Genomic DNA, 46,989 nt, shown 5'->3' with positions numbered 1-46,989 from the left:
CAGGCCTGGACCCTCTACCGCTGGGACACCCGCTCCACCCGCCGACCATGAACCCGCCTAATTGCGCGACCTCTTAGGGGCGACGGGTCGATCACCGGGGGCGGGTCGGTGGTCGGCGGAGCCGTGCTGGGCGGCGCGGTCGTCGGGGGCGTGGTGGTCGTCGGCGGCGCCGCGGGGCTCCGGGTGGGGCGCGGGGTGCCGGTGACCGCCGCCGGGGGCCGTGCGCTCCTGGTCGATGTGGACCGGGGGGCGGACCCGCCGCGGGCCCCCGTCGAGGGCTGTCCGGCGGTCGCGGTGGGGGCCTGCGTGGCCGGGGTGACCGGCGCGGCGGGTGGCGGTTGCCAGGGCGGCTGCGTCGTCTCGACGAAGGGGAGGACCGTCTCCGGGCTCACCGGTCCCCCGGCGAAGCTCACGCCGACCATCCCGGTGTACGCCAGCCCCACCAGACCGACGGCGTAGGCGAACCGGCGCAGGCGCCGCCGACGCCGCCCGCTCGGATCGACGAAGACCGGCGGTAGCTCGGGAACCGCGGCCATGAGGGTGGTCGGGCTGTCGTCCGTCGGGCAGTGGGTCACGGGCTGCACGACGGTCGGACTCTCGGTCACCGTCAGGACGGCGGTCGGCCCCTCCGGCACGGACAGCGTGACGGTCGGACTCTCGGTCACCGTCAGGACGACAGTCCTACCGTCGGCCACGACGGGGAGGTCGGTCACGGACCGCACGTCGGGCACGGGTGGGACGTCCGTCGGCCTGTCGGTCACGGGAGGCAGTCTAGATGCGGGGTTCACTCACGTTCTTCCCGTGTGTCCCGTCTGACATGCGCAACGGGCGGCCGGCACCACGACCTTGTAGGTTGACTGCGTGGCCCGCAGTGTCTACCTCACCAGCGTGGGTTCTGGCGGAGGAAAGTCGACTATCGCGCTCGGCCTCGCTGAGCTGCTCTCCCGACAGGTCGAGCAGATCGGCGCGTTTCGCCCGCTGGTCTCCGGAACGGGTCCGGACCCCATCCTCGCCTTGCTGAGCGACCGTTACCGCGTCGGCGTTAGGCCGTCGGAACTCGTCGGGACCACCTACGCCGAGGCGGCCGCGCTGGTTGCCGACGGCAAGCGGGAGGAGCTGATCTCCCGGATCGTCGAGCGCTACCGCGAGGTCGAGCGGCGCTGCCCGGCGGTGGTCGTGGTGGGCAGCGACTTCGCCGACGGCGGCGACGGCGCGGGCCCCCGGGAGCTCGCCTTCAACGCCCGGCTGGCCACCGAGTTCGGCAGCGTGGTGGTGCCGGTGGTCGACGGCTTCGGGCAGCAGCCGGAGGCGATCGCGGCCGCCGCGCGCGGGGCGTACCACGATCTGGAGGACCTGGGCGCGACGGTGCTGGCGGTGATCGCCAACCGGGTGCCGGGGGCGATGACGCTGCCCGAGCTGCCCGTCCCCGCGTACGCGATCCCGGAGGTGCCGACCGTGTCGGCGCCGACGGTGGCCGAGGTGGCGGCGGCGCTCGGCGCCACCCTGCTGGCCGGGGACGACGCCGCGCTCGGCCGGGACGTGCTCGACTACGTCGTCGGCGCGGCGCACGTGCCCACCCTGCTCGGCCACCTGACCGAGGGCGCGCTGGTGATCACCCCGGGCGACCGGGCCGACCTGCTGGTCGCGGCGAGCGCCGCGCACGTGGCCGGCCAGGTCTCGGTGGCCGGTCTGGTGCTCACCCTCGGCGAACAGCCCGACCCCCGGGTGATGCGGCTGGTCGAGGGGCTGAACACCGGCCTCGCCGTACTGTCGGTGCTCAGCGACAGCTACGACACGGTGGCCGCGTCCAGCCGGATCGAGGGGCGGCCCAGCGCGGCCAACCCGCGCAAGGTGGAGGCGGCGCTCGGCGCGTTCGAGAACAACGTCGACACCGTCGACCTGGCCCGCCGGCTGTCGGTCAGCCGCTCCGAGCGGGTCACCCCGCTGATGTTCGAGTACGACCTGATCGACCGGGCCCGGGCGAACCGCCGCCGGCTGGTGCTGCCCGAGGGGACCGAGGAGCGGATCCTGCGGGCGGCGGAGATCCTGCTCCGCCGGGGCGTGGCCGACCTGACCCTGCTCGGCCGCCCCGACGACGTCGCCCGGCGCACCCGCGAGCTGGGCATCGACGTGACCGGCGCGGACGTGGTCGACCCGACCACCAGCGCGTGGCGGGACGAGTTCGCCGCCGGGTACGCCAAGCTGCGCACGCACCGGGGCGTCACGGCCGAGCTGGCCCACGACATCGTGGCGCAGCCCAACTACTTCGGCACCATGATGGTGGCGACCGGGCACGCCGACGGCATGGTCTCCGGGGCCACCCACACCACCGCCGCCACCATCCGCCCGGCGTTCGAGATCATCCGGACCGTGCCGGGGGTCTCGGTGGCCTCCAGCGTCTTCTTCATGCTGCTCGCCGACCGGGTGCTGGTCTACGGCGACTGCGCGGTCAACCCGGACCCGGACGCCGCCCAGCTCGCCGACATCGCCATCTCCTCGGCCGACACCGCTGCCCGGTTCGGCATCGAACCACGGGTGGCGATGCTGTCGTACTCCACCGGGGACTCCGGGACGGGCGCGGACGTGGAGAAGGTCGCGGCCGCCACCGAGCTGGTCCGGGCCCGCCGGCCCGACCTGCTGGTCGAGGGCCCGATCCAGTACGACGCGGCGATCGACCCGCAGGTGGCGGCGGCGAAGCTGCCGGAGAGCACGGTGGCCGGCCGGGCGACGGTCTTCATCTTCCCGGACCTGAACACCGGCAACAACACGTACAAGGCGGTGCAGCGCTCGGCGGGCGCGGTCGCGGTCGGCCCGGTGATGCAGGGCCTGCGCCGGCCGGTCAACGACCTGTCCCGGGGCGCGACCGTCGCCGACATCGTCAACACCGTGGCGATCACCGCCATCCAGGCGGCCGCCTTGCCGGAGGAGGCCCCGTGACCGACCGCGTGCTGGTGCTGAACTGCGGGTCGTCGTCGGTGAAGTACCGGCTCTACGACGGCGAGACGGTGCGGGACAAGGGCACCGTCGAACGGGTCGGCGAGCCGGGCGGCGGACCGGCCGACCACGCCACCGCCGTCCGGGAGATCCTGGACCGGCTCGACCTGGGCGGGCTGGTCGCGGTCGGGCACCGGGTGGTGCACGGCGGCCGGAAGTTCAGCCAGCCGGTGCTGATCGACGACGGGGTCTTCGCCGCGATCGAGGAGCTGGTCCCGCTCGCCCCGCTGCACAACCCGGCGAACCTGGCCGGGATCGAGGTGGCCCGGGAGGCCCTGCCGGACATGCCGCAGATCGCGGTCTTCGACACCGCGTTCCACCACACCCTGCCGGAGGCCGCCGCCACCTACGCCATCGACCGGGACACCGCCGAGCGGTACGGGGTCCGCCGGTACGGCTTCCACGGCACCTCGCACGCGTACGTCTCCCGGCGCACGGCGGAGCTGCTGGAGCGCCCGTACGAGGAGTTGAACACGATCACCCTGCACCTGGGCAACGGGGCGAGCGCCTGCGCCGTCTCCGGCGGTCGCAGCGTGGCCACCTCGATGGGGATGTCGCCGCTGGAGGGCCTGGTGATGGGGACCCGCAGTGGCGACCTGGACCCGACGGTCGTCTTCCACCTGCGCCGCGAGGGCGGGCTGGGCGTGGACGAGATCGACGACCTGCTCAACCACCGCAGCGGGCTGCTCGGCCTGACCGGGGTCAACGACATGCGCGAGGTGCTGGAGCGGCGGGCCGCCGGGGACCGGGCCGCGGCGCTCGCCTTCGACGTCTACTGCCGCCGGATCACCGGGTACGTCGGGGCGTACTACGCCCTGCTCGGGCGGGTGGACGCGATCACCTTCACCGCCGGGGTGGGCGAGCACGCCGCCCCGGTCCGGGCCGCCGCGCTGGCCGGACTGGACCGGCTCGGCATCACCGTGGACCCCGACCGCAACTCCGGCGACGGCGACCGGATCATCTCGCCGGACGGCGCCGAGGTCAGCGTCTGCGTGATCGACACCGACGAGGAGCGGGAGATCGCCCGGGAGACCCGGGCCGTCGTCGCGGCGCGCGGCTGACCTCGCCGCCGCTCGCTGGTTGGTGGACGCGGACCGCCGACGGGTGCCGGTCCTGACGGTCCCGGGTCACCACCCGGCTCGGCCCGGGCACGGGTACCACTCCCTGTGGAGCTGATGTCGCAAACGATTCATCGCGGTAGGTGGTCCGTGGCGCGCCGCCGCCGCGGCGACGGATGGCTGAGTCGTTCACGACATCAGCTCCACAGCGTCTCCGGAGACCGTCCGCGGCCCGATCGACACACCGGGAGTTCAGCTCAAGGCGAGCCAGGCGGCCACGGCCACCAGCACCGCCGCGACCACGGCCGCGCCGACGATCAGCGGCAGCCGGGACGCCGTCGGGGCCGGCGTGGCGGACTCCGGGGCGTGGACGAACGCCCGGAACTGCTCGGTGTTGCCGCTGGGGTCCACGTACTCGTCAGACATGCCGGAGACCCTAGCGAAACCGCGCGTCCCGCACCGTCCCGCCGGGCCGAGGGTAACCGGTCCGATCCGAGCGGTGGAGGCGAAGCGGACCGGGTGGCGGGGACCACGCGGTCCGGACGGCGGGACCGGGGCCGCCCCCGGCCACCTACCGTGAAGGAATGGGGGTGCAGCGGCTGGTCGCCGCGCTGATGACAGCGCTGCTGACCGGCTGCGGCACGGCCGCCGCCGCGGTCGAGGGGCCGCCGCCGGACCGGCACGCGCCGGACCGGGTGCACCCCGTCGCGGTACGCACCCTGACCATCGACCCGGCCGGTCCCCGGCCGCTGCCGGTGACCCTCTGGTACCCGACCGAGAACGGCCAGGTGGCCCCCGGGCGGTTCCCGGTGGTGGTCTACAGCCACGGCCTGAAGAGCCTCCCCGAGCTGCACTCCGGGCTGACCAGCCGGTGGGCCGCCGCCGGGTTCGTGGTCGCCGCGCCGGCCTACCCGAACACCAACCTCCACAGCCGGCACTTCAGCCGGGCCGACGTACGCCACCAGCCGGCCGACGGCTGGCGGTTGATCCGGTACCTGGTCCGGCTCGACGCGCGGGCGGACGACCCGCTCGCCGGGCACCTGGACGTGACCCGGTCGCCGCGGCCGGCCACTCGGCGGGCGGCTTCACCACCGCCGGGATGTTCACCTCGGGCCACTCCGCGCGGCTGCGCTCCGGGATCGTCATCGCCGGCGGCGGGCTGGCCGGCAGCTTCGCCGGCCCGGCCGCTCCCCTGCTCTTCGTGCACGGCACCGCCGACCCGGTCGTACCGCTCTCCGTCGGCCGGGCCGCCTACGAGCGGGCCACCGGGTCGGCGGCCTTCCTCGGCGTGCTCGGGCAGGGGCACGGGGAATACCTCACCCCGGGCCGCCCCGGCTTCGACCCGGTGCTCGCCACCACCACCGACTTCCTCCGCTGGACCCTCTACGACGACCGGGACGCCGCCCGCCGCCTGCCCGTCGACGCGGTCCTGCCCGGCGTCACCACCCTCGACGACCGCCTGCACCGCTGAACCGGTCATCCGCGGCTCACACTGCGTCCAACCGTGGCCGGGCACCGCGCCGGCCAGGGCACAATCGGATTCATGTCTCGTCGCCGTACCCCGCTCCTGCTCGCCGCCGCGCTGCTCAGCGTCGGTCTCGCCGGCTGCTCGGCAGCGGCCCCGACCGTCCGGCCCGCCGCGCCGCCGGAACCGCCGAGGGCCACCGTCCCGGCGCCGCGGGTTCCCGCCGGCACCGCGCCGGCCAAGCCCTTCGCGGTCGGCGTACGCCAGCTGAAGCTGAACCGCGACGGCAGCCGCCCGCTGCCGGTGACCCTCTGGTACCCGGCCCGGGGCGAGGCCGGCGGCGCGGCGGAGCGCGGGGCGACGGTGGCGGCCGGCCGGTTCCCGGTGGTGATGTTCAGCCACGGCCTGAGCGGCCGGCCGGACGACTACCGGGAGCTGCTGACCCGCTGGGCAGCGGCCGGCTTCGTGGTCGCCGCGCCGACCTTCCCGCACACCACCCGGGGCGCCGACGGCAACGTCCTCGACGTGCTCAACCAGCCGGCCGACGTCTCGTACGCGCTGGACAAGGTGCTCGCGCTGGACGGGAAGGCCGGCGACCCGCTGCGCGGCCGGCTGGCCACGGACCGGGTGGCCGCGGCCGGGCACTCGGCCGGTGGGGTGACCACCATCGGGCTCTTCACCGCGGGCCGGGACAAGCGGCTGGACGCCGGCGTGGTCTTCGCCGGCACCGCGCTCGGCGTGGGCACCGCCTTCGCCGGGGCCGCCGCCCCGCAACTCTTCGTGCACGGCGAGGCCGACGAGGTGGTCGACTACGCCGCCGGGAAGGCGGTCTACGACGCGGTGCCCTGGCCGAAGGCGATGCTCAGCCTGCCGAAGGGCGACCACGGCCGGGCGCTGCTCACCGACGGCACCGCCCTGCGGGTGATCTCCGACACGACGGCGGAGTTCCTCCGCTGGACCCTCTACGGCGACGAGGCCGCCCGGAAGCGTCTCCCCCAGGAGGCCGCCCGCAACGACATCGCCACCCTCGACGATCACCTCTGACGCAGCCCCTCGGGGCGCTCTGTCCCGTCAGGCGGTGTGGTCGACGACGACCTTGCCGAAGACGTCGCCGGAGTGCAGGCGGGCGAAGGCGTCCGCCACCTTGCTGAACGGCACCACGCTGTCCACCACCGGGCGCACCTCGTGCTCGGCGCAGAAGGCCAGCAGCTCGGTCAGCTCGTCCGGGGTGCCCATCGAGGTGCCGAGGATCTCCAGCTGCATGGCGAAGACCCGGCGCAGGTTGACCTTGGGCTCGTGCCCGGCGGTGGCGCCGGAGACCACGATCCGGGCCATCGGGGCGGCGGACTTCAGCGAGTGGTCGAAGGTGGCCGCGCCGACCGTCTCGATCACCACGTCGACCCGCTCGGGCAGGCGCGCGCCCGGTTCCAGCGCGGTCGCCCCCAGCTCGGCGATCCGCTCCCGCTTGCCGGCGTCCCGGCTGGTCGCGTACACCCGCTTGCCGAGCGCCAAGCCGAGCGCGACGGCCGCGGTCGCGACGCCGCCACCCGCGCCCTGGACCAGCACCGACTCGCCGTCGGCGACCCGACCCTTGGTGGTCAGCATCCGCCAGGCGGTGAGCCAGGCGGTCGGCAGGCAGGCCGCGTCGGTCGCCGACAGGCCCGCCGGCAGCGGCAGCAGGTTCATCCGGGGTACGGCCACCCGCTCGGCGAAGGTGCCGGCGAAGTGCTCGGAGAGGATGGAGACGCCGCGCGGGTCGCCCGGGGTGGGCACCACCGGGTAGATGACCACCTCGTTGCCGTCCGGGTCGGTGCCGACCGCGTCGCAGCCCAGGATCATCGGCAGCTGGTCGGCGCCCAGCCCGACCCCGCGCAGCGACCACAGGTCGTGGTGGTTGAGCGAACTGGCCCGTACCTGCATGGTCACCCAGTCCTCGTCCGGGTGGGTCGGCTCGGGACGGTCACCGACGGTGAGCGCGGCGAGCGGGTTGTCGGCGTCGAAGCGGGAGGCATAGGCGGCACGCATGCTGGGCACCGTAACAAGGACGGCGGGCGACAAGAAGGGCCCGGGCCGTGGCGGCCCGGGCCCTTCCGCCGATGTTCAGGCGCGGGCGACGCCGTCGCGGCGGGCGGCCTCGGCGACGGCCTCGGCCACCGCCGGGGCGACCCGCGGGTCGAGCGGGGACGGCACGATCGCGTCGGCGGTGAGCGACTCGGCCACCACCCCGGCGATCGCGTCCGCCGCGGCCACCTTCATCCCGTCGGTGATCCGGGTCGCCCGGGCGTCCAGCGCGCCCCGGAAGACACCGGGGAAGGCCAGCACGTTGTTGATCTGGTTGGGGTAGTCACTGCGGCCGGTGGCGACCACCGCGACGTGCCGGGCGGCCACCTCGGGGTGCACCTCCGGGTTGGGGTTGGCCAGCGCGAAGACGATGCCGCCGGGGGCCATCCCGGCCACCGCCACCTCCGGGATCTGCCCGCCGGAGACGCCGACCAGCACGTCCGCGCCGCGCAGCGCCTCGGTGATGTCGCCCTGCCGGCCCTCGGCGTTGGTCGTCCCGGCGAGGTGGGCCTTGGTCTCGGTCAGGTCGGCGCGGTGTCGGCCGATGATGCCCTTGGAGTCGCAGACCACCACCTGGTCGGGATTCACTCCGCCGGCCACCAGCATGTGCGTGACGGCCACCCCGGCCGCGCCGGCGCCGCTGACCGTGACCCGCAGGTCGCCGAGCTTGCGGTTGAGCAGGGTCGCCGCGTTGCGCAGCGCGGCCAGCACCACGATCGCGGTGCCGTGCTGGTCGTCGTGGAAGACCGGGATCGGCAGCGCCTCGTCCAGCCGGCGCTCCACCTCGAAGCAGCGCGGGGCGCTGATGTCCTCCAGGTTGATCCCGCCGAACGAGGGGGCGAGGGCCTTCACCGTCGCCACGATCTCGTCCACATCCTGGGTGTCCAGGCAGATCGGTACCGCGTCCACGCCGGCGAACTGCTTGAACAGCACCGCCTTGCCCTCCATCACCGGCAGCGCCGCGCGGGGGCCGATGTTGCCCAGCCCGAGTACGGCCGAGCCGTCGGTGACCACCGCGACGGTGTGCGACACCCACGTGTAGTCGTCGGCCAGGGCCGGGTCGGCGGCGATCGCCTCGCAGACCCGGGCCACACCCGGGGTGTACGCGAGGGAGAGGTCCTCCCGGCTGGTCAGCGGGACCGTCGAGGCGACGGCCATCTTGCCGCCGAGGTGCAGCCGGAAGACGGGATCAGCGGGATCCACGGTGGACGCAGACATGGTGACTCCAGGATCTGTCGAGCAGACGGAGCGGCCGGCGCGGTCGCGAGGTGAGGCGGAAGCGGCGGCACGCGGTGCGGGGGTCACCCGGGCACCTTCCGAGCATAGTGTGGACACCGGTGCCCGGATGTGAGCAGGGTCATAACGGTGGGCGACGAATCCGTCCCGGGCGCGGCCAGTAGCGGGCCACCACCCGGCCCAGCACGTCGGCCACCCCGTACGCCCGGGAGTCGTCGGTGACCAGTTCGTTGTCCCCGCGTACCCACCAACCGCCGTCCTGCGGTCGGACCGCGCGCTTGACCACGAGCAGCCCCGGCCGGGTGCGGAAGACCGCGACCACGACGTCGCCGGGCCGGACCGGCCGGCCGCCCGGACGGACCAGCACCGCGTCGCCGTGCCGCAGCGTCGGCGACATGGACGGACCGGTCACCCCCACCGCGGTCAGCGGCCGGCGTAGCCGGGCCGGCGGACCGGCCTCCTCGACCGTCACCAGGTTTCCCCTCCGCCCCTGCCGGGGACGTCCCCAGGAGTAATGTCGGCTTGGATCATCGCAAACATCCCGTGGAGGACACTGATGCGACTTCCCCGCATCCTCATGCCCCGTTTGACCGCTAGCGCCCACTGCGACCTGCCCTGCGGCGTCTACGACCCGGCGCAGGCCCGGATCGAGGCCGAGTCGGTCAAAATGATCTGCGAGAAGTACCAGTCGAACACCGACCCGGAGTTCCGCACCCGGGCGATCCTGATCAAGGAGCAGCGGGCCGACCTGGTCAAGCACCACCTGTGGGTGCTCTGGACCGACTACTTCAAGCCGGCCCACTTCGAGAAGTACCCGCACCTGCACCAGCTCTTCAACGAGGCCACCAAGGCGGCCGGCGCGGCCGGCGCCAAGGGCGCGACCGACCCGGTCAAGGCCGACGAGCTGCTGCAGAAGATCGACGAGATCTCGAAGATCTTCTGGGAGACCAAGAAGGCGTGACCCTGGCTCCCCAGGCATCGACGATCCGGCCGGCACGTCCCGAGGACGCGCCGGCCGTCGTCGCGATGGTGCACGAGCTCGCCGACTACGAGCGCGCCGCCGACCAGTGCCGGCTCACCGAGGCGCAGCTGACCGCCGCCCTGTTCGGCCCCGCCCCGGCGCTCTTCGGCCACGTCGCGGTGGACGGGCACGACGAGCCGGTCGGCTTCGCGCTCTGGTTCCTCAACTTCTCCACCTGGGCCGGGGTGCACGGGATCTACCTGGAGGACCTCTACGTCCGCCCGGCGGCCCGGGGCACCGGGGCGGGCCGGGCGCTGCTGGCCGCGCTGGCCGCGATCTGCGTGGAGCGCGGCTACGAGCGCCTGGAGTGGTGGATGATCAACTGGAATCCGGCCGCCCGCTTCTACGCCTCGATCGGCGCGGTGCAGATGGACGAGTGGGTCCCGTACCGGCTCAGCGGGCCGGCGCTGCACGGCCTGGCCGCGCAGACGGTGACCGTCCCCACCCAACCGGAGGCCCGGGCGGGTAGAGTCCCCGACCGGGGGGATGAGGCGTGACTCAACTGACCGGCCAGCCGACGACCGACGACGACGTGGTGCACCTCACCGTGCCCGCCGACGGCGCCTACCTCGGCGTGCTCCGTACCGCCACGGCGGGTCTCGCGGCCCGCCTCCAGTTCGCCCTCGACGAGATCGAGGACCTGCGCATCGCGGTGGACGAGGCCTGCGCCATGCTGCTCGCCATCGCCACCCGCGACGCCGAGCTGTCCTGCCGCTTCGCGGTCACCGAGGACGCGCTGACCGTCGAGGTGACGGTGCCGACGGTGCGCGGCGCCACGCTCCCCGCGGAGTCCTCGTTCGCCTGGAAGGTGCTCACCGCGCTGACCACCGGCGCCGCGGCCACGGCGGACGCCGGCCAGGCCACCATCTCGCTGCTGACCCGCCGCTCCTCCGGCTGGTGAGCCCGGGTCGCCGCGCCGCGCGCGGCGACCGGCGGCTCACCCGACGCCGAGGGCCCGCGTGGTGGGCGGGCTGACCAGCAGCGCGCAGACGCCGACGCCGAGCACCATCAGCGGTACGCCGAGCCAGCCCATGCCGCCCTGGATCATGAACCAGCCGACCGGCAGCAGCATCAGCTGGAGCACCATGGCCGGCGCCCGGGCACCGGCCCGGCGGCGGGCCAGTGCCCCGCCGAGCGCCCAGAGCGCGACGGCCCCGGCGACGGCGAACCCGGTCACGAACAGTGCCGACACCAGGTCGGTCCTGGCGGCGGTGAGGTCCGCCCAGATCAGCCAGCCGGCGAGCAGCGCCAGGGCGACCGCCTCGCCCCGCAGCAGGCGTACGGCCCACCGCAGGGTGTCGGGAACCGGGCCGGAGTCGATGGTCACGCGCGCCACGATACCCGCGCCCCGTCGCGGTACAGTGCCGCCCATGCGGGCCGTCCTGGTGGTCAATCCGAAGGCCACCACCACCAGCGAGCGCAGCCGGGACGTGCTGGTCCGGGCGCTGCGCAGCGAAGTAGACCTGTCGGTGCGGTACACCCGCCGGCGGGGCCACGCCACGGATCTGGCCCGGGAGGCGGCCGAGGAGGGCGTCGACGTGGTCGTCACCCTGGGTGGTGACGGCACGGTCAACGAGGTGGTCAACGGCCTGATGGCGGCCCAGCCGCCGACGTTCCGCACCGGCGGCACCTCGGCGGAGCGGCTGCCCGCCCTGGCCACCGTCCCGGGTGGCTCGACCAACGTCTTCGCCCGCGCCCTGGGCCTGCCCCGGGAGTGGCCGGAGGGCACCAGCATGATCCTGGAGGGGCTGCGGCTGGGCCGGTCCCGGACGATCGGGCTGGGCCGGGCCGACGACCGCTACTTCACCTTCTGCGCTGGCTTCGGGGTGGACGCGGCGGTGATCCACCGGGTGGAGCAGGCCCGGAAACGGGGGCGGGTCTCCACCCCGGCGCTCTACTTCCGCTCGACGCTCAGCCAGTACTTCCTGGCCTCCGACCGCCGGCATCCCGCGATCAACCTGGAGCGGCCCGGTGAGGCGGCAGAGGGCGAGCTGGCCACGGTCATCATCCAGAACACCGCGCCCTGGACGTACCTGGGCGAGCGGGAGATCAACCCGAATCCGGAGGCGTCGTTCGACCTCGGGCTCGACGTGATGGCGCTGCGTCAGCTCCGGGTCGCCAGCACCGCACGGACCGTGAGGCAGTCCGTGTCCCGCCACCCCGATCCGCGCGGCCGGCAGGTGCTGCGGCTGCACGACGTCGCCGAGTTCACGCTGCTCTCGGCTCGACCGCAGGCCTTCCAGCTGGACGGCGACTACCTCGGCGAGCGGGAAAAGGTCAGATTCACCTCCGTACCCGACGCACTCAGAGTAATCTGCTGAGGTTCGGGTAACCCCCTAGGTTGAGCGGCTCTGGCCACTGCGCGACGGTGGCCGCCACGCCGAGGGATAGGTGCCGGAAATGTCAGCAATGTCACGCGGACTGTACTATATTGATCCTCGACTGTGGCACGGCGGGTAACCAGGGACGCCTGAAACCCGGACAAAAGGGTCGTGAGCTTGCTCACCGTGCGGAGTTTTTCCGAGCGTCACCCTTGACATCGACAGTGTTCGTGAAAGTATTCACAAGCGAACTTGAGTTACCGGGACATTGCCTGGATATGCTCGGCAGGTTGAGCTGTTCCAGCAGGTCCCAGGTGCCAACAGAGCCTGCTCACGCACTGCCGAATAGTCGGACGCGAACCGTCACGACCGGCACTGCGGATGCGTATAAGGGAAAAGCACTAGCGTTATCTGCCACCCATCCAGAATGAGGAGTGTTGCCGCCATGGACTGGCGCCACCATGCTGTCTGCCGCGACGAGGACCCGGAGCTGTTCTTCCCGATCGGGACGTCCGGTCCGGCTCTCCTGCAGGTCGAGCAGGCCAAGGCCGTCTGCCGGCGCTGCTCCGTGACCGACGAGTGCCTGCAGTGGGCGCTCGAGTCCGGTCAGGACGCCGGCGTCTGGGGCGGGATGAGCGAGGAGGAGCGCCGCGCGGTCAAGCGCCGCGGCGGTCTCCGGGTGCTGCGCGCTCACTCCGCCTGACCGATCACACAGCCGTACGCCCCGGTGGGTTCCGACCCGCCGGGGCGTTCTGCTGTCCGCTCCCGCACACCCGTCCGATACCCCGCCGCCGGCACCTTTGATCATGGTGGCGAGACTGATCACAGCGACGCCCCCGCGTCGACCCGGCGGAGCACCAGATCGGCCAGCTCCGGCGCGTCGGTCAGCGGCCCGCTGACCGCCACCGCCCCGGCGTCCCGGGCCGCCGCCACCACCGCGTCGTGGAAGAGCCCCGGCGCCAGGAAGTACGCCGACACCGCCACCCGCCGGGCGCCCGTAGCCCGCAGCCGGGCCACCGCGGCGCCGGCCGCCGACGGGGCCGCCGAGGCGTACGCCACCCGGCAGGGCACCGCGAACTGATCGCCCAGCGCCGCGGCGACCCGCCCCACCGAGCCCCGGGCCCGGGGGTCCCGGGTGCCCGCCGCCGCCAGCACCAGCGCGTCCACGCCGCTCGGCTCCGCCTCGGCCAGCCGCCGGCGCAGCCCGGCCAGCAGCCCCGGGGCCACCGTGCCGTCGGCGGGGCCGAGCACGTCGGTGATGCGGACCGTCAGCTCCGGCGCGGCATCCCGGGCCGCCGCCACCGCCGCCGGGATGTCCACCCGGCGGTGGTACGCGGCGGTGAGCAGCAACGGCACCAGCACCGCGGCGTGGTGCCCGGCGGCGGCCAGCGCGCGCAGCACCTCCGTCGGCCCGGGCTCGGTGTGGTCCAGCCAGCTCGGCAGGACCGGGGTGCCGGGGCGGGCGGCCTCGACGGCCCGGGCGAGGGCGCGCGTCGCCTCCGCCGCCCGGGGATCCCGGCTGCCGTGGGCGACCAGCACCACCGGCGTGGTCCGCCCGGCGCCGCCGCCCCACACCGGCGCGGTCGCCCCCGCCCGGCCCGCCGACCGGTCCGGGCCCGGCGTGGACGGCGTGGCACCCACCGGCGCGGCTGATCCCGCGCCGGACCCCGGCCCGGTCAGACGTGCAGGCCGCACTCGGTCTTCTCGAACATGGCCCAGCGGCCGGCCCGCGGGTCCTCCCCCGCCCTGGTGCGGCGGGTGCAGGGCCAGCAGCCGACCGAGCCGTAGCCCCGGCTGAACAGCTCGTTGACCGGGATGTCGTAGCGGGAGATGTAGGCGTCCACGTCGGCCTGGGTCCAGGCCGCGATCGGGTTGACCTTGACCTTGCCCCGCCGGGCGTCGAAGGTCACCACCGGGGTGTTGGCCCGGCTGGGCGACTCGTCCCGGCGCAGCCCGGCGGCCCAGGCGTCGTACCCGGACAGCGCCCGCTCCAGCGGCTCGACCTTGCGCAGCTGGCAGCAGTCGTCCGGGGAGCGGTTGAACAGCCGGGGGCCGTACTCGCCGTCCTGCTGGCCGACGGTGAGCCGGGGGCGGATGGAGCGGACGGTGACCGGCAGCCGCCGGGCCACCTCGTCCCGGACCCGCAGCGTCTCCGGGAAGTGCAGGCCGGTGTCGAGGAACAGCACGTCCACCCCGGGCGCGACCCGGGACACCAGGTGCGCGAGGACGGCGTCCGCCATCGAGCTGGTCACGCAGAACCGGTCGCCGAAGGTCTCGGCCGCCCAGCGGGCGATCTCCAGCGCGGGGGCGCCCTCCAGCTCCCGGCCGGCCGTCTCGGCCAGCGCGCGCAGCTCCTCTGGGTCGCGGCGGGCCGGGTCGGCCGGCTCGGGGCCGCCGAGCCCGACCAGGCCCAGGTTGGCGGCGGAGACGAGGTTCATCGCGTCACCGCCCGGCTGAGCAGGCCGGTGAACTTCACCGTGAAGACGCGGGCGCAGGCGTGGCACTCCCAGGCGCCGTGCCCGGCCTCGCTCGGCCGCAGGTCCTCCTCGCCGCAGTACGGGCAGTACAGCGGCGCGGAACGGGCGTCACTCATCGCAACTCCTCCTCGTCGACCCTGATCACCCAGTTGGCGAACGTCTCGCCCTCGGTCCGGCCGGCCAGGTAGCGGCGGGCCAGTCGTTCCACGTACTCCGGAAGCTCGTCGGCGGTGGTCTTCAGGCCGCGCAGCTTGCGGCCGAAGCCGGCGGTCTGCCCCTCGGCCATGCCGAGGCCGCCGCCGAGGTGCACCTGGAAGCCCTCCACCTGCCGGCCGTCCGGGCCGACCACCAGCTGGCCCTTGAGCCCGATGTCGGCGACCTGGGTGCGGGCGCAGGCGTTCGGGCAGCCGTTGAGGTGGATGGAGATGTCCGCGTCGAAGTCGCGCAGCCGCTCCTCCAGCCGGGCCACCAGCTCCTCGCCGCGGGCCTTGGTCTCGACGATGGCCAGCTTGCAGAACTCGATGCCGGTGCAGGCCATGGTGCCGCGCCGCCAGGCGGACGGCCGGGCCTCCAGGCCGATCCCCCGCAGCGCCTCCACCAGCGGCTCCGTCCGCTCCGGCGGCACGTCGAGCACCAGTAGCTTCTGGTACGGGGTGAGCCGTACCCGGTCGCTGCCGTGCGCCTCGACCACGTCGGCCAGCTTCGCGAGCTGCCCGCCGGAGACCCGCCCGACCACCGGGGCGGCCCCGACGTAGTGGCGGCCGTCGCGCTGCCGGTGCACCCCGATGTGGTCGACCTGCTTGTCGGGCAGGTGCGGGGCGGGGCCGTCCAGCAGGGTGCGGCCCAGGTACTCCTTCTCCAGCACCTCGCGGAAGCGCTCCACGCCCCAGTCGGCGACCAGGAACTTCAGCCGGGCCCGGTTGCGCAGCCGGCGGTAGCCGTAGTCGCGGAAGATGCCGACCACCCCGGCCCAGATGTCCGGCACCTCGGCCAGCGGCACCCAGACGCCGAGCCGCTTGGCCAGCATCGGGTTGGTGGAGAGGCCGCCGCCGACCCAGAGGTCGAAGCCGGGGCCGTGCTCCGGGTGGTCCACCCCGAGGAAGGCGATGTCGTTCGCCTCGTACGGGGTGTCGACCAGCCAGGAGATCGTTGTCTTGAACTTGCGCGGCAGGTTGGAGAACTGCTTGTCGCCGACGTACCGGCTGACGATCTCGTCGATCGCCGGGGTCGGGTCGAGCAGTTCGTCGCGGGCCACCCCGGCGACCGGGCTGCCCAGCACGATGCGCGGGCAGTCGCCGCACGCCTCGGTGGTCTGCAGCCCGACGGACTCCAGCCGGCGCCAGATCTCCGGCATGTCCTCGACCCGGATCCAGTGGTACTGGATGTTCTGCCGGTCGGTGATGTCGGCGGTGTCCCGGGCGAACTCGCGGGAGATGTCGGCGATCACCCGGAGCTGGGCGAGGGTGAGCTGCCCGCCGTCGACCCGGACCCGGAGCATGAAGAACTCGTCCTCGAGCTCGTGCGGCTCCAGCACGGCGGTGCGGCCGCCGTCGATGCCCGCCTTGCGCTGGGTGTAGAGCCCCCACCAGCGGAACCGGCCGCGCAGGTCCTGCGGGTCGATCGAGGCGAAGCCCCGGTGGGCGTAGATGTTCTCGATCCGGGCCCGGACGTTCAGCGGGTCGTCGTCCTTCTTGATCCGCTCGTTGGCGTTGAGCGGCTCGCGGTGGCCGAGCGCCCACTGCCCCTCGCCGCGGGGACGGCGGGGCGCCCGGGCGGCGGGCGCCGTCGGGGTCTCGGGGCGGGCCGGGGTGCTGCTGACCGCCATCGCGGCGTCCTCCGTTGTCTGCTGATGCCTCGGTGGGAGCGCGGACGCGGCGGCGGGCCCGTGGGACGGGCCGAGGACAACGGTGTCGAGACGGCCGGCGCGGAGAACGCGCCCGAGACGAATGGATCGGGCGTCGTCAGTGGGCCGGACAGATCGCGCTGCGCACGCGGCCGTAATCGACGTGGCGACGGGCCACGAAGCGGCGGACGACAGCGGCGGTCATGGGGTCATGCTGCCACACCCCGGGTGGGCCGACCAATGAGCGCGTGCCCCATCCCACATCGCGGGCCGCGCGTCGCGTCTCGGCGGTGGTACGCCGCCGCACCCCCCGGCAGAAGTGGACATCTCGCGTGACCGACCAGGACCAGCACTCCAGCCCCGCGCCCTCGGCATCCAGCCAGGCGGAGCAGCCCCGGAAGCGGCCGCGCCCCGTCGTGCTGATGGCCGTCCTGATCGGTGTGGTCCTGCTCGGCGCGGGCGGCGTCGTGGCGTACCAGCTCTCCGGCTCCCCAAGGGACGACGACAGCGGCGTGACCGCCTGCCGCTCGGCCGGCGTGGTGGTCCGGACCGACCGCGGCGAGGAAGTCACCCCGGCGGAGCTGAAGCGGGTTGGCGAACTCTTCCAGAGTTCCGGACACGAGGACCTGAAGTCGACCGGCGTGCTCGCCATCGGGCTGGCGCAGCGGGTCCAGCGAACCCGTGGTGCCGACGACCCGGGCGCGGCGCTCTACCGGGACCGGCTGCGGGAGGCCCTCCCCCGGCTCGCCGCCGCCTGCAAGGAGCACGGCGTCACCGTGAAGGCGTAGCCCGGGCGGCCCTGATCGGCAGACCGGCACGGCGAGCCACCACGTTGTGTGACGCTGCGGTATGTGACCGTTTCTTCTGTTCCACGGTCGGCCGGAGACGGCGGCCGGGTCGGCGGCAGACCGGGCGGACGAACGCGGTGGCCGCGACTGGTGTGGGTGTGGCCGACGCTGGCGACGCTGGTCGTCGGACTGGCCGGGATCGGCCACGCCCAGCCCTGGCGGGACGAGCTGGCGACCTGGAGCGCGGCCACCCGCCCGATCGGCGACCTGGTCCGGATGGCCGGCACGATCGACGCCGCCACCGGCCCGTACTACCTGCTCATGCACGGCTGGGTGGCAGTCTTCGGCGACTCGGTGACGGCGCTGCGGCTGCCCTCCGTGCTGGCGATGGCCGTGGCGGCCGGGCTGACCGCCCTACTCGGACAGTGGCTGCTCGGGACGCGGGCCGGCCTGCTCGCCGGCCTGCTCTTCGCCGTCCTCCCCGGCACCTCCCGGTACGCCCAGGAGGCCCGCCCGTACGCGCTGGCCACGTCCCTCGCCGTGCTCGCCACCCTGCTGCTGGTCGGCGCGCTGCGACGACCGGGGTGGGTGCGGTGGGCGGGCTACGCGGCCGCCGTCGCCGCGCTGGGCCTGGCCCACCTGATCGCGCTCACCCTGCTCGCCGCGCACGCCGTCGCGGTGCTGCTCGTCCAGTGGCGGGGAACCGCGGCGGCCGGCCTCGGCCCGGCGCCGGCCGCTGACCGGCGATCCACCCGATCGACGGACGGTCCGCCCGCTGGCAACCGCCCGGCCGACACCGGCGTCGACAGCGACCGGCCGGGAGACGACCGGCGAGGTCCGGTGCCGTGGCCCTGGCTGGTCGCGCTGCTGCCGGCCGTCGTGCTGGTCACCCCCCTGGCGCAGCTCGCCCGGGGACAACGGTCCCGGCAGCTCGACTGGGTGGACCCGGCCCGACTGACCGACCTGGCGGCGCTGCCGGGTGGGGTCGCGCAGAGCGGCGCGGTGGGCGGGCTGCTGCTGGGGCTCGCGGCGCTCGGCGCGGCACGGCTGGGCCGCCGGGCACTGCTGCCCGGGGCATGCGTGCTCGCGCCGGTGCTGCTGGTCTTCGCGGCCGGGCTGGTCGTACCCCTGTGGGTGCCGCGCTACCTGATCTTCACCGTGCCGTTCGGCTGCCTGCTGGCGGGTGCGGCGCTGGCGAGCGTGCCCCTGCCGCCCGCGCTCGCAGTGGTGGCGCTCGCCAGCCTGCTCGGCCTGCCCGACCAGGCGGCGCTGCGCCGCACCCACGAGTGGCCGCGCAGTGCGACGGTCGACTACGCCGGGGCCGCCCGGATCATCGGCGACGGTCAGCGCCCCGGCGACGCGATCGTCTACTCGCCCCGGGACAGCTGGCTCTTCCTCGACCTCGGCACCGAGTACCACCTGGCGCAACGGCGGCCCCGGGACGTCCTGGCGGTCCGCGACGAGCGGCAGCGCGCGGACCTGTGGGCCACCGAGTGTGCCCGGCCGACCGAGTGCCTGGCCGGCGTCCGGCGGGTCTGGCTGGTCGTCGCCGGGCGGCACCCCGATCCGGTCGGCGCGGTGCCGCAACCGAAGGCGGACGCGCTGCGCGACGGCTTCAGCGTCGAACGGGTCTGGCAGCGGCCCGGCCTGACCGTCGCGCTGCTCAGCCGCTGAGGGCGGCGCCCCGGACCGCGCGCCCGCGTCGTGGGCAGGACACGCTCAGCCGCTGAGCCGGTCGCTGGTCCGCGCCAGCGGGACGACCAGCACCGCCTCGGTGCCGCCGGCCGCGCCGTTTCGCAGCTCGATCGTGCCGCGCAGCTCCCCGGTGACCAGCGCCCGGACGATCTGCAGTCCCAGCCGGCTGCCGCTTTCGGCGTCGAACTCGGCCGGCAGGCCGCGCCCGTTGTCGGTCACCGACACGTGCAGCTGCTTGCGGAACCGGTGCGCCGACACCACCACCTCGGGCCGGTCCGGCTCCGGGCCGGCCGCACCGCCGAGGTCCGGGGCGGCGTCCGCGGCGGGCTCCGCCTCCTCACCGGCGGAGGCGGCCGGGAAGCCGTGCTCGACGGCGTTGAGCAGCAGCTCGTTGAGGACCATCACCAGCGAGGTGGCGATCTCGGCGGGGAGCACGCCGAAGCTGCCCTTGCGGCGCATCCCGACCGTCACCTCGGTCGCGGCGACCTCGGTCGCCGCGCTGGCCACCCGGTCGACGATGCCGTCGAACTCGACCGCCTCGTCGTTGGACATGGAGAGCGTCTCGTGCACCAGGGCGATCGAGGCGACCCGGCGTACCGACTCCTCCAGGGCGACCCGGGCCTCGGGCATGGAGACCCGGCGGGCCTGGAGGCGGAGCAGGGCGGCGACCGTCTGCAGGTTGTTCTTCACCCGGTGGTGAATCTCCCGGATGGTGGCGTCCTTGGTGATCAGGGCGCGGTCGCGGCGGCGTACCTCGGTGATGTCGCGGACCAGGACCAGCGCGCCGATCGGCACCCCGGCGGGCATCAGCGGCAGCGCCCGGGTGAGCATGGTGGCGCCCCGGGCGTCGATCTCCCGCCGGGGCGGCGCCTCGCCACGCAGCGCGGCGAGGATGCCGTTCGCCGCGTCGGTGCCTTCGAGCGGGTCCCCGGCCAGCCGGCGGTGCAGCTTGGCCAGGTCCTCCCCCACCAGGTGGGAGGCGTATCCGAGGCGCCGGTACGCCGACTGCGCGTTCGGGCTGGCGTAGGTGACCTTGCCGTTGGCGTCCAGCCGGACCAGCCCGTCGCCGACCCGGGGCGCGGAGGTGGTCTCGCCCGGGTGCCGGGGCGGCGGGAAGGTGCCGTCGGCGATCATCTGGGCCAGGTCGTCGGCGGTGGTGAGGTAGTTCAGCTCCAGCTGGCTGGGCGTCCGGGCGGTGGAGAGGTTGGTGTCCCGGCCGACCACTGCGATCACCTCGCCGGACTCCCCGTCGGCGGTGCGCAGCCGGACCGGGATCGCCTCGTGCCGGGCCGGCACGTCGCCGTACCAGACCGGGTCGCCCTCCCGCCAGATCCGGCCCTGCCGGTGGGCGACCTCCAGGTGCGCCACCTCAGGCCCGCCGACGATCCGCCCCACCTGGTCGTCCAGGTACGCCGTCGGCGCGGTCGTCGGCCGAACCTGGGCCACGCAGAGGTACGTCCCGTCGCCGTCGACCGGCACCCAGAGCAGCAGGTCGGCGAAGGAGAGATCGGAGAGCAGCTGCCAGTCCCCGGCGACCCGGTGCAGGTGGTCGATGTCGGCCGGGCGGAGCTGGGTGTGCTCCTCGGCGAGGTCGCGCAGCGTGGACACGCCCCACAGCGTGCCACGCCGCAGGTCACATCGTCGCGGTGACCTTCTTCAGGCCGCGGGGCGCGTCCGGGTCCTCGCCGCGGGCCAGCGCCAGCGCCAGCGCCAGCCGCTGCAACGGCAGGATGTCCAGCAGCGGGGCGTACCGCTCGTCGACCTCGGGGACGGCCATCCGGGTCGCCCCCTCGATCTCGGCGGAGCCGACCACCACCACGTCGGCCCGGCGCTCGCCGAGCCGGGGCAGCACCTCGCCCATCGACCGGCCGCCGGGGCCGGAACCGACCACGGCCAGCACCGGCACGTCCGGGTCGGTCATCGCGAGCGGGCCGTGCAGCAGGTCGGCGCCGGAGAAGGCGAGCGCGGGAAGGTAGGAGGTCTCCATCAGCTTCAGCGCCGCCTCGCGGGCGGTCGGGTACGCGTACCCGCGACCGGTGGTGACCAGCTGGCCGGCGAACCGGTAGCGCGGGGCGAGCTGGGCCGGGGTGGGGTCGGCCAGGGTGCGTTCGGCCAGCTCGGGCAGGGCCGCCAGGGCCGCCCGCTCGTCGGCCGGCAGCGCCCCGTCGCCGGCCCGGACGCCCTCGACCAGCATCAGCAGGGCGAGCAGCTCGGCGGTGTACGTCTTGGTGGCGGCGACCGCCCGCTCGTGCCCGGCGGCGATGTCGACACTCAGCTCGGCGACCTCGGCCAGCGCGGAGCCCGGGTTGTTGGTGACCGCGAGGGTGAGCGCGCCGGAGGCGCGGGCGGCCCGCAGCACCTCGGTGAGGTCGGGCGAGCCGCCGCTCTGGCTGACCCCGACGACCAGCGCGTCGGAGAGGTCGGGACGCGCCCCGTAGACGGTGACCGCGCTGGGCGAGGCGAGCCCGGCGGGGAGGCCGAGCCGGATCTCGGTGAGGTACGCGCCGTAGAGGGCGGCGTGGTCGGAGGTGCCCCGGGCGGTGAAGACCACGTGCCGGGGGCGCCGCTGCGCGACGACGGCCGCCACCCGGGCGATCTCCTCGGCGTGCTCGGCGGTGAGCAACCGGGCGTAGCCGGCGGGCTGCTCATCGATGTCGGCGGCCATCCCGGCCCCTGCAGGCGTCACGGAAGCTCCTCCCCTGCGCGGTTGCCGCGCGTTTCATGCTCATTCTTGCACGATTTATCGCCCCTGGGCAATCGTACGAGCATCAATGCGCAGTGAAGCATCGCTTCGGCGCAACATCCCCTAGGCTTGCCCAGCCCTGGCAACCGACGAGCGAGAGGTCGACGTGACGGAGGAGCGTGACGAACCCGCACTGACCGCGGCGGAGGAACTCGCCCTCGCCCGACTGGCGCTCGACGAGGGCGACCTGACGCACGCCGCCGGCCACCTCGCCGCCGCGCTGGTCCAGGCGCCCACGCTGCCCGAGGTGCACGAGACACTGACCCGGATCGCGGCGGCCTCCGGCGGCGACCTGGACCTCTTCCCGCTCGGCCAGCACGCCTTCGTCGGCGCGGTGGTGGCCCGGGCCCACCTGCTCGCCGCCGCCGGTCGCGCGGCCGAGGGGCTGGACCTGCTGGTCGCGGCCACCGGGCACGCGCCGGGCATGGACTGGGCGGGCGTGCCCTGGGTGACCGCGCCCCAGCTCGCCGAACGGCTCGACCCGGAACGCACCGCCCGGATCCTGATGCAGATCTGCGCGGTGGTGCCCGACCCGGCGCCCCGGGCCGCCCGGGGCCCGGTGCGGCCGTACCTCACCCTGGCCCGCAACGCGGTCGCCGCGCATCCGCGGCACGCCCTGCTGCTCGGCGCGGCGTCCGCGCTGGCCCGGCGCCTCGGCGAGGTCACCCTCGCCGTCACCTGGGCCAGCCGGGGGGTACGCGCGGAACCCTCCAAACTGGGCGAGGTCTGGCTCGGGTACGCGTACCGCAGCGCCGGCCGGACCCGGGACGCCCTCGCCGCCCTGGAACGGGCCGTCGGGCACGACCCGGACGACCTCGCGGTCTACGCGGACATCGCCGGCACCCTGGCCGACACCGGCCGGCTCGACCAGGCGCTCGACTGGATCGACCGGGCGCTCGCCCACGACCCGGACTTCGACTGCGCGGTGCACACCGCGCACCGGCTGCGCTTCCTGCGCGACGGCGACGTGGCCCACCTGGTCGCCCTCGCTGACTTCGTCCGGGACCATCCCGACGACAGCCACGAGCACGGCGACCTGGCCGAGTCCTGCCGGAGCCGGCCCTGGCTGGGCCAGGTCACCCCGGCGGCCGGCGCGATGGTCGACGCGCTGCGTCGCGCCCTCGCCGCCGACGGCGCGCCCGGCACGGCGGTACGGCTGGAGGCGCTGGAACCGCCGAGCGCGATGCGGACCGTCGCCGCAGCGGTACCCGGGCTCGACGTCGAGGTGACCGGAGTGGCCGACCCGGATCCGCGCGAGCCGCGCCGGGACACCACCTGCCAGCTCTGGCGCTACGACGGCACCACCGCCGCGCCCACCCTCCCGGTCCCCTCGGCGGCAGCCGCCGAGCGGGTACGCCAGCTCGCCCACCCGGCCTGGCCGCACCCGCCGGCCGCGTACGACGCGGCGGTCGGGCTGGCCACCCTGGAACTGACCGACCTGCTGGGGCTGCTGGTTCACCCGCCCGAGGCGCCGCCCACCGCGCTGGGCCGGGTCCTGGCCGGCCAGGACCCGTCGCTCTGGGTGCGGTGCGTGCAGGTCTGGGCCTGCCTCGGCCTGCTGCACCACCGCACCGACGAGCCGTGGCAGACCTCGACCCGGCGCCGGGTGCTGGTGGAGCTGGTCTGGGGTGTGGAGGACTGGATCACCGAGGCGGCGCTCTTCGCGCTGGTCACCGCCGCCTGGGTGGCTCCGGCGGTCCGCTCCGACGTGGCCGGAGTGGTGGCCGAACGGCTCTCCGACGTGGCGACGGTGGCCCGGGTCCGGCCGGTGCCGATCGCCGCCTCCCTGGCCCACCTGGCGCTGGCCACCCCGGGGCTGGACCCGGCCGCCACCGCGCTGGCCCACCAGCTGACCGGCGGCGCATCCGGCGGATCGTCCCGGCCCGGCGCGCTGCGCCGCCTCTGGGACCGCCTGACCGCCCCCTTCCGCCGCCCCTGACCGGGTTTCCCGGGCCCGAAGACGGCGACGGCCGCGTCGCACCCGGGAGGGACGACGCGGCCGCGACTGACCGACAGGTCAGGCCACCGAGGCCTTGCCGAGCGCGGTCTCGGCCTGCTCCTCCGGGGTCGCCCCGGCCGGCGGGGCGTCGTTGGTCGACCGGAGCGGCACCTCCTTGATGAACCAGGCGAGCACCGGCACCACGATGGTGAAGAGCACGGCCCACAGGAAGACGTGGGAGATCGCATCGGCCAGGCCGCCGAGGACCAGCTCACGCGCCTGCGCCGGCAGGTCCTTGAGCTTCTCCAGGTCCATCCCGCCGCCCTCGCCGGTGCCGCCGCTGAACGCGCCGCCGGCGGCCGAGTCGGCGAGCCGGTTGGCGAAGATCGCGCCGAAGAGCGAGATGCCGAACGAGCCGCCGATGGAACGGAAGAAGGTGGCCGCGCCGCTGGCCGCGCCGAGGTCCTTCTGCTCGACGCTGTTCTGCGCGATCAGCATCGAGGTCTGCATCAGGAAGCCCATGCCGACCCCGAGCACGATCATGTAGAGCGAGGACCCGGCCTTGCTGGTGCCCACGTCCAGCAGGCTCAGCAGCGCCAGGCCCGCGGTCATCACCACGCCGCCGACGATCGGGAAGATCCGGTAGCGGCCGGTCCTGGTGATCGCCCGACCGACCACCAGCGAGACCACCAGCATGCCGAACATCAGCGGGAGCAGCAGCAGGCCGCTGTTGGTGGCCGAGGCGCCCTGCACGGTCTGCTGGTAGAGCGGCAGGAAGTTCATCGCGCCGAACATCGCGAAGCCGAGCAGGAAGCCGATCACCGAGATCAGCGCGAAGTTGCGGTTGGCGAAGAGCCCGAGCGGCAGGATCGGCTCGGGGGCGCGGCGCTCGACGAACCCGAAGGCGACCAGGGCCGCCAGGGCCAGCACCGACAGGCCGAGGATCTGCGGGGACGCCCAGTCGTAGGAGTTGCCGCCCCAGGTGGTGACCAGCACGATCGCGGTGATGCCGACCGAGAGCAGCCCGGCGCCGAGCCAGTCGATCCTGTGCTCGGTGCGGTACTTCGGCAGGTGCATGGTGGTGGCCAGGACCAGCAGCGCGATGCCGCCGAGCGGCAGGTTGACGTAGAAGGCCCAGCGCCAGGAGAGGTTGTCGGTGATGAACCCGCCGACCAGCGGGCCGGCGACCATGGCGATGGCCATGATGCCGGCGATCATGCCCTGGTAGCGGCCCCGCTCGCGGGGCGGCACCAGGTCACCGATGATCGCCATCACGCCGACCATCAGGCCGCCGGCGCCGAGACCCTGCACCGCGCGGAACGCGATCAGCTCGACCATGCCGTTGCCGGCGCCGCCGAGCAGCTCCGAACCGGACATGCCGCAGAGCGCCGAGCCGACCAGGAAGATGACCACCGAGGTCAGGAAGACCGCCTTGCGGCCGTACAGGTCGCCGAGCTTGCCCCAGATCGGGGTGGAGACCGTGGTGCCCAGCACGTACGCGGTGACCACCCAGGTGAAGTGGTCGACGCCGCCGAACTCGCCGACGATCCGCGGCAGCGCGGTGCTGACGATCATGTTGTCGAGCATCGCGAGCATCATCGCGATCATCAGACCGAAGAGGACGACCCGCACGTTGGGTCTCGCCACCGCCTGGCTTTCCTGTTTCATGGGTAAGCTCCCCCGGAAAAGTGTCGCACTTACTTGCCGCCCGGCTAGTCACCTTACTAGCCGCACGGTAAGTTGGTCAGCAGGAACCGTCAAGCGAGTTGGGTGGTACGGGTGAGGGAGAGCACAGGCGGCACGCGGGAACGCATCCAGGCCGTCGCGCTGGAGCTCTTCACCGAGCAGGGGTACGAGAAGACCTCGCTGCGGGAGATCGCCGAGCGGCTGAACGTGACCAAGGCCGCCCTCTACTACCACTTCAAGAGCAAGGACGAGATCGTCAACAGCTTCGTCGAGGACCGGCTGCACCGGATGGACGAGCTGATCGCCTGGGCGCGGACGCAGCCGGCCAGCCTGGCCACCCGGCGGGCGCTGATCGCCCGGTACGCCGAGCCCATGTTCGCCAGCGAGCAGTCCTCGGTGATGCGCTTCTTCGAGCAGAACCAGACGGTGCTGAAGAGCCTCGCCGCCGGTCAGCAGATGCGCGAGCGGATGCTGGGGCTGGCCAACGAGCTGTGCCGGGGCGACGACTCACCCAGCGCCCAGCTGCGGGCCACGCTCTCGCTCTTCGCCGTGCACAGCAGCTGGTTCGCGGTACGCACCCCGAACATCACCGACGAGGAGCGGAAGAAGATCGCCCTCGACGTCGCCGACGAACTGCTCGCCGCGATCGGCCGACGGGACGACGCCGCTCAGGGCTGAGCGGACAGCTCCAGGCGCAGGCCCAGCAGCTCCACCCCGGGCACCGGCGACCAGTCCTTCGCCGGCGTACGGACGAAGCCGAGCCGTTCGTAGAGCCGACGGGCCGGGGCGGCCATGCCGTCCCGGACGCAGATGACCACCGCCGCGCAGCCCAGCGCGGCGGCCCGGTCGACGCACGCCCGGGCCAGGGCCTCCCCGGCGCCGCGGCCCTGGGCGGCCGGGTCGACGGCCAGCATCCGGAACTCGGCCTCACCCGGGCCGGAGAGCTCGGCGTACCGGCTGCCGGGCAGCACGAAGGTCACCGAGCCGACCACCTCGTCGGTGGCCTCATCGACGGCCACCAGCACCTCACCGTGGGCCACCCGGGCGGCCACGTCGGCGAGCGTCACGGCGTACCCGTGCTCGCCCTTGAGCTGCCCGTCCGCCTCGTACGCGGCGACCGTCAGCCGGGCGACCGCGGCGTGGTCCGCCGGGGTCGCAGGGCGGACCAGCAGGCCGGTCAATCGATCACGGCGATCAGGTCGCCGTCCTGCACGACGTCGCCCTCGTTCACCGCGAGCTGCTTGACCACGCCGTCGGACTCGGCGACGACCGGGATCTCCATCTTCATCGATTCGAGGATCACCAGGGTGTCCCCCTCGGACACGGTGTCCCCTGCCGACGCGACGACCTTCCAGACGTTGGCGACCATCTCGGCACGGATCTCCTCGGCCATCTCCCGGCCCTCCCTCTCGCGATTACCTGCCGACGTATCCAATCATGCGACGGCGGCCCGTGGGCGGGGAGCGGCCGGCAGCGCGGTTCCCGTCCACGGATTACCGCGAGATCGCGGAAACGCCCGCCGGCCCGGCGGCCCCGGCGGACGATGGCGGGTGCCGGCCGCACTAGCATCAGCGGGTCGGACCTGGCGCCGGGAGGACCGGCGCGTGCACCGGCGCCGAGTGTCGTGCCCAGGGATCCGACCCGTCACGAGGAGGTCAGCATGGCGAAGAAGTCTCGCAAGAAGAAGGCCCGTAAGAAGAGCGCCGCGAACCACGGCAAGCGCCCCAACTCCTGATCACGCGCGGCGGGGCGACCCGCCGTGGCGGTCAGCCGCCCCCGGCCCCGGCCGGACACGACGGTGGCCCGGGTCGGATCGACCCGGGCCACCGTGGTGCGTACGTACGCTCAGTCGGCGAGTTCGCGCGACTCGCTGGTCTCGAAGACCACCAGCTCGGTGAGGCGGACCCGCAGCCGCTCACGCAGCTCGTCGGGGGCGGTCTCGTTGCCACAGCAGCGGGCGACGAGCGCCTTCACCTCCTGCTCGATGCCGTACTCGCGCAGGCAGGGCCCGCACTCGTCGAGGTGGTGGCGGATCAGGCTGCGCCGTTCCTCGGCGCACTCCAGGTCCAGGTAGAGGTAGACCTCCGCGAGAACCTCGCGGCAGTCCGTCTCGTGCGGCTCTCCACAGCTCACGTCACACCTCCCGGCCGGCAGCGGCGGTCGAGCCCTTCGAGGACCGCGCGGAGCTGAACCCACGCTCCGCGGCGTACTGCTCGAGCAGCTTGCGCAGATTACGTCGGCCCCGGTGCAGGCGCGACATCACGGTGCCGATGGGCGTGCCCATGATGTCGGCGACCTCCTTGTACGAGAAGCCCTCGACGTCGGTCAGGTAGACCGCCAGGCGGAACTCCTCCGGCAGCTGCTGGAGGGCCGCCTTGACGTCGCTGTCGGGCAGCCGGTCGAGCGCCTCGGTCTCCGCTGAGCGGAGCCCCTTGGAGGTGTGCGACTCGGCCTCGGCGAGCTGCCAGTCGGTGATCTCGTCGGTGGGCGCCTGGATGGGCTGGCGCTGCCGCTTGCGGTAGGTGTTGATGTAGGTGTTGGTCAGGATCCGGTAGAGCCAGGCCTTCAGGTTGGTGCCCTGCTCGAACTGGTGGAAGGCGGCGTACGCCTTCAGGTACGTCTCCTGGACCAGGTCCTCGGCATCCGCCGGGTTACGCGTCATCCGCAGGCCGGCAGCGTAGAGCTGATCGACGAAGGGCATAGCGTCCCGCTCGAAGCGGGCCCTGCGCTCGTCCGTCTTCTCGGTGGTCAACCGCAGATCCCCTCGCGTCGGATGCTTTCCCGCCGAGGATACGCGGACGAACCGCCGCGCAGATTCGCTTTCGCCGGGTGTGCTGGTGCTCACCACGGCCGGGCTGTCCATGGTCGCGGGCCAGCCGGGGCCGTCGAGCAGCTGCCTGAGCTGCCGCGCTTCCCGTTCGTCCCGCTCCCGGCTCCGTGTCTCGGTCGGCACCGGTCACCCCCTCGCCAGATTTGTCGTCCGGGAGGGGTAACGCCCGGCGGAGGGCCGGACATTCCGCCGGCCGCCCCCGTTCCTGGCCCCGGCCTCGGTCGGACACCGGGGCTGGGACCAGGAAGGGCCTGGGAGGGACGGTCCCGACCGCCCGAACCGGGGCGGCCGACACCATCCGATGCAACGAGGGGCCACCGTGGGCGGAAACGGGCCTTTCGGCCCATCGCGCGCGCCACCGGCCATGCCCGAGGGCGTCAGCAGTCAAGATCGCGCTGGATCCTGGCAACAGTGCTGTCCCGAGTCCGCGGCCCAGCCCCGGCCGCGCAGCCAGGCGAGGACCGCGTCGGCCACCCCGGCCGGGTCCTTCCGCAGGTCGTGGCGCTCCCCGGGACGGACCACCACGCGGACGTGGTCGTCGGCGGCGGGCACCCCGAAGGGATCCCGGTCGCCGTTGACCACGAGCGTCGGTAACCCGGTGAGCAGTTCGTCCGCGCGCGAGCGCTCCGGCCGGCCCGGCGGATGCAGCGGGAAGGCCAGCGCAACCACCCCTACCGCGCCCACCGCGACCGCGGTGCGGCACGCCACCCGGGCGCCACTGGACCGCCCGCCGACGAGCACGGGCAGGTCCGGGTGCCGGGCGCGCAGCACGGCCAGCACCGCCGTCCACGCCTCGTCCAGGTGCCCGGCCGGGGCCGGCGCCCGCCGCCCGGCGGCCCGGTACGGCTGGGTCACCCGGGCCACCGCCACCCGCGCGCCGAGCGCCGCGTCGCGGACCGCGACCAGGTCCGGCGCGTCGACGTCACCGCCCGCCCCGTGCCCGATCACGAGCAGCGACGCCGGCGGACCGACGGGCAGGTCGGTGACGACCCGGGCCGGTCCGCGCGGGGTGTCGATGTCGTCGGTGTACGCCACCGCACCATTCTCCGCACCCGCGCCCCGTGGACCAGCCGCGCCCCGCGGACGCCGCCGCACCGCTCACCCGGGGCGCACCGGCTGGACGTGCCGCGCGGAGCGGCGCTCACCAGCACGATTGGAGGGTCCCCCACCACTCCGAGTAATCACCTCGACTCGGCCGCTGCGGCCGGCGGGGTGGTCAGCTCAGCGGCACCAGGGTGAGCAGGCGGTCCCGTACCGGCGGGCCGGCGTCGTCGGCCGCGTCCGGATCCGGCTGCACCTCGCTGCGCCAGGCGACCAGCATGGCGCGCCGTTCGCGCGGCGTGGTGCCGCCCCACACGCCGTGGCAGTCGCCGACCTCCAGCGCCCAGGCCAGGCACGAGCCCTGGACGTCGCAGCTGCGGCACAGCGCGACCGCCGCGTCGGCCGGTTCGTTGGGTGCCGGAAAGAACGTCTCCGGATCCACGCTCTGGCAGGTTCCTCTGGTCCGCCAGGCATCGTCGTGCCGACGCTCGCACAACGCCCGCAACAGTCGCGGATCTCGTCGTGCGGCGGCCACCTCGTGCGGACGGGGCATACGCGCCCGGGTCATCACACCCACCTCCCCCGTGGGACCGGCAAGATCGACGGGCATCGTTCACACCGCGTGAAGACGCTCCCAGTGCCGGCCCTGTGTTCTATCGCACTGGCGGAGTCGGGGACAAGGGGGTGCCAGAAAGATGACCAAACGTCCGGGCGACGTTTCGCCCGGAACTCTGGCAATTCGTGCGCGACAATGTCGCGAATGACGGTCAGAAGAGCGTCATTTCCTCCTCGACCCGCTCGCCGGCCACCGGCACCCGGGCGGTCAGCCCCGGCCCGTCGTTACGGACGTCGCCCACCGCTGGCCCGACCGGCCGGATCTCCAACCCCGCCAGCCACTCCGCCGAGGGCGGCGCGAGCAGCGGCGCGGGGTCGTCGGCCGGAGCGAGCCAGTCGGCCCAGCGCTCCAGGGGCAGCAGCAGCGGCATCCGGTCGTGCACCTCGGCCAGCTCCCCCACCGCGGCGGTGGTCAGCACGCTGAAGGTGAGCAGCGACTCCCAGCGCGACCAGATGCCGGCGAACGCCAGCACCGAACCGTCCCGCGGGGTCATGTAGTAGGGCTGCTTGCCGCCGCCGGGGCGGCGCACCCACTCGTACCAGCCGTCGGCCGGGACCAGGCAGCGTCGGCGGGCGAACGGGTCGGCGTACGCCCGGCTGGTGGCGACCGTCTCGACCCGTGCGTTGATCATGCGGGCCGCGCCGGCAGCCGAGCGGGACCAGTGCGGTACCAGGCCCCAGCGCCCGACCGACAGGGCCCGCCCGCCCTCGGGGTCCACCCGGACCAGCGGCACCGGATCGGTCGGCGCGACGTTGTGGTCGGGCACCAGCCGGCCGTCGATCTCGTCGTACGACTCGAACAGGGCACTCAGGTCGCCCGCGCTCCGCGTCGTCGCGTACCTCCCGCACATGGCGCCCACGCTAACCCCCCGGCGGCCTCCCGTTTGTCCCGCCAACCGGGAGTCGGCCCGACGGTCGGCTCCGCCGGCCGGTGGACTTGGCAGAATGTAACCGTGGGGAACCTGACCGCGACCCGGCCGCCGCAGCCGTGGACCGCACCGACCGCCAGCGATCCGGTGGCGGCGACGCTGCGCCTGCCCGGCTCCAAGTCGATGACCGCCCGGGCGCTGGTGCTGAGCGCGCTGGCCAGCGGCCCGTCGACCCTGCACGGGCCACTGCGCGCCCGGGACACCGAGCTGATGGCCGGCGGCCTGCGCGCGATGGGCGCGCACATGTCGATCTCCGACGACGAACGCTGGCTGGTCCGGCCCCATGCGCTGGTCGGGCCGGCGCACGTCGACGTCGGCCTGGCCGGCACGGTGATGCGCTTCGTGCCGCCGGTCGCCGGGCTGGCCGAGGGGCGGGTGACCTTCGACGGCGACCCGCAGGCCCGGGTCCGTCCGCTGGGCCCGCTGATCGGCGCGCTGCGCTCGCTCGGCGTCCGGATCGACGCCCCGGCGGCCGGCAGCCTGCCGCTGGTGGTCCTCGGCGCCGGCCGGGTGACCGGTGGCGAGGTGGTCATCGACGCCTCCGCCTCCAGCCAGCTCGTCTCCGGGCTGCTGCTCGCCGGGGCGCGCTTCGACCGGGGCGTGGTGGTCCGGCACGAGGGCCCGCCGGTCCCTTCCGCGCCGCACCTGCGGATGACCGTGCAGATGCTCCGGGCCGCCGGCGCGGCGGTCGACGACAGCGTCCCCGACGTCTGGACGGTGGAGCCCGGACCGCTGGCCGGGCGGGGCTGGGAGGTCGAGCCGGACCTCTCCGGCGCGGTCCCGTTCTTCGCCGCCGCGCTGGTCACCGGGGGCGAGGTGACCCTGCAGGGCTGGCCGCGCAGCAGCGCGCAGCCGGTCGAGCAGCTCCGCGCGCTGCTGCACCGGATGGGCGGCGAGGTGACCCTGGGCACCGCCGGGCTGACCGTCCGGGGCACCGGCGAGGTGCACGGCCTGGAAGCCGACCTCTCCGACGTCAGCGAGCTGACCCCGGCGCTGACCGCGCTGGCCATGCTCGCCGACTCGCCGTCCCGGTTCACCGGCATCGCGCACATCCGCGGCCACGAGACCGACCGGATCGCCGCGCTCGCCCGGGAGTTCGCCGCGCTCGGCGCCGACCTCACCGAGTCCGCGGACGGGCTGGAGATCCGGCCCCGGCCGCTGCGCGGCGGGACCTTCCGGACGTACGCCGACCACCGGATGGCGCACGCCGCCGCGGTGGCCGGGCTGGCCGTCCCGGGCATCGAGGTGGACGACGTGGCGTGCACCTCGAAGACCATGCCGGAGTTTCCGGCACTATGGTCGGCGATGGTGACCGGCAAGAGCTGACGCGGAAGAGGGGGCGGTCCTGGCGACCAAGAGGCGGGAGTACGACGAGGACGACGTACGGGTCCGGCCCGGGAAGTCCTCGCGTCCACGCACCCGTACCCGCCCCCGGCACGCCGACGCGGTGGACGGCTTCGTGATCGCCGTCGACCGGGGCCGCTACACCTGCGTCCGGCCGGACTCCGGGCCCGACGACCCGACCGTGACCGCCATGCGGGCGCGCGAGCTCGGGCGCAAGTCGGTGGTGGTCGGCGACCGGGTGGGGCTGGTCGGGGACACCTCCGGGGCGGTGGGCGCGCTGGCCCGGATCGTCCGGATCACCGAGCGCCGCTCGGTGCTGCGGCGTACCGCCGACGACGACGAGACCACCGCCGAGGGTCGGCTGGAGCGGGTCGTGGTCGCCAACGCCGACCAGTTGGTGATCGTCAGCGCGCTGGCCGACCCGCCGCCGCGCACCGGCTTCATCGACCGCTGCCTGGTCGCCGCGTACGACGCCGACGTCGAGCCGCTGCTCTGCCTGACCAAGGCCGACCTGGCCGGCCCGGAGGCGGTGCTCGGCTACTACGCCGAGCTTGAACTGCCGTACGTGCTGATCCGCCCGGACTCCGACCTCGACGCGCTGCGCGCGCTGCTCGCCGGCCGGATATCGGTCATGGTGGGGCACTCCGGGGTGGGCAAGTCGACGCTGGTCAACCGCCTGGTTCCGGAGGCGGCCCGGGCGGTCGGCACGGTCAGCGCGATCGGCCGGGGCCGGCACACCTCGACCAGCGCGGTGGCGCTGCGCCTGCCGGCCGGTCCGGGCGCCGACGGCGACCCCGGCTGGATCATCGACACCCCCGGGATCCGCAGCTTCGGCCTGGCCCACGTCTCGGCGGAAAGCCTGCTGCACGGCTTCCCCGACCTGGTCGAGGGGACGATGGACTGCCCGCCGAACTGCCCGCACACGCCCGACGAGGCGGACTGCGCGCTGGACGCCTGGGTGTCCGCCGGCAAGGCCGACCCGCGCCGGCTGGCGTCGTACCGCCGGCTGCTGGCCTCCCGGGCCGGCGAGGGCGGCCCACGCGTCGAGGCCGACCAGCGCAATCCCGGCGACCCGCTGGCCGGGTCGTGACCGGCGCCGCCGCCCGCCGGGTCGTGACCCGGCGGGCGTCGCTACCGTTTCCGGCATGACCGGGTACGCCGACGACATCGCCCTCGCCCACCAGCTCGCCGACCGGGCCGACGCCATCTCGATGGCCCGGTTCCGGGCGCTCGACCTGCGGGTGGAGGCCAAGCCGGACCTGACCCCCGTCTCCGACGCGGACACCGCGGTCGAGCGGGAGATCCGTGCCCTGCTGGCCGAACGGCGGCCGGACGACGGCCTGCTCGGCGAGGAGTACGGCGAGCAGCCGGCCGCCGCGCCGGGCGGTCGGCGCTGGGTGGTCGACCCGATCGACGGCACCAAGAACTTCGTCCGCGGTGTCCCGGTCTGGGCCACCCTGATCGCCCTGATGGAGGGCGACCGTCCGGTGGTCGGGCTGGTCTCCGCCCCCGCGCTGGGTCGCCGCTGGTGGGGTGCGCTCGGCGCGGGCGCGTACGCCGGCCCGGACGCCGCCTCCGGCGAGCCGATCCGGGTGTCGGCGGTGAAGGACCTCGCCGATGCCAGCTTCTGCTACTCCTCGCTCACCGGCTGGGAGTCCGCCGGCCGGCTGGACGCGATGCTGCAGCTCATGCGGGACAGTTGGCGCAGCCGGGCGTACGGCGACTTCTACGGCTACGTGTTGCTGGCCGAGGGCGCACTGGACGTGATGGTGGAGCCGGAGTTGTCACTCTGGGACATCGCCGCCCTGGTGCCGATCGTCACCGCGGCCGGGGGGACCCTCACCGACCTCGACGGGCGTCCCGCCCCTGCTGGCGACGGCTCCGGCGAGGTCAGCGCGGTGGCCACCAACGGCCCGCTGCACCCGGACGTCCTCGCCCGGCTGGGTCGGCCAGCCGCGCGCTGACCCCCCGGCACCCTCTATCCTCGCCAGGTGGTGTCCTCCAGTTGGTGCTTTCTCGCGGCCATGATCGTCGCGTACGGCTTCGCCAACATGTTGCAGTCGGTCGCCGCCGCGAGGACGACCGTGCACCACACCTTCGACCCGGGCCTGCTGCTGCGACTGGCCGGCCACCGCACCTACCTGATCGGGCTGCTCTGCCAGGTCACCGGCTTCGTGCTGGCCTTCCTGGCCCGCCGGGACCTGCCGCTCTTCCTGGTCCAGGCCAGCGTGGCCGCCGGGCTGGGGGTCACCGCCATACTCGGGGTGGTGGTGCTCAAGTGGCGGCTGCCGGCCGCCGAGGTGGCCCTGCTGGTGCTGCTCTTCGGCGGGATCACGGCGCTGGTGCTCTCCGCCCAGCCGGCGCCCTCCAAGGCCCTCGGCACCGCCGGCCTGGTCGCCCTGGGGGTGGCGCTGGTCGGCATCGCGGTGCTCGGCTTCTTCGCGGTCCGCCTGCACGGGGCGCCCGGCTCGGTGGCGCTCGGCTCGCTGGCCGGGCTGGCCTTCTCCGCCGCCGCGGTCGCCGCCCGGCCGCTCGCCTCCGCGGCGTCGACCGAGGCGTTCGTCCGGGACCCGCTGCTCTACCTGCTGATCGCCCACTCGCTGGTCGGGCAGCTGCTGCTCGGGCTGGCGATGCAGCGCGGCTCCACCACGGCCGCCGTCGCCGCGATGGACGCCGCCGGCGCGGTACCCGCGGCGATCGTCGGCCTGCTACTGCTCAACGACAAGATCTGGCCCGGCCGGGAGTGGCTCGCCGCCGCCGGCTTCCTGATCACCCTCGCGGCGGTGATCGGGCTGACCCGGTATGCCGAACCGCAGCACCACCACACGGTGGCGCGCGCCCGGGAACGGCCGTTGGCCGCCGCCGGCCCGCGCCGGTGACCGTTCAGGCCGCCTCGACCGGCCGGCGCCGGCGAACCACCCGCTCGTAGAGGCGCTCCAGCGCGCCGGCCGTCCGCTCCCAGGTGTAGCTGCACCGGACCCGGTCCACCGCGGCGTGCCCGTACGCGAACCGGCCGGCGTTGTCGGCGAGCAGCCGGCGCAGCGTCACGCCCAGCGTGCGGACGTCGCCCGGGGGCACCAGCCGGCCGGTCACCTCGTCCACCACCGCATCGGCGATGCCGCCCATCGCGTAGCCGACCACCGGCACGCCGCAGGCCATCGCCTCCAGCGACACCCGGCCGGCGGAGGAGTAGTGCGGGGTGCAGGCCACCACGTCGGCCGAGCGGTACCAGGTGGCCATCTGGTCGTGCGGCACCGCGCCCACGAGCGTCACCTGGTCGGCGATCCCGGTCCGCTCGGCCAGCTCGCGCAGCCGGCGGGCCTCGGCATGGGTGGCGAGCTGCTCCAGCGACGGCCCGCCGGCGATCACCAGCTCGGCGTCGCCCACCAGCCGCATCGCCCGGATCAGGTCCTCCTGACCGTGCCCTGCGGAGAGGCCGCCGACGGAGAGGATGCGGGCCCGCCGGTCGCGCGGGGCCGCCTCGCCGTCCGGGTGGAACTGCTCGGTGTCCACGCCGGCCGGCACCATCGCCACCGAGGTGCGTTGCAGGCCCATCCGGGTCAGCTCGTCGACCTCGTCGTTGCACTGGGCGACCGCGATGTCCACCGCCCGGGTCAGGGCCCGCTCCAGCGGGATCCGCTCCCCCGGGCCGTCGTACTGCCGGCCGAGGTGGCGCAACTGCTCGACGCCGAGCGAATGGAAGGTCTGCACGACCGGGATGTCCGTCTCGCGGACCGCGTGCGCGGCGGCCAGGCCGCCGATCCAGTAGTGCCCGTGGACCACCTCCGGCGTCCACTCCACCGCCCAACGGTCGGCCAGCCAGCGGCCGAACTCAGCGACGTACGGGACCAGCTCGGCGGTGGCGGTGGGCCCGGGCGGCCCGACGGGCACCCGTTCCACGCGGTAGCCGTCGACCTCGACGCTCTCCGGCGCGGCCGGGTCGTCGCGGCGCTCGTAGACCCGGACGTCGTGGCCGCGCCCGGCCAGCTCGGCGGCGACCCGGGCGATGTGCTCGTGGGTGCCGACGGTCGGGCCGTCCGCGTGCCTGGACGGGCCGGCGTGCGCGCAGACGAGGCCGACGCGCATGGTGCACCTCCATGCGGTTTGACGAGGGATGGGTCCTCCGGTCAGAGCGTCCCATTAACCGCGCCCCGGCGAGCCGAAACCTGGCACTTCGGGAGCCGTCGGAGAAGTGCCGGCGAGCCGGTCGCGACCCGGCGGGCGGCGTGCCGGAGGAGACGGCCCGAGTGGCCGGTTCTCCCTGATTCGGTGGGCCTTGGCGGCATGACCCACCCCGGTGGGGGTACCGGCGAAGAATGCCGCTGACCCGCAGTCTCGCCGACGCCACTGTGGTGATCACCGGGGCCTCCAGCGGGATCGGCACCGCCACGGCGTACGCGCTGGCCCGCCGGGGCACCGCCGTCGTCCTCGCCGCCCGCAGCGGGACCGCCCTGGACGAGGTCGCCCGGCGGTGCCGGGAGCTGGGCGGACGCGCGCTGGTGGTGCCCACCGACGTCACCGCCCCGGCGGCCGTCGAGGCGCTGGCCGCCCGGGCGGCGGCCGAGTTCGGCCACGTCGACGGCTGGGTCAACAACGCGGCGGTGAGCGCGGTCGGGCTCTTCGACGAGATCCCGGTGACGGAGTTCCGCCGGGTGGTCGAGGTGAACCTGCTCGGGGCCGCCTACGGCACCCGGGCCGCGCTGCCCTGGCTGAGCGCGTCCGGCGGCGGGGTGCTGGTGAACAACGTCTCGGTGCTGGCCGAGGTGGCCATGCCGTACCAGTCGGCGTACAACGCGACCAAGCACGGCATCCGCGGGCTGGCCGACACGGTCCGCCAGGAGCTGCGGGTGACCGGGCGGGCCAACATCTCGATCTGCACGGTACTGCCGGCCAGCATCGACACCCCGTTCTTCCGGCACGCCGGCAACCACACCGGGCGGGAGCTGGTCCCGCCGCCGCCGGTCTACCCGCCGGAGGTGGTGGCCGAGACGATCGTCCGGCTGCTGCGCCGGCCTCGCCGGGAGGCGTACGCCGGCGGTGCGGCCCGGCTGATCGGCCTGCAGTGGCGGCTCGCCCCGGCGCTGGCCGAGCGGGTGCTCGGCTGGTACGCCCACCGGACCCAGTTCGGGCCGGCCTGCGCGGTGGACAGCAGCGGGAACGTCTTCACCGGTGACGCCGGGGCGGAGCGGGACGGCGGCTGGCACGGCCGCCGCCGGCAACTGGTCCGGGTGACCGCCGCGTTCGGGCTGGCCGCCGCCGGAACGGCCGTGGGAACGGTGGCCGCGATGACCCGACGATCACGGACGGAACGCCGATGAGCCGGGCCGAGCGGCCGGATGCGCGCTCCGCGCCCGGCGTGCACAATGGGACGATCATGCCGATGGACGTGCAGTGCCTGGTGGAGGCGGACGAGTCCTCCGCCGTCGTCCGGTTGAGCGGGGTGCTCGAACCCGCCGCCGTCGACCGGGTGCGCGACGCCCTGCTCGCCCGGCTCTGCGACCGGCCCGGCCCGATCGTGGTCGACCTGGCCCGGCTGCGCTCCAGCGGCGCCACGGCCGGCCGGCTGCTGGCCGAGGTGCGGTACACCGTCGCCGACTGGCCCGCCGCCGACCTGCTGGTGGTCGATCCGGCCCGCACGGTCACCGGCGCCGCCGCCGCGCAGCTGTCGATCTGGGCCACCCCGGATGAGGCGACCGCGGCGCTGGCCCGTACGCCGATGGCCGCCGTGCTCGCCGCGGACCTCACGCCCACCATGGGCGCGGCCCGGCAGGCCCGCGAGATGGTGGCCGACGGGTGCGCCCGCTGGGGCCTGCCGGAGCTGACCGAGCCCGGCTGCATCGCGGTGACCGAGATGGTCAACAACGTGGTGGCGCACGCGCTGACCCCGATGACGGTCCGGCTCGCCCCCCGGGACGACTCCCTGCACATCGCGGTCCGGGACCACTCCCGGCGGCAGCCGGCGTACGCCGGGCTGGCCCCGCTCACCTCGACCGGCGGCCGCGGCCTGCTGCTGATCGACACGGTGGCCCGTCGCTGGGGCAGCACCGTCGTCCCGGACGGCAAGGTGGTCTGGTGCGTGCTGCACGCCGAGGACGAAGCCGCGTACCAGGGCTGACTCATCCCGTTTCGTCCCGATCGCGGCCCCCGCCGCCGGTTACCCCGGGCACGGCAGTGGGTAGTGATCAGCCATGCGCGACGACGAGTACCCGACCCCCGTGTCCGACCCGGAGGCGAACGGCCTGCCCGACACCGCCGACGACGACTCGAGCGCCAACGACGACGTCCTGACCGGCCGCGAGGCGGACGGCCCGGATCCGGCCCAGCTGCCCGGCGACCGGACGCCGGTGGCCGTGGACCGCTTCGGGACCACCGCCGAAGAGCAGCTCGCCGGCGAGTCGCTGGACTACAAGCTCGGGCGCGAGCAGTACGAGCGGGCCGCCGACGACCCGCTGGCCGGCCCGGTCGACCCGGACATCGCCGCCGAGGCGGACAGCGACGAGGCCGCCGCGCAGGCGCAGCTCGACGCCGACGTGATCGACCCGGGTCCCACCTCGGACCCGCACTCCCCGGTCTCGCTCTACGACCACGGCCAGCTCGGCAGCGTGGCCGACGCCCAGGTGGGCCGGCTGGTGGAACCGGACGAGGGCGCGCACACCGACCAGGAGACCGACAACGTGGCGTACGACGCGGGCGCGGCCGGCGGTGGCGCGACCGCGGAGGAGCTGGCCATCCACGAGACCCGGCCGCCGGAGTCGCACTGACCCCGCTGGCGGCTCAGTCGTCCAGGCCGCGCTCGATCGCGTAGCGGGTCAGCTCGACCCGGTTGTGCAGCTGGAGCTTGCCCAGCGTGTTCTGCACGTGGTTCTGCACCGTGCGGTGGGACAGCCCGAGCCGCTCGGCGATCTGCCGGTAGGACATCCCCTTCGCCACCAGACGCAGCACCTCGGTCTCCCGATCGGTGAGCCGGGGTGCCGCGTCGTGCCGGGCGCCCCGCGCGGCGTCGTCCGGTCCGGCGGCGGCCAGCCGCCGGTACTCGCCGAGGAGCAGCCCGGCCAGGCCCGGCGTGAAGACCGCCTCCCCGGCGGCGGTCCGCCGGACCGCGTCCAGGAACTCCGCCGGCGCGGCCGACTTCACCAGGTAGCCGGTGGCCCCGGCCTTCACCGCGTCCAGCACGCTCTGCTGCTCGCCGCTGGCCGAGAGCATCAGCACCCGGACCTCGGGCAGCGCCGCGCGCAGGCCGCGGATCACCTCCACCCCGGAGACGTCCGGCAGCTGGAGGTCCAGCACCACCACGTCGGGCCGGGCGGCGGCGGCCACCCGGACCGCCTGGCGTCCCTCGCCGCTGGTGGCGACGACGAGGTGACCGGCCTCGGTGAGGTCCCGGGCCACCCCCTCGCGCCACATCGGGTGGTCGTCCACCACCATCACCCGGATCACCGGTTTCTCCTCGCGTTCACCGCGCGGTCCCCCGCCCACCGGCCCGGAACCGCGACACCACCAGCTCGATCTCGGTGCCCTCCCGGGGCGCGGAGAGGACCCGTACCTCGCCGCCGAGGTCGGTGATCCGGCCGCGGATGGACTGGGCCATGCCGAGCCGCCCCTGCCGGACGGCCTCGGCCAGCCGCCCGTCGGGGATGCCCGGGCCGGCGTCGCGTACCGACACGGTCACCGTCTCCCCCTCGTCCTCGACCAGCACCCAGGCCCGCCCGTCGGCGTGCCGGTCCACGTTGTCCAGCGCCGCCGCGACCGCCGCGGCCAGCTCCCGGGCCGTCGTCGCGGGCAGCGGGACCGGGGTGGCCGGCGCGGAGACCTGGACCGCCGCCGAGGCGTGCCGGCCGAGCAGGGCGCGCAGGTCCAGGGTGTCGCCGGCCGTGGCGGCCGGGGGCGCCGGGTCGCCCCCGGAGATCAGCGCGCGCAGCGCCGCCTCCTGCTCGCCGGCGAGCCGGGCCAGCTCGCCGGCCTCTCCGTCGAGGTGGGCGCCGCGCCGCTGCACCAGCGCCAGCACCTGGAGCACCGAGTCGTGGATGCCGCGGGCGAGACGTTCCCGCTCCCGGGTCGCCGCCTCCAGCTCGACCGCGCGCTGCAGCCGCTCCTCGGCGGTCACCGCGAGCCGCGCGACGTGCCCGACCACCACCCCCGCGAGCAGCAGCAGGATCACCCCGGTGAGCGAGGACGGGCCGATCCGCCCCCGGCTGGCCAGGTCCGCCCCGCCGAGCAGCAGGGCGGCCACCGCACCGCGCCGCCGGCCACCGGAGACCGCCCAGGCCAGCACCGGCCCGGCCAGCCAGGCCACGGCCAGGGTCGGCACGCCCGCGGCGAGCGCCTGGCGGCCGACCACCCACGGCGTCGCGGCCAGGATCGCCAGCACGACGCCGAGGTCGGCCAGGAGCAGCGGCCAGCCCCGGTTCGCCGGGCGGGCGTAGCGGACCGCGGTCACCCCGGACCAGGCCAGCATCACCAGCAGGACGACGCCTGCGGCGACCGGGTGCGCATATCGGTCGGCGTCGCGGACCACCAGCACGCAGACGTACGCCAGGGAGGCGAACCGGAAGACGGCGATGGACCGCCAGAGCGGCACCTCGAACCCACCCGGCGACGACGGCATGGCCGTCACGATGCCACAGTCGCCCCGCCCACCGGAGGGGCCGACTGCTGCATCGCTGAGAACCCTGACGTACGGTGGGAATGGCGCGAATAACTCCGAGACCCGCTGTCGGGACAGGGCCATGACGAACGCAGAACTGCCCACACCGCGTACGGTTGCGCCCATCGAACCTTCCCCCATCATCGCCGAGGCCTTCGACCAGGCACGGGTGACCGAGCTGCGGCACGTGGTCAGCTCCTGCGCGCACTCGGCCGGTCTGGGCGGCCAGCGGCTGGACGACTTCGTGCTGGCGGTCAACGAGCTGATCACCAACGCCGTCCGGCACGGCGGCGGCCAGGGCTGGCTGCGACTCTGGCGCCGCCCCGGCGAACTGGTCTGCGAGGTCTCCGACCACGGCCATGGCATCAGCACGCGGCGGCTGGGCGACCGCAGCCGGCCGGCCCCGGACACCGCCGGCGGCTGGGGGCTCTGGCTGGCCCGGGAAGTCAGCGACGCGATGGAGGTCGAGAGCGGCGCCGCCGGCACCACGGTCCGGATCAGCGCGGCGGTCGGCTGAACCGCCCGGGCCCGACCGGCCGGTTCAGCCGAAGAGCGCGCTGACCGACTCGCCGTTGTGGATCCGGCGCATCGCCTCGGCCAGCGCGGGCGCCACCGAGAGCACCTCCAGCTTCGGCACCCGCTTTTCCGCCGGAATCGGCACCGTGTTGGTGCAGACGATCTCCAGCACCCCCTCCTCGGCGCTGAGCCGGTCGAGCGCGCCGCTGGAGAAGAGCCCGTGCGTGCAGGCCAGCCGGATCGAGCGCACCTTCCGCTCGCGCAGGTGCGCCATCAACTCGATCACCGTGCTGCCCTTGGCGACCTCGTCGTCGAGCACGATCACGTCCCGGTCGGCGACGTCACCGATCACCGTGCTGATCGTGACCCGGTCGTCGCTGAACCGCTGCTTCGCCCCGGCGGCCACCGGGGTGCCGAGCATCCGGGCGAACGCGGCCGCCTCCTTGGCGTTGCCCAGGTCCGGCGAGACCACCACCGCGTTGCCCAGGTCGTACCCCGTGAAGTGGGCGGCCAGCTCGCGCAGCGCGTGCAGGTGGTCCACCGGGACGCTGAAGAAGCCGTGCACCTGCGGCGAGTGCAGCGTCATCGCGAGCACCCGGTGGGCGCCGGCCGAGGTGAGCAGGTCGGCGACGAGCCGACCACCGATGGAGATCCGCGGCGCGTCCTTCTTGTCCGACCGGGCGTACGCGTAGTGCGGCAGCACCACGGTGATCCGCCCGGCCGACGCACCCCGGGCCGCGTCGATCATCAACAGCAGCTCGACCAGGTGCTCCTGCACCGGCGGCACCAACGGCTGGATCAGGAAGACGTCCCGCTCCCGGCAATTCGCCTGGAGCTGCACCTCCAGGCAGTCGTTGGCGAACCGGGAGACCCGCACCGGGTGCAGCGGGACGCCCAGGTGGGCGCAGATCTCGGCGGCGAGCTCGGGGTGGGCGGTTCCGCTGAACACGGCGATGTCACGCACGGCGCCGATCGTACGGACGCGCACCGGTTCTCGGGCCGCACCCCGGCCCGGTACGGTGCCGCCATGACCGGAGAGTACGTCGCCGCCATCGATCAGGGCACCACCTCGTCGCGGTGCATCGTCTTCGACCGGGCCGGGGAGATCGTCTCCGTGGCGCAGCGCGAGCACCGGCAGATCTTCCCCCAGCCGGGCTGGGTGGAGCACGACGCCGAGGAGATCTGGGACAACGTCCAGCAGGTGGTCCGCGACGCGCTGGACGCGGCCGGCACCGGCCCGGAGGGGCTGGCCGCGGTCGGCATCACCAACCAGCGGGAGACCACCCTGGTCTGGGACCGGGCCACCGGCCGTCCGGTGGCCAACGCGATCGTCTGGCAGGACACCCGCACTGGTCCGCTGCTGCGCGAGCTGGACGAGCGGTACGGCGAGGAGCGGCTGCGCGCCCGGACCGGCCTGACCCTGGCCACCTACTTCGCCGGGCCGAAGCTGCGCTGGCTGCTCGACCACGTCGAGGGGCTGCGGGCGCGCGCCGAGCGGGGCGAGGTGCTCTTCGGCACCATGGACAGCTGGCTGATCTGGAAGCTGACCGGCCGGCACGTCACCGACGTGACCAATGCCAGCCGGACCATGCTGATGGACCTGGAGACCCTCGACTGGGACTCCGAACTGCTCGACGCGATGGGCGTGCCGGCGGCGATGCTGCCGGAAATCCGCTCCTCGGCGGAGGTGTACGGCACCGCCGGCGGGGTGCTCGCCGGGGTGCCGGTGGCCAGCGCCCTCGGCGACCAGCAGGCCGCCCTCTTCGGACAGACCTGCTTCCGTCCCGGCGAGGCGAAGTGCACCTACGGCACCGGCAGCTTCCTGCTGCTCAACACCGGCGCCGGCCCGGTCGTCTCCCGGCACGGCCTGCTGACCACGGTCGGCTACCGGATCGACGGCCAGCCCGCCGTGTACGCGCTGGAGGGGGCGATCGCGGTCACCGGTTCGCTGGTGCAGTGGCTGCGGGACAACCTCGGGCTGATCTCCACCGCGCCCGAGGTGGAGGAGCTGGCCGCCACGGTCGAGGACAACGGCGGCTGCTACGTCGTACCGGCGTTCTCCGGGCTCTTCGCCCCGCACTGGCGCAGCGACGCGCGGGGGGTGATCGCCGGGCTGACCGGCTACATCACCAAGGGGCACCTGGCCCGGGCGGTGCTGGAGGCGTCGGCCTGGCAGACCCGCGAGGTGGTCGACGCGATGAACTCCGACTCCGACGTGGCGCTGCGCCGGCTGCGGGTGGACGGCGGGATGACCGCGAACGGACTGCTGATGCAGTTCCTCGCCGACGTGCTCGACGTGCCGGTGGTCCGCTCCCGGATCACCGAGACCACCTGCCTGGGCGCGGCGTACGCCGCCGGCCTGGCGGTCGGCTTTTGGCCGGACCTGGACACCCTGCGGGAGCAGTGGCGCTCGGACGCGCAGTGGTCGTCGCGGATGGATCCGGCGCGTCGGGAACGGGAACTGCGCCACTGGCGCAAGGCCGTGCAGCGCACCCTCGACTGGGTCGACTGACGGGATCGCCGACCCGCCCGCCGTCGGCCGGGTGACCGACCACGGGCGCGGGCGGGGGGCCGAGACCCCGGGCGGCGGCGTCCTCGGCAAGCAGGCGGAGGACCGGTCGTACCGGGTCGAGCCGAAGGCCGCGCTCGGCGGGAACTGAGGTGCCTCCCCGGCCGGTCCAGGCCGACCGGGGAGGGCCACGGACAGCGGCCGCTCAGTCCCAGCGGTTGCCGGTGAGCTTCTCGTAGACGTCGACGTAGCGGGCCCGGGTCGCCTCGACCACCTCGGCCGGCACCTCGGGTGCAGGGGCCTGCTTGTCCCAGCCGCTGCCGGTCGCCCAGTCCCGGACGTACTGCTTGTCGTAGGAGAACTGGGTGCGGCCCGGCTGGTACGACTCGGCCGGCCAGTACCGCGACGAGTCCGAGGTGAGCACCTCGTCGCCGAGGACCAGGGTGCCGTCCGGCGCCCAACCCAGCTCGATCTTGGTGTCGGCGACCAGGATGCCCCGGTCGGCGGCGAGTTCGGCGCCGCGCCGGTAGACGTCGATGGTGATCTGCCGCAGCCGTTCGGCGGTCTCGGCGCCGACCTTGTCCACCACGTCGGCGTAGGTGATCGGCTCGTCGTGCTCGCCCACCGGCGCCTTGGTGGACGGGGTGAAGATCGGCTCGGGCAGGATCGACGCCTCGACCAGGCCGCGCGGCAGCTGCACACCGGAGACCGCGCCGGTGCGCTGGTACTCCTTGAGCCCGCCGCCGGTCAGGTAGCCCCGGGCGACGCACTCGACCGGCACCATGTCGAGCCGGCGGCACCGGATGGCCCGGCCGACGAACTCGGCCGGCACGTCGGTGGCCGAGATGACGTGGTTCGGCACCAAGTCGGCGAGCTGCTCGAACCACCAGAGCGACAGGGCCGTGAGCAGCCGGCCCTTGTCCGGGATCGGGGTCGGCAGCACCACGTCGTAGACGGAGATGCGGTCCGATGCGACGAGGATCAGGTCGTCGCCGTCGGCGTACACGTCCCGGACCTTGCCCGAGTGCAGAAGTTCCACGCGCGCTAGTACACCACGCGGCGTGGGGACGCCCGGCGGGGCCACCCGTGCGTCCCGCCGTCCGCCGTGGGTGCGGTCAGGTCCGGGCGCCGAGGTCGGTCCCGGCCGCGGGTCGCAGGAAGGCCGAGGACCGGATCGCCCCCAGGGGGTACGCGGGCCGGTGATCAGGCCCGGGTCGGTGCTGGCCGGGTCGGCGTCGGTCCAGCCGGATCTGATGTCCCAGGAGTTGCCGCCACCGGTCGAGCACCAGCGACGTCAATCGCTGCCAGCTCAGACGCCGGGTCCCGCCCCGTGGTGACCGACAGGCGTTGACACCCGGCCGCGTCGCCTGCGTGAATGGTCCGGCCGTCACCCGCTGTGTCCCCTGGAGCGCCCCTTGCCCGCCGCCCGTCCCCCGCTGCCCCGGCCCGCCGACCCGGCCCGGCGCCGGCTGCTCGGCGCGCTGCTGGGCGTGCCGGTGCTCGCCGCCGGCGGGCTCACCGGATGCAGCGAGGAGCAGGCGACACCGACCCGCGAGGGCCCGATCGAGCTGTCCGTCTTCTGGTGGGGTAGCACCGGCCGGGCGCAGGCCACCGAGCGGGCGCTGCGGCTCTACTCCACGCGCAATCCCCGGGTGACCTTCCGGGTCACCTGGCAGGCGCAGGGCGGCTACTACGACCGGCTCGGCACCCAGGCCGCTGGCGGCAACGTGCCGGACCTGTTCCAGCTCGACGACTCCGTGCTGGCCGAGTACGCGCAGCGCGGCATCACGCTCGACCTCAGCGGGTACGTCGCCGACGGCCGGCTCGAACTGAGCAGCCTGCCGACCGGACTGGCCGACTACGGCAAACTGGACGGCCGCACCCACGGCGTCGCCGCGGCGCAGACCCACGCCGCTGTGGTCTACAACAAGGACCTGCTGCGCCGCCTCGACGTGCCCGCGCCGACGACCGGGATGCCCTGGGCCGACTACCTCGACTGGGCGGCGCGGGTGACCCGGGCCAGCGTCGGCCGGGTCGCCGGCACGATGGACCCGTCCGGGGACCAGCGCGCCCTCTGGCTCTGGCTGCGCGGGCAGGGCGGCAAGTTCTACCAGGGGCGACAGCTGGGCTTCGGCTCCGGGGCGCTGCTCGACTGGTTCGAGACCTGGCAGCGGGCCAGGACCGACCGGGCCACCCCGGCCGCCGCTTTGGTCGACCGGGCCGACGGTGGCGACGTGACCCGGCAGCTGGTGGTCACCGGCCACACCGCCGCCTCGTTCGCCTGGTCGCACCAGCTCCCCGAGCTGCAGCGGTACACCGACGACGAACTGGCCCTGACCGGCTTCCCCGGCCCGCCGGCCGCGCAGTGGGACCGGGCCGCGATGTACTGGGCCGGCTTCCACGGCACCCGGTACCCGGGCGTGGTGGCCGACGTGATCAACTTTCTGACCACCAACGGCGAGGCGGGCCGGATCCTCGGCACCGAGCGGGGGCTCCCGGCCAGCCGGATCGTACGGCGAGCCGTCACCCAGACCCTCGACGATCCGGTCGTCGCCCGCGTCGCCGCCCTCGGCGAGTCGCTCGGCGAGCAGGTCGGTCCGGCGCCCGCGCCGCCGCCGAAGGGGCACGGCCAGGTCCGTGCGCTGCTCGCCGCGTCGGCCCGGAACATCCGCTCCGGCCGCGCCGGCGCGCGGGCGACCACCTCGTTGTTCATGGCCCAGGCGCAGGCGGCGCTGGCCCGCTGACTCCGCCCCGGGCGCCCCGCCGACCGCTCGTACCCGCCGCCCAGGCCGACGCCCTGGCCGCGACGGCACCGGCCGTGCCGCCCGGCCAGCAGCCGGGCGGCACGGCGTCGGTCAGCGCGGCGGACCGCCGCGGCGGTTGCGCATCAGCCGCAGCACCAGCAGGACGACGACGACGACCACCCCGAGGCAGCAGAGCAGGCCGAGGAAACCGAAGCCGCCGCCCCGGGACCGCCGTCGGGCCGCCTCCACCACCAGCTCGCCCGTACCCGTGGACGCCCAGGCCGCGACCGGTACAAAGACCGAGAGCACGACCGCACCGAGGACCGCGCTCAGCCGGCCCCACCACCTGTTCCAAGAAGACATGCCCTCATCCTGGCCGAACGGGGCAACCCCGGCCCGCCGGATACGACGATCGCCCGTCCCTCCGGACGGGCCGGAAACGGCGAGAGGCCCCGGAGCGAACTCCGGGGCCTCTCGTCGACAAGTAGCG

General features: G+C 74.4%; 49 protein-coding genes and 2 pseudogenes. 26 read left to right on the top strand and 25 right to left on the bottom strand.

The features are described from left to right. Positions 1-108 precede the first annotated feature (108 nt). The 3 genes from ACLQ2U_RS23995 to ACLQ2U_RS23985 all read left to right on the top strand — a co-directional run bounded on the left by ACLQ2U_RS23995 (position 109) and on the right by ACLQ2U_RS23985 (position 4,055). A complete protein-coding gene (locus ACLQ2U_RS23995) occupies positions 109-459 on the top strand; it encodes a GTPase (RefSeq protein WP_425752987.1) in 351 nt (116 codons plus the stop codon). A 402-nt stretch (positions 460-861) separates the two neighbouring features. Further along, positions 862-2,937, top strand: coding sequence for a phosphate acetyltransferase (gene pta, locus ACLQ2U_RS23990; RefSeq protein WP_425752986.1), 2,076 nt, complete (start codon positions 862-864; stop codon positions 2,935-2,937). After that, a complete protein-coding gene (locus ACLQ2U_RS23985) occupies positions 2,934-4,055 on the top strand; it encodes an acetate/propionate family kinase (RefSeq protein ID WP_425752985.1) in 1,122 nt (373 codons plus the stop codon). The genes pta and ACLQ2U_RS23985 overlap by 4 nt, the downstream gene beginning before the upstream one ends. 249 nt (positions 4,056-4,304) lie before the next feature. On the opposite strand, the gene ACLQ2U_RS23980 is transcribed toward ACLQ2U_RS23985, so the two are convergent. Continuing rightward, positions 4,305-4,478, bottom strand: coding sequence for a hypothetical protein (locus ACLQ2U_RS23980; RefSeq protein ID WP_425752984.1), 174 nt, complete (start codon positions 4,476-4,478; stop codon positions 4,305-4,307). Between the two features lie 158 nt (positions 4,479-4,636). Between ACLQ2U_RS23980 and ACLQ2U_RS23975 the strand changes: the two are divergent. The 3 genes and pseudogenes from ACLQ2U_RS23975 to ACLQ2U_RS23965 form a co-directional block, all read left to right on the top strand. Next, a pseudogene (locus ACLQ2U_RS23975) lies at positions 4,637-4,903 on the top strand (alpha/beta hydrolase family protein); the annotation flags it as partial. A 248-nt stretch (positions 4,904-5,151) separates the two neighbouring features. Continuing rightward, the gene (locus ACLQ2U_RS23970) at positions 5,152-5,523 is read left to right on the top strand and encodes an alpha/beta hydrolase (RefSeq protein ID WP_425752983.1); all 372 of its coding nucleotides are present in this window, start codon (positions 5,152-5,154) and stop codon (positions 5,521-5,523) included. Between the two features lie 72 nt (positions 5,524-5,595). Further along, a complete protein-coding gene (locus tag ACLQ2U_RS23965; RefSeq protein ID WP_425752982.1) occupies positions 5,596-6,561 on the top strand; it encodes an alpha/beta hydrolase family protein in 966 nt (321 codons plus the stop codon). Positions 6,562-6,588: 27 nt separating this feature from the next. Here the strand turns inward: ACLQ2U_RS23965 and ACLQ2U_RS23960 are convergent, their stop codons facing one another. The 3 genes from ACLQ2U_RS23960 to ACLQ2U_RS23950 form a co-directional block, all read right to left on the bottom strand. Continuing rightward, a complete protein-coding gene (locus tag ACLQ2U_RS23960) occupies positions 6,589-7,551 on the bottom strand; it encodes a zinc-binding dehydrogenase (protein ID WP_425752981.1) in 963 nt (320 codons plus the stop codon). A 66-nt stretch (positions 7,552-7,617) separates the two neighbouring features. Continuing rightward, on the bottom strand, positions 7,618-8,796 hold the full coding sequence (locus ACLQ2U_RS23955; protein WP_425752980.1) for an NAD(P)-dependent malic enzyme: 1,179 nt from the start codon (positions 8,794-8,796) through the stop codon (positions 7,618-7,620). A gap of 139 nt (positions 8,797-8,935) precedes the next feature. Beyond that, positions 8,936-9,286: a S24 family peptidase gene (locus ACLQ2U_RS23950; protein ID WP_425752979.1), complete on the bottom strand. Its 351-nt coding sequence runs from the start codon at positions 9,284-9,286 to the stop codon at positions 8,936-8,938. 84 nt (positions 9,287-9,370) lie between these two features. Between ACLQ2U_RS23950 and sodN the strand changes: the two genes are divergently transcribed. From sodN to ACLQ2U_RS23935, 3 genes are all read left to right on the top strand, one after another. Beyond that, positions 9,371-9,775, top strand: coding sequence for a superoxide dismutase, Ni (gene sodN / locus ACLQ2U_RS23945; RefSeq protein ID WP_425752978.1), 405 nt, complete (start codon positions 9,371-9,373; stop codon positions 9,773-9,775). 65 nt (positions 9,776-9,840) lie between these two features. Next, a complete protein-coding gene (locus tag ACLQ2U_RS23940; RefSeq protein WP_425753000.1) occupies positions 9,841-10,332 on the top strand; it encodes a GNAT family N-acetyltransferase in 492 nt (163 codons plus the stop codon). Continuing rightward, positions 10,329-10,736, top strand: coding sequence for an ATP-binding protein (locus tag ACLQ2U_RS23935; RefSeq protein ID WP_425752977.1), 408 nt, complete (start codon positions 10,329-10,331; stop codon positions 10,734-10,736). Before ACLQ2U_RS23940 ends, ACLQ2U_RS23935 begins: the two co-directional genes overlap by 4 nt. Before the next feature lie 36 nt (positions 10,737-10,772). On the opposite strand, the gene ACLQ2U_RS23930 is transcribed toward ACLQ2U_RS23935, so the two are convergent. Next, positions 10,773-11,162 (bottom strand): hypothetical protein, encoded by a 390-nt coding sequence (locus ACLQ2U_RS23930; protein WP_425752976.1) that lies wholly within the window; start codon positions 11,160-11,162, stop codon positions 10,773-10,775. Between the two features lie 43 nt (positions 11,163-11,205). On the opposite strand from ACLQ2U_RS23930, the gene ACLQ2U_RS23925 reads away from it, so the two are divergent. Then, positions 11,206-12,156 (top strand): diacylglycerol/lipid kinase family protein, encoded by a 951-nt coding sequence (locus tag ACLQ2U_RS23925; RefSeq protein WP_425752975.1) that lies wholly within the window; start codon positions 11,206-11,208, stop codon positions 12,154-12,156. 445 nt (positions 12,157-12,601) lie between these two features. Next, positions 12,602-12,859, top strand: a complete 258-nt coding sequence (locus tag ACLQ2U_RS23920) for a WhiB family transcriptional regulator (protein ID WP_350933261.1) — start codon at positions 12,602-12,604, stop codon at positions 12,857-12,859. Between the two features lie 119 nt (positions 12,860-12,978). Here the strand turns inward: ACLQ2U_RS23920 and ACLQ2U_RS23915 are convergent, their stop codons facing one another. From ACLQ2U_RS23915 to ACLQ2U_RS23900, 4 genes are all read right to left on the bottom strand, one after another. After that, positions 12,979-13,731, bottom strand: coding sequence for a sirohydrochlorin chelatase (locus tag ACLQ2U_RS23915; protein ID WP_425752999.1), 753 nt, complete (start codon positions 13,729-13,731; stop codon positions 12,979-12,981). A gap of 101 nt (positions 13,732-13,832) precedes the next feature. After that, on the bottom strand, positions 13,833-14,594 hold the full coding sequence (locus tag ACLQ2U_RS23910) for a phosphoadenylyl-sulfate reductase (RefSeq protein ID WP_425752974.1): 762 nt from the start codon (positions 14,592-14,594) through the stop codon (positions 13,833-13,835). After that, complete coding sequence (locus ACLQ2U_RS23905; RefSeq protein ID WP_334490093.1) at positions 14,591-14,749, bottom strand: hypothetical protein; 159 nt, start codon at positions 14,747-14,749, stop codon at positions 14,591-14,593. Before ACLQ2U_RS23905 ends, ACLQ2U_RS23910 begins: the two co-directional genes overlap by 4 nt. Beyond that, the gene (locus tag ACLQ2U_RS23900) at positions 14,746-16,458 is read right to left on the bottom strand and encodes a nitrite/sulfite reductase (RefSeq protein ID WP_425752973.1); all 1,713 of its coding nucleotides are present in this window, start codon (positions 16,456-16,458) and stop codon (positions 14,746-14,748) included. Before ACLQ2U_RS23900 ends, ACLQ2U_RS23905 begins: the two co-directional genes overlap by 4 nt. A gap of 350 nt (positions 16,459-16,808) precedes the next feature. On the opposite strand from ACLQ2U_RS23900, the gene ACLQ2U_RS23895 reads away from it, so the two are divergent. Then, complete coding sequence (locus ACLQ2U_RS23895; protein WP_425752972.1) at positions 16,809-17,264, top strand: hypothetical protein; 456 nt, start codon at positions 16,809-16,811, stop codon at positions 17,262-17,264. A 150-nt stretch (positions 17,265-17,414) separates the two neighbouring features. Next, positions 17,415-18,938, top strand: coding sequence for a glycosyltransferase family 39 protein (locus tag ACLQ2U_RS23890; RefSeq protein ID WP_425752971.1), 1,524 nt, complete (start codon positions 17,415-17,417; stop codon positions 18,936-18,938). 45 nt (positions 18,939-18,983) lie between these two features. On the opposite strand, the gene ACLQ2U_RS23885 is transcribed toward ACLQ2U_RS23890, so the two are convergent. Together ACLQ2U_RS23885 and ACLQ2U_RS23880 are read right to left on the bottom strand one after the other, a co-directional pair. Further along, on the bottom strand, positions 18,984-20,567 hold the full coding sequence (locus tag ACLQ2U_RS23885) for a histidine kinase N-terminal domain-containing protein (RefSeq protein ID WP_425752970.1): 1,584 nt from the start codon (positions 20,565-20,567) through the stop codon (positions 18,984-18,986). A 25-nt stretch (positions 20,568-20,592) separates the two neighbouring features. After that, positions 20,593-21,624 (bottom strand): SIS domain-containing protein, encoded by a 1,032-nt coding sequence (locus tag ACLQ2U_RS23880; RefSeq protein WP_425752997.1) that lies wholly within the window; start codon positions 21,622-21,624, stop codon positions 20,593-20,595. A 184-nt stretch (positions 21,625-21,808) separates the two neighbouring features. On the opposite strand from ACLQ2U_RS23880, the gene ACLQ2U_RS23875 reads away from it, so the two are divergent. After that, positions 21,809-23,641 carry a tetratricopeptide repeat protein gene (locus ACLQ2U_RS23875; protein WP_425752969.1) on the top strand — a complete coding sequence of 611 codons (1,833 nt, stop codon included), beginning with the start codon at positions 21,809-21,811 and terminating at the stop codon, positions 23,639-23,641. Positions 23,642-23,719: 78 nt separating this feature from the next. Here ACLQ2U_RS23875 and ACLQ2U_RS23870 read toward each other — a convergent pair whose 3' ends face one another. Then, a complete protein-coding gene (locus tag ACLQ2U_RS23870; protein WP_425752967.1) occupies positions 23,720-25,309 on the bottom strand; it encodes an MDR family MFS transporter in 1,590 nt (529 codons plus the stop codon). Positions 25,310-25,420: 111 nt separating this feature from the next. Between ACLQ2U_RS23870 and ACLQ2U_RS23865 the strand changes: the two genes are divergently transcribed. Further along, complete coding sequence (locus ACLQ2U_RS23865; protein WP_425752966.1) at positions 25,421-26,005, top strand: TetR/AcrR family transcriptional regulator; 585 nt, start codon at positions 25,421-25,423, stop codon at positions 26,003-26,005. On the opposite strand, the gene ACLQ2U_RS23860 is transcribed toward ACLQ2U_RS23865, so the two are convergent. Both ACLQ2U_RS23860 and ACLQ2U_RS23855 read right to left on the bottom strand, forming a co-directional pair. Continuing rightward, entirely contained in the window at positions 25,996-26,508 is a 513-nt protein-coding gene (locus ACLQ2U_RS23860; RefSeq protein WP_425752965.1) for a GNAT family N-acetyltransferase, read from the bottom strand. The two genes, ACLQ2U_RS23865 and ACLQ2U_RS23860, sit on opposite strands and share 10 nt — an antisense overlap. Beyond that, the gene (locus ACLQ2U_RS23855) at positions 26,505-26,720 is read right to left on the bottom strand and encodes a biotin/lipoyl-binding carrier protein (RefSeq protein ID WP_088973021.1); all 216 of its coding nucleotides are present in this window, start codon (positions 26,718-26,720) and stop codon (positions 26,505-26,507) included. Before ACLQ2U_RS23855 ends, ACLQ2U_RS23860 begins: the two co-directional genes overlap by 4 nt. Before the next feature lie 267 nt (positions 26,721-26,987). Between ACLQ2U_RS23855 and ACLQ2U_RS23850 the strand changes: the two genes are divergently transcribed. After that, the gene (locus tag ACLQ2U_RS23850) at positions 26,988-27,062 is read left to right on the top strand and encodes a 50S ribosomal protein bL37 (RefSeq protein WP_369814844.1); all 75 of its coding nucleotides are present in this window, start codon (positions 26,988-26,990) and stop codon (positions 27,060-27,062) included. 110 nt (positions 27,063-27,172) lie between these two features. Here the strand turns inward: ACLQ2U_RS23850 and rsrA are convergent, their stop codons facing one another. From rsrA to ACLQ2U_RS23825, 5 genes are all read right to left on the bottom strand, one after another. Further along, positions 27,173-27,460 carry a mycothiol system anti-sigma-R factor gene (gene rsrA / locus ACLQ2U_RS23845; RefSeq protein ID WP_425752964.1) on the bottom strand — a complete coding sequence of 96 codons (288 nt, stop codon included), beginning with the start codon at positions 27,458-27,460 and terminating at the stop codon, positions 27,173-27,175. A 1-nt stretch (position 27,461) separates the two neighbouring features. Beyond that, on the bottom strand, positions 27,462-28,280 hold the full coding sequence (locus tag ACLQ2U_RS23840; RefSeq protein ID WP_425752963.1) for a sigma-70 family RNA polymerase sigma factor: 819 nt from the start codon (positions 28,278-28,280) through the stop codon (positions 27,462-27,464). A gap of 261 nt (positions 28,281-28,541) precedes the next feature. Continuing rightward, positions 28,542-29,192: an alpha/beta family hydrolase gene (locus ACLQ2U_RS23835; RefSeq protein ID WP_425752962.1), complete on the bottom strand. Its 651-nt coding sequence runs from the start codon at positions 29,190-29,192 to the stop codon at positions 28,542-28,544. 181 nt (positions 29,193-29,373) lie between these two features. Then, positions 29,374-29,766 carry a WhiB family transcriptional regulator gene (locus ACLQ2U_RS23830; RefSeq protein ID WP_425752960.1) on the bottom strand — a complete coding sequence of 131 codons (393 nt, stop codon included), beginning with the start codon at positions 29,764-29,766 and terminating at the stop codon, positions 29,374-29,376. Between the two features lie 199 nt (positions 29,767-29,965). Beyond that, positions 29,966-30,664, bottom strand: a complete 699-nt coding sequence (locus ACLQ2U_RS23825; protein WP_425752959.1) for an SOS response-associated peptidase — start codon at positions 30,662-30,664, stop codon at positions 29,966-29,968. Between the two features lie 102 nt (positions 30,665-30,766). Between ACLQ2U_RS23825 and aroA the strand changes: the two genes are divergently transcribed. The 4 genes and pseudogenes from aroA (at position 30,767) to ACLQ2U_RS23805 (ending at position 35,015) form a co-directional block, all read left to right on the top strand. Beyond that, entirely contained in the window at positions 30,767-32,068 is a 1,302-nt protein-coding gene (gene aroA, locus ACLQ2U_RS23820; RefSeq protein WP_425752958.1) for a 3-phosphoshikimate 1-carboxyvinyltransferase, read from the top strand. 121 nt (positions 32,069-32,189) lie between these two features. Next, positions 32,190-33,176 (top strand): ribosome small subunit-dependent GTPase A, encoded by a 987-nt coding sequence (gene rsgA, locus ACLQ2U_RS23815; RefSeq protein WP_425752957.1) that lies wholly within the window; start codon positions 32,190-32,192, stop codon positions 33,174-33,176. Between the two features lie 55 nt (positions 33,177-33,231). Further along, complete coding sequence (gene hisN, locus ACLQ2U_RS23810; RefSeq protein ID WP_425752956.1) at positions 33,232-34,050, top strand: histidinol-phosphatase; 819 nt, start codon at positions 33,232-33,234, stop codon at positions 34,048-34,050. 60 nt (positions 34,051-34,110) lie between these two features. Next, positions 34,111-35,015: pseudogene (locus tag ACLQ2U_RS23805) on the top strand (hypothetical protein). On the opposite strand, the gene ACLQ2U_RS23800 reads toward ACLQ2U_RS23805, so the two are convergent. Further along, positions 34,970-36,172, bottom strand: a complete 1,203-nt coding sequence (locus ACLQ2U_RS23800; protein WP_425752955.1) for a glycosyltransferase — start codon at positions 36,170-36,172, stop codon at positions 34,970-34,972. The pseudogene ACLQ2U_RS23805 and the gene ACLQ2U_RS23800 overlap by 46 nt on opposite strands. 230 nt (positions 36,173-36,402) lie before the next feature. Between ACLQ2U_RS23800 and ACLQ2U_RS23795 the strand changes: the two genes are divergently transcribed. The 3 genes from ACLQ2U_RS23795 (at position 36,403) to ACLQ2U_RS23785 (ending at position 38,847) form a co-directional block, all read left to right on the top strand. Beyond that, a complete protein-coding gene (locus tag ACLQ2U_RS23795; RefSeq protein ID WP_425752954.1) occupies positions 36,403-37,404 on the top strand; it encodes an SDR family oxidoreductase in 1,002 nt (333 codons plus the stop codon). After that, positions 37,401-38,201 carry an ATP-binding protein gene (locus tag ACLQ2U_RS23790; RefSeq protein WP_425752953.1) on the top strand — a complete coding sequence of 267 codons (801 nt, stop codon included), beginning with the start codon at positions 37,401-37,403 and terminating at the stop codon, positions 38,199-38,201. Before ACLQ2U_RS23795 ends, ACLQ2U_RS23790 begins: the two co-directional genes overlap by 4 nt. A 73-nt stretch (positions 38,202-38,274) precedes the next feature. Then, the gene (locus tag ACLQ2U_RS23785) at positions 38,275-38,847 is read left to right on the top strand and encodes a DUF5709 domain-containing protein (protein ID WP_425752952.1); all 573 of its coding nucleotides are present in this window, start codon (positions 38,275-38,277) and stop codon (positions 38,845-38,847) included. A gap of 13 nt (positions 38,848-38,860) precedes the next feature. Here the strand turns inward: ACLQ2U_RS23785 and ACLQ2U_RS23780 are convergent, their stop codons facing one another. Both ACLQ2U_RS23780 and macS read right to left on the bottom strand, forming a co-directional pair. Further along, positions 38,861-39,511, bottom strand: a complete 651-nt coding sequence (locus ACLQ2U_RS23780) for a response regulator (RefSeq protein ID WP_425752996.1) — start codon at positions 39,509-39,511, stop codon at positions 38,861-38,863. 28 nt (positions 39,512-39,539) lie between these two features. Then, positions 39,540-40,691: a MacS family sensor histidine kinase gene (macS, locus tag ACLQ2U_RS23775; RefSeq protein WP_425752951.1), complete on the bottom strand. Its 1,152-nt coding sequence runs from the start codon at positions 40,689-40,691 to the stop codon at positions 39,540-39,542. Between the two features lie 121 nt (positions 40,692-40,812). On the opposite strand from macS, the gene ACLQ2U_RS23770 reads away from it, so the two are divergent. Further along, entirely contained in the window at positions 40,813-41,247 is a 435-nt protein-coding gene (locus tag ACLQ2U_RS23770; protein WP_425752950.1) for an ATP-binding protein, read from the top strand. A gap of 24 nt (positions 41,248-41,271) precedes the next feature. Here ACLQ2U_RS23770 and ACLQ2U_RS23765 read toward each other — a convergent pair whose 3' ends face one another. After that, the gene (locus tag ACLQ2U_RS23765) at positions 41,272-42,210 is read right to left on the bottom strand and encodes a ribose-phosphate diphosphokinase (RefSeq protein WP_425752948.1); all 939 of its coding nucleotides are present in this window, start codon (positions 42,208-42,210) and stop codon (positions 41,272-41,274) included. Positions 42,211-42,273: 63 nt separating this feature from the next. Between ACLQ2U_RS23765 and glpK the strand changes: the two genes are divergently transcribed. Continuing rightward, on the top strand, positions 42,274-43,758 hold the full coding sequence (gene glpK, locus ACLQ2U_RS23760; RefSeq protein WP_425752947.1) for a glycerol kinase GlpK: 1,485 nt from the start codon (positions 42,274-42,276) through the stop codon (positions 43,756-43,758). 202 nt (positions 43,759-43,960) lie between these two features. Here glpK and ACLQ2U_RS23755 read toward each other — a convergent pair whose 3' ends face one another. Then, positions 43,961-44,794, bottom strand: coding sequence for a phosphoribosylaminoimidazolesuccinocarboxamide synthase (locus ACLQ2U_RS23755; protein ID WP_425752946.1), 834 nt, complete (start codon positions 44,792-44,794; stop codon positions 43,961-43,963). A 376-nt stretch (positions 44,795-45,170) separates the two neighbouring features. Here ACLQ2U_RS23755 and ACLQ2U_RS23750 point away from each other — a divergent pair, with 376 nt between their 5' ends. Continuing rightward, positions 45,171-46,499 (top strand): ABC transporter substrate-binding protein, encoded by a 1,329-nt coding sequence (locus ACLQ2U_RS23750; RefSeq protein WP_425752945.1) that lies wholly within the window; start codon positions 45,171-45,173, stop codon positions 46,497-46,499. A 111-nt stretch (positions 46,500-46,610) separates the two neighbouring features. Here ACLQ2U_RS23750 and ACLQ2U_RS23745 read toward each other — a convergent pair whose 3' ends face one another. Beyond that, the gene (locus tag ACLQ2U_RS23745) at positions 46,611-46,862 is read right to left on the bottom strand and encodes a hypothetical protein (RefSeq protein WP_425752944.1); all 252 of its coding nucleotides are present in this window, start codon (positions 46,860-46,862) and stop codon (positions 46,611-46,613) included. Between the last annotated feature and the right edge of the window lie 127 nt (positions 46,863-46,989).

It is taken from the genome of Micromonospora sp. DT47 (genome assembly GCF_049844475.1).
In the GTDB taxonomy this organism is placed as follows: Bacteria; Actinomycetota; Actinomycetes; order Mycobacteriales; family Micromonosporaceae; genus Micromonospora.
Note: the sequence above shows the minus strand (reverse complement) of the source record. Positions and strands in the feature narration are given on the sequence as shown.

Bases quoted from the DNA above. Each gene is read 5' to 3' on its own strand.
- ACLQ2U_RS23800 (WP_425752955.1), bottom strand. From the start codon at position 36,172: ATGCGCGTCGGCCTCGTCTGCGCGCACGCCGGCCCGTCCAGGCACGCG.
- ACLQ2U_RS23790 (WP_425752953.1), top strand. From the start codon at position 37,401: ATGAGCCGGGCCGAGCGGCCGGATGCGCGCTCCGCGCCCGGCGTGCAC.
- ACLQ2U_RS23905 (WP_334490093.1), bottom strand. From the start codon at position 14,749: ATGAGTGACGCCCGTTCCGCGCCGCTGTACTGCCCGTACTGCGGCGAG.
- ACLQ2U_RS23940 (WP_425753000.1), top strand. From the start codon at position 9,841: ATGGTGCACGAGCTCGCCGACTACGAGCGCGCCGCCGACCAGTGCCGG.
- ACLQ2U_RS23900 (WP_425752973.1), bottom strand. From the start codon at position 16,458: ATGGCGGTCAGCAGCACCCCGGCCCGCCCCGAGACCCCGACGGCGCCC.
- macS (WP_425752951.1), bottom strand. From the start codon at position 40,691: ATGCCGTCGTCGCCGGGTGGGTTCGAGGTGCCGCTCTGGCGGTCCATC.
- ACLQ2U_RS23785 (WP_425752952.1), top strand. From the start codon at position 38,275: ATGCGCGACGACGAGTACCCGACCCCCGTGTCCGACCCGGAGGCGAAC.
- ACLQ2U_RS23795 (WP_425752954.1), top strand. From the start codon at position 36,403: ATGCCGCTGACCCGCAGTCTCGCCGACGCCACTGTGGTGATCACCGGG.
- ACLQ2U_RS23780 (WP_425752996.1), bottom strand. From the start codon at position 39,511: ATGGTGGTGGACGACCACCCGATGTGGCGCGAGGGGGTGGCCCGGGAC.
- ACLQ2U_RS23920 (WP_350933261.1), top strand. From the start codon at position 12,602: ATGGACTGGCGCCACCATGCTGTCTGCCGCGACGAGGACCCGGAGCTG.
- ACLQ2U_RS23925 (WP_425752975.1), top strand. From the start codon at position 11,206: ATGCGGGCCGTCCTGGTGGTCAATCCGAAGGCCACCACCACCAGCGAG.
- ACLQ2U_RS23970 (WP_425752983.1), top strand. From the start codon at position 5,152: ATGTTCACCTCGGGCCACTCCGCGCGGCTGCGCTCCGGGATCGTCATC.
- ACLQ2U_RS23770 (WP_425752950.1), top strand. From the start codon at position 40,813: ATGACGAACGCAGAACTGCCCACACCGCGTACGGTTGCGCCCATCGAA.
- ACLQ2U_RS23965 (WP_425752982.1), top strand. From the start codon at position 5,596: ATGTCTCGTCGCCGTACCCCGCTCCTGCTCGCCGCCGCGCTGCTCAGC.
- sodN (WP_425752978.1), top strand. From the start codon at position 9,371: ATGCGACTTCCCCGCATCCTCATGCCCCGTTTGACCGCTAGCGCCCAC.
- ACLQ2U_RS23745 (WP_425752944.1), bottom strand. From the start codon at position 46,862: ATGTCTTCTTGGAACAGGTGGTGGGGCCGGCTGAGCGCGGTCCTCGGT.
- glpK (WP_425752947.1), top strand. From the start codon at position 42,274: ATGACCGGAGAGTACGTCGCCGCCATCGATCAGGGCACCACCTCGTCG.
- hisN (WP_425752956.1), top strand. From the start codon at position 33,232: ATGACCGGGTACGCCGACGACATCGCCCTCGCCCACCAGCTCGCCGAC.
- ACLQ2U_RS23980 (WP_425752984.1), bottom strand. From the start codon at position 4,478: ATGTCTGACGAGTACGTGGACCCCAGCGGCAACACCGAGCAGTTCCGG.
- ACLQ2U_RS23855 (WP_088973021.1), bottom strand. From the start codon at position 26,720: ATGGCCGAGGAGATCCGTGCCGAGATGGTCGCCAACGTCTGGAAGGTC.
- ACLQ2U_RS23825 (WP_425752959.1), bottom strand. From the start codon at position 30,664: ATGTGCGGGAGGTACGCGACGACGCGGAGCGCGGGCGACCTGAGTGCC.
- ACLQ2U_RS23910 (WP_425752974.1), bottom strand. From the start codon at position 14,594: ATGAACCTCGTCTCCGCCGCCAACCTGGGCCTGGTCGGGCTCGGCGGC.
- ACLQ2U_RS23830 (WP_425752960.1), bottom strand. From the start codon at position 29,766: ATGACCCGGGCGCGTATGCCCCGTCCGCACGAGGTGGCCGCCGCACGA.
- ACLQ2U_RS23955 (WP_425752980.1), bottom strand. From the start codon at position 8,796: ATGTCTGCGTCCACCGTGGATCCCGCTGATCCCGTCTTCCGGCTGCAC.
- ACLQ2U_RS23870 (WP_425752967.1), bottom strand. From the start codon at position 25,309: ATGAAACAGGAAAGCCAGGCGGTGGCGAGACCCAACGTGCGGGTCGTC.
- ACLQ2U_RS23880 (WP_425752997.1), bottom strand. From the start codon at position 21,624: ATGGCCGCCGACATCGATGAGCAGCCCGCCGGCTACGCCCGGTTGCTC.